The sequence below is a fragment of the Burkholderia sp. SRS-25 genome, from assembly GCF_004343765.1.
Classification (GTDB): Bacteria; Pseudomonadota; Gammaproteobacteria; order Burkholderiales; family Burkholderiaceae; genus Burkholderia; species Burkholderia contaminans.
Genome location: NZ_PTXM01000034.1, coordinates 1 through 56,688, shown reverse-complemented (window position 1 = coordinate 56,688; position 56,688 = coordinate 1). Strand labels below are relative to the sequence as shown.

Here is a 56,688-nt window from a genome sequence, read left to right as displayed (position 1 = left end):
GTCGCGCGCGAGCGCGGCCGCGACGAAATACAGCGCCGCGAACGCGAGCACCGCGCGATTGGACAGGCGCCGGTCGCGCATATCCTGCGCGGCGAGCGAGGCCAGCAGGACCGTGGCCACCGACTGCACGAGCGTGAGCATGGGAGAGCCGTCCGTCGACACGCACCGGCCGGATACGTTCTACCGCTGCAGATCCCGGTGTTCGTCGGTGGCGCGCGGGTTCAGGGGATCAGATCAGGCTCGTCACCTTGTTGATCAGCGTCGTGAACACGCTCGGCAAGCCGCCGCTGGTGCTGCTGAGGATCACGCCGACCGCCGCGAGCGCGACCACGACGATGCCGGCGAGCACGGCGTATTCGAGCGAGCTGACGCCACGTTCGTCACGCAGCAGGGACTTGACGTATTGCAGCATGGCAACCTCCGTGTAACGGGGCCGGTGACCGACCGTTGAACGCAAAGATGCTCCGTTGCTCCGGTGGTTGCGCAGGACGTCCGCCCATTGCGACGCATGCGCGCGCCCCTGGCACGAGGCCGCCCGCATTCCCCCGGAATCCTCTCGATTACTGCAACACGCGGCGTGCAACGACAGCTTCGATCGTTGCGTGCCTGCATCCGTGGTGCGGTCTTCCCGCACGACGCAACCGCGCTGATTCGTCTAGGGTATAGACAATTTTTCAGGCGAATTCAAATTATTAGGCGTCGGAATGCATTTATGGATTTCATCCTGCAACGATGAAATCCATGCTGAACATTTCCGGTCATTTTTTCTCGCGCGACAGCGAATGGTTCGCCTGTCGGAACGAGCATGCCGACTGTTGCAGCGCGCGAATTGCCGCCCCGGGTTCCACTCGATTTATCGGCATGCCCGGCCGATCCGCATGCGTGCGTCGCGCCCCGCCCGGGCTGCCGTCCCGGCGTGCATGACGGACTCGCATCACCTGCCCGCGGCTACCTGCCCCCGTTTTTCCGCACCGATTCGGCGAATGAATCTCGCGCGAATCCGCGTGCATTCGTCTTCATCGCGACTTTCGAATCGGCAATTTCATGATTTTGCTTCCGGGTTAAATCGACTGGATTGGAATCCTGATTGAATGTCGGATGCATGTGAATGCCGTTCTCATCCGGATGGAACGAATCGTCAGGCGCACCAACCCGGAAAACGACGATAAGCATAGTTCAAATCGTTTCTTGTCCGGCCCCGGCACGTCATCGAGAATGCGCCGACAGGCCAAGGCCCGGCCTCTTCCCCACAACGTTCCGGACCCATCGATTCATGCTTCCATTGCGCCTGCTTCGCTCGCTGCTGATCGCGTCCCTCATTGCGTTGCCGGCCGCCGCCGCGCACGCCGACAAGCCCGCCACCATCCGCATCGGCGTCGCCCAGCAAGGCGCCGGCGATCCGCCGACGTTCGGCGGGTCGAGTGCGGCCACCGCACAGTTGCAGCAGCTGGTCGAAAAGGAGTTCGCGGCCGACGGCATCAAGGTGGAGTGGCTGTTCTTCAAGGGCGCGGGGCCGGCCGTCAACGAGGCGATCGCCAACAAGGCGCTCGACTTCGCGTACCAGGGCGACCTGCCCGCCGTGCTCGCCCGGGCGAACGGGATCAAGACGCGCCTGCTGCTCGCCGCGAGCGTGCGCTCGGGCGTCAAGATCGCGGTGCCGCCCGACTCCCCGATCCGCTCGATCAAGGACCTGAAGGACCGCCGCGTGTCGATCTTCCGCGGCACGAACTTGCAGCTCGTCGCCGACAACGCGCTCGCGAAGAACGGCCTCGGCGAACGCGACCTGCGCGTGATCAATCTCGACGCCGCGAGCTCGCTCGCCGCGCTCGCGTCGAAGGGCATCGATGCGTCGGTGGGCGACTACCAGCTGTACAAGCTGCGCGACGCGGGGCTCGCGAAGATCATCTACGAATCGCAGAACGACGGCCCGCAGCTCACGCGCCAGACCCACCTGCTCGTGCTCGACGATTTCGAGCGCGCGCATCCGGACATCGTGCAGCGCGTCGTCACCGCACTCGTGAAGGGCGCGCGCTGGTCGTCCGACGAAGCGAACCGCGACGCGCTGTTCAAGCTATGGGCGAAAAGCGGCGTGCCGGTGTCGTCGTGGCAGGCCGACTATGCGAACCAGCGGCTGAAGGATCGCCTGTCGCCGCTGATCGATCCGTTCTTCGTCGCGCGCTACAAGTCCGTCGCGCAGGATGCGCTGGCGCTGAAGCTGATCCGCCAGCCGGTCGACGTCGACGGCTGGTTCGAGCCGAAGTATCTCGACAATGCGCTGCGCACGCTGAAACTCGAAAGCTACTGGCCACGCTACGACGCGGCCGGCAAGCCGCTTTCCTGACCCGGACCTGCCCCGATGAGCGACACCGCGTTTTCCCTTCCGTCATCCGAACGCGACGCGCTCGCCGCGCCGCCGCACCGTGCGCCGGCCGTGAAGCGGTGGTCGTGGCGGCTCGCGCCGTGGCTGCTGCCCGCGCTGCTGTTCGCGCTGTGGAGCATCGGCAGCGCGCGCGGCTGGATCGCGCCGCAGATCCTGCCGCCGCCCGAGCGCGTGTTCGATGCACTCGAGGATCTCGCGACGAGCGGCGATCTCGTGCGCCACACGCTGGTCAGCCTGCAGCGCGTGCTGGTCGGCTTCGCCGCCGGCACGCTGCTCGGCTTCGCGACCGGCGTCGCGCTCGGCCTGTCGCGCACGCTGGAAGCCTACGTGCTGCCGAGCTTCAATGCGATCGTGCAGATTCCGGTGCTCGGCTGGCTGCCGTTCCTGCTGCTGCTCGTCGGTGTCGGCGAGCCGCTCAAGTACCTGCTGATCGCGCATGCGGCGCTCGTCCCCGTCACGCTGAGCACGTTGCAAGGGTTTCGCCAGACGCCGCCCGCGCTCGACGAAGTCGCGCGCGTATTCGGCTACACGCGCCGGCAACGCATCGTGCACGTCGTGCTGCCCGCCGCGATCCCGACGCTCGCGACCGGCGTGCGGCTCGCGTTCACGAAGTCGTGGCTCGCGCTCGTCGTCGTCGAGCTCGTCGCATCGTCCGAAGGGCTCGGCTACCTGATCGTGTACGGGCGGCAACTGTTCCAGCTCGATCTCGTGATGGCCGCCGTGATCGTCGTCGGCGCGGTCGGCCTGCTGATCAACCGGCTGCTCGATGCGCTCGAAGCACGCTTGCGCCGCGGCGTGCCGTCCGCGTTCCGCGGCTGATCCGCCGCCGCTGCCCGCGCCCCCGAAGGAGTCCCGCCGTTGACGTATCCTGCTGCCGCACCTGACACCACCCCGCCTGCCACCACGGCCGCCCGCCGCCTGCGCGCACCCGACTGGCGCGGCTTCGTGCTGCCGCTCGTCGCGTTCGCGCTGTGGTGGGCGATCGCTTCCGCGCACCTCGTGAGCAGCGGGCTGCTCGTCGGCCCCGCCGACGTGCTGCGCACCGCCTGGGCGCAAGCCACGAGCGGCGCACTCGGCCGCGCGCTGTCCGCGTCGCTCGCACGTGAAGCCTGCGGCTTCGTGCTCGGCGCGACGGGCGGGCTGCTGCTCGGCGCCGTGCTCGGGCTGTCGCGCGTCGCGGCGCGCATGGTCGGCCCGAGCTTCGACACGTTCAAGCAGATCTCGCTGTTCGCATGGATTCCGCTGATTTCCGTGTGGTTCGGCCTCGGCGACGTCGCCAAAGTCGTGTTCCTGTCGCTCGCCGCGCTGCTGCCCGTTGCCGCGCACACCTGCGACGGCATTCACGCGGTGCCGCGCGCGTATGTCGACGTCGCCCGCGCGCTGCGCTACTCGCGGCTCCAGCTCGTGCGCTACGTGATCCTGCCGGCCGCGCTGCCGTCGATCTTCACCGGGCTGTATCTCGGCCTGATCTATTCGTGGCTCGCGACGCTCGGCGCCGAATACCTGCTGGTCGCCGGCAGCGGGATCGGCAACACGCTGATCGACGGCAGCGAACAGTTCCGGATGGATCTCGTGCTGTTCGGGATCATCGTCGTCGGCGTGACCGGCTGGGCGCTGAACGCGATCGCGCGCGCGATCGAGCGCAAGGTGCTGGCCCGGCGCGGCGACCTGGCGCGCTGATCGCCTGATGCTTCCTCGTCCCCTTTTCCTCGCACCGCCATGACGACTCTCGCCTCCGATTCGATCGACATCCTCCATGTGAGCAAGCACTACGCGCAACGCGGCGCGGCGCTCGCCGTACTCGACGACGTGTCGCTGCACGTGCGCGCCGGTGAATTCGTCACGATCGTCGGCTCGAGCGGTTGCGGCAAGTCGACGCTGTTGCGGCTGATCGCCGGGCTCGATACCGATTACGCGGGCGAGATCCGGGCCGGTGCCGAACGCGTGCGCGACACGTCGCTGCAGCGCGGGATCGTGTTCCAGGATCACCGGCTGTTCCCGTGGCTCACCGTCGCGCAGAACATCGAGGCCGCGCTGCGCAACGCGCCGCTCGACGCGGCCGCGAAGCGGCGCGCGGTTGCCGATCACATCGCGCTCGTCGGGCTGAACGGCTTCGAGCACGCGTATCCGAACCAGCTGTCGGGCGGAATGGCGCAGCGCGTCGCGATCGCGCGCGGCCTCGTGAACCGCCCGCGCGTGCTGCTGCTCGACGAGCCGTTCGGCGCGCTCGACGCGCAGACGCGCGCGCGGATGCAGAACGAACTGCTGCGCATCTGGGAACAGGAGCGCATCACGATGATCCTCGTCACGCACGACGTCGACGAAGCCGTGTATCTCGGCGACCGCGTCGTGACGATGGCGCCGCGCCCGGGCCGTATCGAACGCATCGTCGATGTCGCGTTGCCGCGCCCGCGCCGGCGCGATTCGCCGGCATTCGCGCGATTGCGCGACACCGTGCTCGCCGATTTCGACGACCACGAACCACCGGGCGACGACCGCCCGGGCGGCCAGCGCATCGACACGCCGCGCCCGCACCGGATCGGCGAATGGCGGCTGGCGTGGTAGCGCGCACGACGCGCCACATTGCTCAGCATGACGATGCATATCGATCATCGCTGCGCCCACGCTAAGGTTGTGACGATTCATCGGTTCCGATTGCGCGCGGTCCCTGCTTGAATGGAGACTCGACCGATCCGACTCCAGGAGACTCCCGATGTCCGAAGTCCAGCACGCCGCTCACCCGTCTTCGCATGCTTCGCACGCCGCGCCGCGCACGGCCGCCACGCCGCTCCAGCTTCGCCAGGTCGCCGGCCGGATCGGCGCCGAAATCGCCGGCGTGCGGCTGTCGGGCACGCTCGATGACGCGACGTTCGACGCGATCCACGCCGCGCTGCTGCGCCACAAGGTGCTGTTCTTCCGTGGCCAGCAACATCTCGACGACACCGCGCAGGAAGCGTTCGCACGCCGCTTCGGCAAGACCGTCGCGCACCCGACCGTGCCGTCCGTCGACGGCAGCGCGCACCTGCTCGAACTCGATTCCGCGCACGGCGCGCGCGCCAATTCGTGGCACACCGACGTGACCTTCGTCGATGCGTACCCGAAGATCTCGATCCTGCGTGCCGTCGTGATTCCGCCGTTCGGCGGCGACACCGTGTGGGCCAACACGGCCGCCGCGTACACCAACCTGCCCGACCCGCTGCGTGCGCTCGCCGACACACTGTGGGCACTGCATACCAACGCGTACGACTACGCGTCGACGCACGTGCATGCCGACGATACGCAACTGAAGCGCTACCGCGAAGTATTCACGTCGACCGTCTACGAAACCGAGCACCCGGTCGTGCGCGTCCATCCGGAAACCGGCGAACGCACGCTCGTGCTCGGGCATTTCGTGCAGCGGCTCAAGGGGCTGTCGGCGCAGGATTCCGCGCACCTGCTGCAGGTGTTCCATGAACACGTCACGCGGCTCGAGAACACCGTGCGCTGGAACTGGCAGGAAGGCGACGTGGCGATCTGGGACAACCGCGCAACGCAGCACTATGCGATCAACGACTACGGCGATGCGCGCCGCGTCGTGCGCCGCGCCACCGTGCACGGCGACGTGCCGGTCGGCATCGACGGCCGCCGGAGCGTCGTGCTGAAGGGGCCGGGGGCGACGCTGCAATGACGCCCGCGTCGCGCGGCGGCGGCGCTCCATGCGCGCCGCCGCGCCTGCCCCGCTTTCCGCTACCGGACACCGACCATGCACTTCCCGCCTCCGGACCGACGCGCACCCGCGCAACGATGTCGGCCCTCCGCCCCCTCCACTTCCGCCAGGAGCGTCACATGAGCGCCCTACTCGAACCCGCCGCCCAGCCGGTCGACGTGATTCCGCTGTCCGCCCATATCGGCGCGGAAATCCGCGGCGTCGACCTCACGCAACCGTTGACCACGCCGCAGATCTCGTCGATCCGCGCCGCGCTGCTGAAATGGCGCGTCATCTTCTTCCGCGAACAATTCCTCACGCACGAGCAGCACGTCGCGTTCTCCGCGCAGTTCGGCGAACCGACGGTCGGCCACCCGGTATTCGGGCACGTCGACGGGCATCCGGCCGTCTACTCGATCGCGAAGCATCGCAAGGCAACGCGCTTCGAAGGCGAACCGGTGCGCCGCCCGTGGACCGGCTGGCACACCGACGTGACGGCCGCCGTGAACCCGCCGTGGGCGTCGATCCTGCGCGGCGTGACGATCCCGCCGTACGGCGGCGACACGCACTGGACGAACCTCGTGCGGGCGTACGACACGCTGTCCGCGCCGCTGCGCGGCTTCGTCGACGGCCTGCGCGGCATTCACCGCTTCACGCCGCCGGCCGGCGCGCGCGCCACCGGCGCGTTCGACGACGCGGTCGAACGCCGCCCGCTCGTCACCGAGCATCCGCTCGTGCGCGTGCATCCGGAGACCGGCGAACGCGCGCTGTACGTGAGCCCGAGCTTCCTGAAATCGATCGTCGGGCTGACGCCGCGCGAGAGCCAGGCGCTGCTCGAACTGCTGTGGGAACACGTGACGCGGCCGGATTTCACGATCCGCTTCAAGTGGGAACCGCGCAGCATCGCGTTCTGGGACAACCGCGCGACCGCCCACCTCGCGCCCGTCGACATCTTCGATCTCGACTTCGATCGCCAGCTGTATCGCACGACGCTCATCGGCGACGTGCCGGTCGGCCCCGACGGCCGGCCGTCGGTCGCGCTCGAAGGCTCGCCGGTCGAAGCCGCGGCGGCGGTCGCGCTCAACTGAACCGAATCGCTCTGCCGGTAGCCGGCGCGCACCGCATCGCGCCGGCCTTTCCCTTCATCGCACCGCGCGGACGAAAACACTTGTCCGCGCGGCCCGCCCGTCAATCCAGCCAGACCCCGTCGAAGCGATGCCCGCCGAGCGGCGAGAACGTCAGCCCGTGCACGCGCCTGGACACCGGCAGCGACACGATCGACGTCGCGATCGGCGTGAACGGCACCTGGTCCTTGAACACGACCTGCGCCTGCTCGTACAGCACCGTGCGCTTCGCGACATCCCCATTGGAACGCGCCGCGTCCACCAGCTTCTCGAAATCCTGGTTGCACCACTTCGCGAGATTGCTGCCGTGCACCGCGTCGCAACCGAGCAGCGTGCCGAGCCAGTTGTCGGGGTCGCCGTTGTCGCCCGACCAGCCGTACAGGATCGCGTCGTGCTGCCCGTCGTGCTTCGCGCGGCGGTTGTATTCGCCCCATTCATAGCTGACGATCTTCGCGCGCACGCCGATCTTCGCCCAGTCCTGCTGGATCAGCTGCGCCATCAACTGCGCGTTCGGGTTGTACGGGCGTTGCACCGGCATCGCCCACAGCGTCAGGTCGAAGCCGTTCGGAAAACCGGCCTGCGCGAGCAGCGCCTTCGCGGCCGCCGGGTCGCGCGGCGCATCCTTCAGCCGCGGGTTGTACGACCATTGCGCGGGCGGCATCGGGTTCGTCGCGATCTTCGCGTCGCCGTTGAACACGGTCTTCACGATCGCCGACTTGTCGATCGCGATGTCGAGCGCGCGCCGCACGTCGACGCGATCGAGCGGCGCATGCTGCGTGTTGTACGCGACGAAGCCGACGTTGAAACCCATCCCCGAGAACAACGTCAGCTTCGGGTCGCGCCGCACCGTGTCGAGATCGGCCGGCCGCGGGAACGCCGATACCTGGCACTCGCCGGCCACCAGCTTCTGCAGGCGCGCGGCCGGATCGGGCGTGATCGCGAACACGAGGCGCGAAAGCTTCACGTCGTCCGGTTTCCAGTAGTCGGGATTCGCGTCGTAGCGGATCAGCGCGTCCTTCTGGTACGTGCGCAGCAGGAACGGCCCCGTGCCGACCGGGAACTGGTTGATGTCGGCCTCGCGATGGCGCGCCGCGAGCTGCGACGCATACTCGGCCGACAGGACCGACGCGAACGCCATCGCGAGATTGCGCACGAACACGACGTCGGGGGTCTTCAGCACGAAGCGCACCGTGTAGTCGTCGACCTTGTCGATGCGCTCGATGTTGCGGTCGAAGCCGAGGTCACTGAAATACGGGAAGCTGACCGGATAGGCCTTGCGGAACGGATCGTCGGGATCGAGCATCCGGCGGAACGTGAAGACGACGTCGTCGGCCTGGAACGGCCGCGTCGGCTTGAACCACGCGGTGGTCTGGAATTTCACGTCGCGCCGCAGGTGGAACGTGATCGTGCGCTGGTCGGGCGACACGTCCCAGCTCGTCGCGAGCGCCGGCTCGAGATCGAGCGTGCCGCGCTTGAACTGCACGAGCCCGTTGTAGACCGGGTACGTGCTCGCATCGAAATCGGTGCTCGTCGTATGCTGGCCCGGATCGAAGCCGGCCGGGCTGCCTTCGGTGCAATACACGAGCGTCTTGCCGGACGGCGCGGCGAGCGCCTGCGTGGCCGCGCCGGCGAGCAGCAGCGACGCCGCGATGCAGCGCAGGGCTGCGGCGGCATGGGGTGTGCCACGCGCACGGCGCGCAGCTGACGAAACGAAAGCGTTCTTCATGGTGACGGAGACAGGAAAGAGCTGTCATGCAAATGACGACGGCCGATCTTCGCGCGCCTCCCGGCGATCGCTTACCAATTAATTTCGCGTTGCTTATCGTCGTGGCTGCAACCCGCTGCCCGTGCATGAAAACGTCCACGCGAGCGCCGGGCGGCCGTTTCGCGCCGCCGTCTTCCGGCCCCCTGCAGACTCGCCCGAAATGGCGCATCGTATCGGCTGGCCAACGCCGGCACGGGCGCGCCGGGATTCGCCCGGCGCCGCCGCGCCACCGATTCCAGGAGGACACACGATGCCTGTCAGCTCCGAAACGTCTGCTCGCCCGGTGAAGACGCCGGGCCCCGATCACCCGATCACGGTCGAACTGCACCCGCGGCGCGTCGTGGTCAAGGCGGCCGGCAGGGTCGTCGCGGATACGCGCCGCGCGCTGGCGCTGCGTGAAGCCGCCTACCCGGCGGTGCTCTACATCCCGCGCGAGGACGCCGACCTGACACTGCTGCAGCGCACCAATCACGCGACGTACTGTCCGTACAAGGGCGACGCCGCCTACTACTCGATACCGGTCGGCGGCGAGCGCGCGGTCAATGCCGTCTGGACCTACGAGGCGCCGTATCCGGCCGTCGATGCGATCCGCGGGCACCTCGCGTTCTATCCGGATCGCGTCGATTCGATCGAGGAAATCCCGGCCGGCTCCGATTGAGGGTCGCGGCAGTCGTTCATCGAATGGCGGACGGTTGCGCGTGCGCGTGCGCGTGTGCGTGTGCGGATTTGCCGACGCGGGCCGCCGTGCCGGCGGGTTCCCGTGCCGATCACCGGCCCGAACGAGGCCGCCTGGCCCGCCGCTGATTTGCATATGCGGATTCGTTGGTTGGCCGCCGGCCTGCACGGCCGTATCGTCCTGAATCCGGCGCGGGCCGGCCCGTGGCGCGCGTCGCCCGCATCGGGGCCGCCGTGCGCCGGCCGCGCCGCCTTTCGCGCGCGGCCCGTGAACCCGCACGCAGGACACCTCGATGAACGACACACCGCACGCAGACGTTGAACCGACACCGGCGAACCCGCATCGCCGCCAGTGGCTGCAAGGCGCGGCCGCCGGGCTGGCCGGGCTCGCGCTCGGCCCGCTCGCGGGCCTGCCGGCTCATGCGCAAGACAGCGGCACGCGGCTGCGCGTCGGCTTCCAGAAATACGGCAACTTCGTCGTGCTCAAGGCGCGCGGCACGCTGGAGAAGCGGCTCGCGAGCCAGGGCGTCACCGTGCAGTGGCTCGAATTCCCGGCCGGCCCGCAATTGCTCGAGGGCCTGAACGCCGGCGCGATCGACGTCGGCACGGTCGGCGAGACGCCACCGATCTTCGCGCAGGCGGGCGGCGTCGATTTCGTCTACATCGGCAACGAACCGCCCGCGCCGCAGGGCGAGGCGATCGTCGTGCTGCCCGATTCGCCGATCCGCAACGTCGCGCAGCTGCGCGGCAAGAAGGTCGCGTTCAACAAGGGTTCGAACGTCCATTACCTGCTCGTGAAGGCGCTCGAACATGCGGGGCTCACGTATGCCGACATCCAGCCGATCTACCTGACGCCCGCCGACGCACGCGCCGCTTTCGTGCAGCGCAACGTCGATGCGTGGGTGATCTGGGATCCGTACCTGGCCGCCGCCGAGCGGCAGATCGGCGCGCGCGTGATCGCGAACGGCGAAGGGCTCGTGCGCAATACGCAGTACTACCTCGCGGCGCGCAAATACGCGGCCGCTCATCCGCAGGTGGTGCGCGCGCTGCTCGACGAAGTCGACGCGGTCGACCGCTGGGCGCGCGACCATGTGCCCGAAGTCGCCACGCAACTGTCGCCGCTCGTCGGCCTCGACGCGCCGACGCTCGAAGTCGCACTCAAGCGTGCCGGCTACGGCGTGCAGCCGATCAGCGACGCGACGCTCGCGTATCAGCAGAACATCGCGGACGCATTCAGCGCGCTGAAGCTGATTCCGGGCAAGCTGTCGGTCGCGAGCGCACGCTGACGCATCGCGGCCCACGCACGGCGGCGCGGTGGTACGCGTGAATCAGCGTGCGGGGGCGGCACCGATGCGCCGCCACTCGTCGTAGTCGGTGACGAGACCCACTTCGTCGACCGCGATATCGGCCGCATACGTGCCGCTTTCGTAGCGGTACACGTGCTCCGCCGTACGCGTATAGCGCTGCTCGCCGCGCACGAACGCGAAATCCGGAAAGCGCAGCCACGCGGTGTGGATCACGGCCGCCTCGCCGACGGCCAGCCCGAGCCGCCGGATCGGCAGCGTATTCGTCGACGGGCTGAAACCGAGATCGAGGTCGGTGGCGCCCGCGAGCGCGGGGACGTCGACGCCGTCGATCGTCCATCGCCCTGCGTCACAGCGGATATCCCACTGTCGCGGCGGCTGCGTGCCGCCCCACTGCGTGATGCGTGCCGAGCGCGTGAGCCAGTCCGTGCCGCATGCGATCGCGTAATCGATGCGAAACGGCGTGCCGTCGATCGCACCCGACACCGATCCCGACAGGTCGACTCCCGTTCGCGACTCGCCGAGCCGGCACCATTCGGCCGCTTGCCACGTCTGCACGACCTGCCATGCGACGCAGTGCGTGCGCACCGCTTCATCCTGTTGCGTCATGTCATCGTCTCCGGTCGAGCGCACGGAAGCCGATTGTCACCCATCGCACCGGCGAACACACTCGGCTTCGCCAACCGATGGTCAGTATCGGTTCGTCGCGCACCTTCCGGCAACGTTGCTTTGGTACCATCCGTCGATCGACATCAACCCGAACCGGACAAGGGGCGCGACTTCATGGATTTGCTGGCGACGATGCGCATCTACGTGAGGGTCGTCGAGCGCGGCACGATGTCCGGCGCGGCGCGCGATCTGGACATGGGCCAGCCGGCCGTCAGCGAGCGCATCGAGCGACTCGAGAAGCATCTCGGCACACGGCTCCTGTTGCGCAGCGCGCGCACCCTCACGTGCACCGAGGAAGGCCGGATCTTCTACGAACGCAGCAAGGCGCTGCTCGAAGCGGCGGACGAAGCGGTCGCGTCGGTGTCGAAAACGGAAAACGCGCTCGACGGCACGATCCGGCTCGCGGCGCCGCAATGCGTCGGCGAGGTCGTGCTGCCGGGTGTGCTGATGCATGTCCGCACCGCGTATCCGAACCTGCACATCGATCTGGTCCTGAACGACGACATCGTCGATCCGGTCACGGAAGGCGTCGACATCTCGATCCGCGTCGGGCAACTCGGCGACGGCGGGTTCGTCGCGCATCCGGTCGGCACGGTCGGCCGCCGGCTCGTTGCCGCGCCGTCGTATCTCGAGCGGCACGGCCCGATCGACACGACGGCCGATCTCGCGAACCACCCGTTCATCCGAGTGAAGGGCGTCTTCGCGAGCGAACGGCTGCCGCTGCAGCGCGACGGCGACGCGCTCGACTACGCGCGCATCCGCACGATCATGACGACGAGCCACTGGCGCCCGATGTTCGACACGATCGTGGCCGGCGGCGGCATCGGCGTGGTCCAGCAGCCTGCCTGCGCCGACGCGCTCGCGGCCGGCACGCTCGTCGAGCTGCTGCCGCGGTACGTGATTCCCGATTTCGCGCTCAACGTGCTCGTGCACGCGCAGCGGCCGCTGCCGCCGCGCGTGCGGGCCGTCGTCGACCTGCTGAAGCACGACCTCCCGCCGCTGCTGGCCCGCCCTGCCCGATGACGGCGGCGCTTGCCGCCTCCGTCACGCCTGCAGCGACTTCCCCGGCTCCTTCACGTGGGCGTCGACTTCCATCTGGTAGAAGCGCGCGCTGACGAAGCCGAACAGCGTCCAGCCCAGGAACACGCACAGGCCGCCGAGCATCAGCGCCTGCTCGCCCGAGCTGAACAGCGCATAGAAGCTGTACGCGGTGGCCACCATCGCGATCACGTTCGTCAGCAGCGCCTTCGCGGGCGGCACCTTCGCGACCTTCTGGATCGTGATCAGCGCGGCCATCGACATCACGTACGGCACGAGGTTCGTGACGACCGCGAGATCGACGATCTTCTGGAACTGGCTGCTCAGCTCGGGGCTGATCGTCATCAGCGCCAGCGCGACCTGCGCGACCAGCAGGATCACCATCCCGACGATCGGCGTGCCGGTGCGCGTCGCACGCGCGAACACCGGCAGGAAGTAGCCGACGTCCGCCGAGCTCTTGAACACCTGCGCGACCGTGAACTGCCAGCCGAGCAGCGAGCCGATGCAGGCGATCACCATCAGCGCGGTGACGATCGTGCCGACCGTCGGCGTGAACATCGTCGCGAACGCGATGCCGAACGGCGCATTCGATTTCGCGAGGATCGCATTGGGCACGATCCCCGCGATCACGTTGGTCGACACGATGTAGAAGATCGCCGACGCGATCGTGCCGCCGAGCACCGCGATCGGCACGTTGCGCTCCGGATTCTCGACCGCGTCCGAGTTCGCGCACGCCGATTCGAGCCCGAGGAACGCCCATAGCGTCACCGCGATCGAGCTGCCGACGGCCGGCCCGAACGGCAGGTGGTCAGGATTCCATGCGGCGCCCCAGGTCGCGCCGCTGAACCAGAACCAGCCGATCAGCGACACGATGACGACCGGAATGATCACGCCCCACACCGTCACCGCGCCGATCCGGCCGGTGATGCGCGAGCCGCCGAAGTTCGCCACCGTCGTGAGCACGAGCAGGAAGATCGTCCACAGGCCGGTCTGCAGCGGCGACAGCGTCGCGTCGAACAGCACCGTGCCGTAGCCGACCGCCGTGACGCCGATCGCGACGTTCGCGATCACGAGCGACAGCCCGTACGTGTAGTTCGCCATGTAGTTGCCGGCCTTGCCGAACGCGTATTCCGCGTAGCCGCCCATTCCGCCCGGCTTGCGGCTCAGCATCCCGCAGCGCGCGAATGCATAGGCCAGCGCGAGCGAGCCGCCGGCCGTGACGATCCACGACAGCAGCGAGATCGTGCCGACCTGCGCGAGCTTCGACGGCAGCAGGATGATGCCGGAGCCCATCATGTTGACCGCGGTGAGGATGGTCAGCTGCCAGACGTTCATCCGGTTCTTCGGCGCGGCCGCGGTGGCCGCGTCGGACATGCGCGCTGCGTTTTCCATGATGTCGATCCTTCGATGTGAGGCCGCCGCGCGGCCGGTCGCTCGTTCAGGCAGTCAGGCAATACACGCGGTACGTGCCGTCCTCGACTTCCACGCCGTGCGTATCGTGCGCGAAGCCCGGGAAGCGCCGGTCGTACGCTTCGAGAGCCTTCAGGTAGCCGAGCACCGGGCCGCCCGCCGGCCCCGCGTTCTCGCCCGGCATCAGGAGCGGAATGCCCGGCGGATACGGCACGACGCCGGTAGCGACCGTGCGCCCGGCCAGCTCCTCGAGCGTGACCTGCTCGACGCGGCCCTGCACCAGATGCTCGTACGCGCGCACCGGGCTCATCTCCGGCTTCGGCAGGATCGAGAACGCCTCCGACATCAACCGCGTCGTGCCGAGCTGCTCCATCGCCGCGAACATCGTGTCGGCCAGGTCCTTCAGCCCCATGCCCGCATAGCGCGAGCCGTGCTCCTTCGCGAGCGACGGAATCGCCATGTCGAGCGGCAGGTTCGCATCGTAGTCGCGCTTGAAGTCGCACAGCGCGCTGACGAGCGAGCCCCACTTGCCTTTCGTGATGCCGATCGAGAACAGGAACAGGATCGTGAAGTCGGTGGTCTTCTCGACGACGATCCCGCGGGCATCGAGATACGCGGTCACGACGCTCGCCGGAATGCCGACCGGCATCAGCCCGCCGGCCGGCGCGACGCCTGGCGTGACGATCGACACCTTGATCGGATCGAGCATGCAGTAGCCGTCCTCGATATTGCCGAAGCCGTGCCATTGCGCGCCGGGGCGCAGCACCCAGCACGACGGGTCGCTCGCGAGCAGCTCGGGCGACACATCGTGGAACGGCAGCGTGCGGCCGGTGCGCGTCTCGAGCACGGTGTCGGGCTGCCAGCACTCGAAGAACCAGTCGCCCTTCGCGCCGAACTCGCTGTTCATCCGCGCGATCATCTGCCGGAACGCGACGGCCTCCTCGATCGACTCGTGCGTGAGCGCCGCGCCGCCGGGGCCGTCCATCATCGCGGCCGCGACGTCGTTCGACGCGATGATCGCGTAGTTCGGCGACGTCGACGCGTGCATCATGAAGGTTTCGTTGAACTGGCCATGCGGAATCGGGTTGCGGCCATCGCGCACGTGGATGTACGACGCCTGCGACAGCGCGGTCAGCAGCTTGTGCGTCGACTGTGTCGCGAACACCGTCGGGCGGTCCGCATGATGGTCGCGCGGGTCGCCGTGCATCGCATGGCGATCGCGATAGATCGGGTTGAAACGCGCATAGCCGTACCACGCTTCGTCGAAATGCAGCCGATCGACGCTCGCGCCGAGCAGTTCCTCGACGCGCGCGACGTTGTAGCACAGGCCGTCGTACGTCGAGTTGGTGACGATCGCATGCTTCGGCTGGCGGTCGGCCAGCCCGGCCGTGAGCGGGTTCGACGCGATCGCCTCGCGGATCGCCGTTTGCGTGAGACGCTCGGACGCGATCGGCCCGATGATCCCGTAGCGGTTGCGCGTCGGCACGAGGTAGGTCGGGATCGCGCCCGACATCGTCATCGCGTGCTCGGCCGACTTGTGGCAGTTGCGGTCGCACAGCGCGATCTGGTCGCGGCTCACGCTCGCCATCAGGATGATGCGGTTCGACGTCGACGATCCGTTCGTCACGTGATACGTGCGATGCGCGCCGAACACGCGGGCCGCGTAGCGCTCGCTTTCGCCGATCGGGCCCGAGTGGTCGAGCAGCGAGCCCAGCTCGCCGACCGAGATCGACAGGTCGGAACGGAACAGCGCTTCGCCGAAGTATTCGAAGAACGCGCGGCCGACCGGCGATTTCAGGAAGCCCGTGCCGCCCGTGTGGCCGGGCGTATGCCACGAGTATTCGTAGACGCGCGAGAATTTCGCGAGCGCGCCGAACATCGGCGGCAGCACGGTCGCGCGATAGCGTTCGATCGCCGCATGGATGCGCCCGCCGATGAAGTCGGCCGTATCCTCGAGCAGCCACACGAAATCGTCGACCTGGCCCATCACCTTGGACGGCACCGACGATGCGACGCTGCGGTCGGCCAGCAGGAAGATCGGCACGTTGGCGTTGCGATGCCGGATCGCGTCGACCACGGCCTCGGAGGGCCCGTGGCCGTCCACGCCGAGATCCCAGTCGAGCAGCACGCACTGGATCGACGGATCGGAACGGATCAGCATGATCGCATCGTCGGACGAGGTGGCCGTGAGCACGTCGATGTCGCGCTGCACGAGCTCCGCGCTCAGCGTGCGGACCGCACGCCCGGTCGCGGTTTCCTGCGTGATCTCGTCGTCGACCAGCAGCGCGCGCATGCCGAGACGACGAATGCCACCGACGGACGTATTCATTTTGTTGCCCTCGTTGATCCGATGCTTCGTTGGGTTTAATTCGTCTCACGAGCACGCGGACAGCAGGCCACGGGCGGCGGCGTGAGACGCTCGCAAATCCGGTTTGATTCGCCATCCAATTCGGAGCCGACTATGCCATAGATGCCATTTGATGAAAAGCAGACGATTCGGTAAAACGATCGATCGTTTTCAAAGCGCGTTTCACGATCGGTTCATTTTGATGTGCATTGCAGCACGCCTATTCCCGATTATTCGATCGTTCTCGCCCGGTAATCGGAAGATCGATTCCGGTCGATTGAATTCGTCAGGTTTTGTTGCTACGATCGGCTGCGCCGTGCATTGTCCGGCGGCGGCCGGGCCGCACCGTACAAGGCTTTTTCGTGCGCGCGCCATTCGGCATTCAGCATTCGCGGGAGCGTTTCAATCGGCTGCAGCGCGTGCCGGATTTCACGGATTACGCGGATTACTCGCCCGTGCGAATGCGGCTCTCGTTTTCCGCACATTTACGGGAGAGTTCGCGTGAGCCTGTTGAAAATCGCAGTCGAGCCGGCGCTGATCGGCGCCTTCCTCACCACGCACGAACAGGTCGACGTATTCCAGACCGATTTCACGAATATCGCGGCAATCGTCGTCGGAATCGATTCGGCGCAACAGGTGCTTGAAACCGTCGAAAGAACCGGATTCGCGATTCCGTTTTTCGTCGCGGTCGAGCCGGACCAGGAAGTGCCGCCGTCGATCCTGCCGAGCGCGAGCGGCGTGATCCAGCTCCGCCATGGCGGACGCCACTACTACGGCCGGCAGATCTCCGCCGCCGCGGACATCTACAGCGACAACCTGCTGCCGCCGTTCTTCAAGGTGATGCGCGAATACGTGCAGCGCGGCTATGTCGAATTCGACTGCCCCGGCCACCAGGGCGGCCAGTTCTTCTCGAATCACCCGCTCGGCCGGATGTTCTTCGACTTCTTCGGCGAGACGATCTTTCGCGCCGACCTCTGCAACGCCGATGTCCGGCTCGGCGACCTGCTGATCCACGAAGGCCCCGCCCTGGAAGCGCAGCGCAATGCCGCGCGGATCTACAACGCGGACAAGACGTACTTCGTGCTGAACGGCACGTCGACGTCGAACAAGGTCGTCACCAGCGCGCTGCTCGCGCCCGACGATCTCGTGCTGTTCGACCGCAACAACCACAAGTCGGTGCACCTCGGCGCGTTGGTGCTGTCGGGCGCGCGGCCGGTCTACCTCGAGACCGCGCGCAACGCGTGGGGGCTCATCGGCGGCGTCGACAGCGCGGCGCTCGACGAAACGCGCATCCGCGACGCAATCCGCGACGTCGCACCGGAGCGCGCCGGCCTGCCGCGCCCGTTCCGGCTCGCGGTGATCCAGCTCGGCACCTACGACGGCACGATCTACAACGCGCGCGAGATCGTCGACCGGATCGGGCACTTGTGCGACTACATCCTGTTCGATTCGGCGTGGGTCGGCTACGAGCAGTTCATCCCGATGATGCAGGACTGCTCGCCGCTGATGCTCGCGCTCGGCCCGGACGATCCCGGCATCTTCGTCACGCAGTCGGTGCACAAGCAGCAGGCCGGCTTCTCGCAAACTTCGCAGATCCACAAGAAGGACAGCCACATCGAAGGCCAGAAGCGCTTCTGCGATCACCGGCGCTTCAACAACGCGTACATGATCCATGCGTCGACGAGCCCGTTCTACCCGATGTTCGCCGCGCTCGACGTCAACGCGCAGATGCATGCGGGCCCGGCCGGCAAGCGCCTGTGGCGCGACTGCGTCGCGCACGGCGTCGATGCGCGCAAGCTGCTGCTGAAGACCTGCCGCCAGATCCGACCGTTCGTTCCGCAGAACATCGACGGCCGCCCGTGGGCCGACTACCCGACCGAGCAGATCGTCGACGACCTGCGCTTCTTCCGCTTTCATCCGGCCGACACGTGGCACGGTTTCGAAGGCTATGCGGACGACCAGTATTTCGTCGACCCGTGCAAGCTGCTGCTGACGACGCCCGGCATCGATCGCGACACGCACGAATACGCGGCGTTCGGCGCGCCGGCGCCGATCCTGGCGCGCTACCTGCGCGAGCACGGCGTCGTGCCCGAGAAGGCCGACCTGTACACGATCCTGTTCCTGCTCACGCCTTCCGAAAGTTTCGGCAAGCTGCAGCATCTGGTCGCGCATCTCGCGCAGTTCGAGCGCCATCTCGACCAGGACACGCCGCTGCGCGAAGCGATTCCCTCGCTGTGCGAAGCGTATCCGGAGCTGTACGGCAACATGCGCCTGCGGCAGCTGTGCCAGCGGATGCACGACTTCTACCGCAGCCACGACATGAAGCATCTGCAGAAGCAGATGTTCCGGCGTGCGCAGTTCCCGAAGCAGGCGATGCTGCCGCAGGCCGCGAACGCCGAGCTGATCCGCAACAACGTCGAGCTCGTCACGCTCGATCGCATCGAAGGCCGGATCGCGACGGAAGGTGCGCTGCCCTATCCGCCCGGCATCTTCTGCGTGGTGCCCGGCGAAGCATGGGGCGGTCCGGCGCTCGACTACTTCCGTGCGCTCGAAGCCGGGATCAACGCGCTGCCGGGTTTCGAGCCGGAAATCCAGGGCGTCTATCTGCAAGCGCGGCCGGACGGCACGAAGCAGGCTTCGGCGTACGTGGTGGCAGCCGGCGCCGACGCGTCGAGCGCATGACGGCGGCGTGGCGGGCGGCCACGCGCCGCTCGCGGCCCCGAGCGCATCGTGAATGCATGACGGGCGGCGCGACGCGGCCGCCCGCCGCCTCACCACGCCTGCCGGTAGATCTCCAGCGCGTCGGCCTCCGTCACCTCGCGCGGATTGTTCACGAGCAGGCGCGTCTGCAGCATCGCATCCGATGCCATCCTCGGCAGGTCGCCCTCCCCGATGCCGACCTCGCGCAGCGTGCGCGGAATGCCCGTCGCGACGATCAGCCGGTCGATCCCGGCGATCAGCGCGTGCGTGCGCGCTTCATCGCTGCCCGTCGCCGACGGCGCGACGATCGACGCGAGTTCCGCATACAGCGGCGCGGCGGCCGGCGCATTGAAACGCAGCACATGCGGCAGCACGAGCGCGTTCGACAGCCCGTGCGGCACATGGAAGATCCCGCCGACCGGATAAGCCAGCGCATGCACGGCCGCGACCGGCGCATTCGCGAACGCCTGCCCCGCGAACATCGCGCCGACCAGCATCGCCTCGCGTGCGTGGCGGTTCCGGCCGTCGTCGCACGCCGTGAGCAGGTTGCGCGACAGCAGCGTCAGCGCGTGCACGGCCAGCATGTCGGATACCGGGTTCTTCAGCCGCGCGGACGTGTAGGCCTCGATCGCATGCACCATCGCGTCGATGCCCGTCGCGGCCGTGGCCGCACGCGGCAGGCCAAGCGTCAGTTCGGCATCGAGGATCGCGACGTCCGCGAACAGGTGCGGCGACACGACGCCCATCTTGCGCGCCTCGCCGACCGTGACGATCGACACGGCCGTTACTTCCGAGCCGGTGCCGGCCGTCGTCGGCATCTGCACGAGCGGCAGCCGCGCGCTCGTGACCTTGTCGACGCCGTACATGTCGGCCAGCGCCTGCAGCCCCGGCGCGAGCACCGCGATGAGCTTCGCGACGTCCATCGACGATCCGCCGCCCAGGCCGAGCACGATCTCGGCATCGGCCGCGACGGCCCGTTCGGTCGCGTCCAGCACCACGTGCTCGGGCGGATCGGCGATCACGTCGTCGATCACGGTGACCTGCCAGCCGTGCGCGGCGAGGCTCTCCAGCGCGGGCGCGAGCACGCCGCTGCGATGCAGGAATGCGTCGGTGACGACGCACAGCCGCACCAGCGCCGGAAAGCGTTCGCGCAGCAACGCGCCGAGCCGGCGCGCAGCGCCGAATTCGACGACCTGCGTCGGAACGGTACGGAATTGAAACGGGTTCATCGGGTGCCTCCCGGTGGCGTCGCCGCGCCGGTGTCCGGCTGCACCATGTAGCTGGACACTTCGCGGCGATCGAGCAACGGAATGATCGCGCCGAACCCAATCCGCTGGAAATGCGGCGTTTCCCGATGCACGTCGAGGCCGTCCGCGTCGCGGTAGCGTTCCAGGATCACGATGTGGTCGGGGTCCTCCGGCGACCGGAAATACGCATAGTCGAGATTCTTCGGCTCGGCGCGCGTCAGCGGCGCGAGCTCCGCGAGCAATTCGACCACGCGGTCGCCGTTGCCGGGCTTGGCGTGGAAATGCGCGATGACCTGCAGGTAAGGTTCGTTCATGTTGCGCTCCGGGTTCGAGGGGGGGGCCGTCACGACGACGGGTCAAAATTCCACCATGCGCTGTCGCTCGTCGACACCGCGACTGCACCGTGCCGCCTCGCGCTGCGCACGTCTTCCGCGTTGCCGACGAAGCCCGACGCGACGATCGGCGGCAACGCCTGCCGGTCTGCTTCGCTCAGGTGCGCGAGCATCGGCGCCGGCATCAGCTGCACGAGATTCGGATCGCTCTGCTCGATCGCCTTTACACTGCGCGGCCAGGTCGAGCGGTCGGTCACGAATACCTTCTGCATCGTGATCAGCCCTGCGCGGTTCGCACGCTGGATCGTCGCGACACGCGTGGAGACGAGGCTCGCGACGCCGATATCGGCCAGATATTCGACGCCGCCCTTGTCTTGCGACAGCCCGTCGCAACTGTCGATGTTGACGATCACGAACTTGCCGGCACGGGCGAGCGCCACGACCACCGCCTGCAGCCGGCGCAGATCGACGTTCGCGACGATGCCGACCTCGGCCGCACTGTCGATGAAGCTGTCCGCCTGCTCGACGCCGTACAGCGTGGCGATGACGGGATGACGGGCGAGACGCGCGCCCAGCGACTTGTCCATGGCGTTTACCGGTCGACTCGCGGGCCGGTCTCGTCGCCGAGGCCGAGCTTGCCGGGGTTGAGAATATGCTTCGGATCGAGCGCGCGCTTCACCGTCTGCAGCACCGGGAATGCCGAACCCAGCGAATCGCGCATGTATGGCGAACGCAGCAGCCCGACGCCGTGGTGATGACTCAACGTCGCATTGTATTGGATCAGCACCGCGTTCGCCGCGTCCCACGCCGCGCGGTACCACGCGGCCCGTTCGGCCACCGCGACATCGCCGCGCAACGAGAAATACAGGCACGCGCCGTCCGCGTAGGCATGCGACTGGTGCGCGGATCCGGCCAGCGTTCCAGGCACGGCCTGCAGCGCGGCCACCACGTCGCGATAGATCGCCGCGAGGTCGCGCCAGCGGCCGCACATCTCCAGCGTGTCGGCGACGAAGCCCGGGCTGCGCTTGAAGCCTTCCGCGCTCTTGCCGGTCAGGTAGCGCGTGTCGAGCCACTTCTCGAAGATCGCGTCGCCGTCGAGCCTGCGTCCGCTCTCCTCGCACGTGCGCGCGCCGACCGCCATCACCGCGTCGACGATCTCCCGCGTGCCTTCGTCGGCGATCAACAGCACGTTCGTATCGGGCAGGCCGAACTGCACGCCGCTTTCCAGTTCGTCGTAGAGCCGCAGCGCGGCCGGGTTCGCGCCGCGCTGCAGGATCTCGCGGCACGCGTCGAGGCCGGCCGCGAACGTGTCGAAGCCGTACGCGATCGCGCGGCCGTAGTCGGGCAGCCGATGCAGCTTCAGGCGCGCGCGCACGATGATGCCGAGCGTGCCTTCGCTGCCGATGAACAGTTGCTGCAGATCCGGGCCGACCGCCGCGCGTGAATGGCCGCCGAGCGTGACCAGGCTGCCGTCCGCGAGTACCACGTCCATCCCGAACACCATGTCCTCGATCTTCCCGTAGCGCGTCGACAGCTGCCCCGCGCCGCGGCACGCGATCCAGCCGCCCACCGTGCTGATCCCGAACGACGACGGCCAGTGCCCCATCGTCAGCCCGTGTTCGCGCTGCAGCGTTTCCTCGAACACGTCGCCGAACATCCCCGCCTCGACGTCGACGATCTGGCTCTCGGTGTCGACGCCGATCAGCCGGTTCAGCCCGCACACATCGAGCACGATGCCCCCGCGCACGGGCAGCGCCGCGCCCGTCACGTTGCTGCGGCCGGCCGACGCCGTCACCGGAATCGTCGCCGCATGCGCGATGCGCATTACGGCCTGCACCTGCTCGACCGTCGACACGCGCACGACGACCGCGTGCGGCGTCGCCGGCCGGCCACCCGTCTCGGCGACCATCGACGCGGCCCACCAGTCGCGCGTCCACGCGATGACGTCGGCCGGCTGCGCCAGCACCTCGTCGGCCATTGCCCGCAGCGCATCGATCTGCTGCGGCGACACCGCGACCGGGGCGCGCTGCATGCCGGCCTCGACCGGCGCGCTGCCTGCCGCCGGCAGGTTCAGCGAGTATGGCGGCGGCGTGTGCGCGCCGACGACGTAGTTGCCGCGGTTGTAGCCGCGCTTGATGGCTTCCTTGCTGATCATCCGTTATCTCCCATGAGGATGGATTTTTCGAGGGCGACGGCGGCGACGTAGTCGCGCACCTGGCTAGCGACGGCCGCATCGGACAGGCCGAGCTCCGCCTTGAGGATTGCTCCGACGCGCGGTGCCGCGCGCGCCGACGCATCGCGCGCCATCAGCCGCGCGCGGGTGCGCCGCGACAGCACGTCGTCGACGCTGCGCGCGAATTCGTGACGCACCGCGTAGAGCACTTCCGCTTCGCTGTAAGGCAACCCTTCGACGATCGGCGCGAGCAGCGACGGCGCCGCATCGGCGAGGTCGCCGACGAAGCGCGCCTCGGTGCCGTAGCGTTCGCCGAGATGCGCGGCGAGCCCGCCCGAGGCGACGATCGCCTGCGGGTCATAGCCGGCCGCGCCGAGCAGGTATGCCGATTTCGTGCGGCAGCGCGTGCGGCGGCCGAGCAGCTTGCCGACCGTATCGATCGTCTGCTCGGCCATGTGCCGCGACGTCGTCAGCTTGCCGCCGACGATCGTCACGAGTCCGTCGGGCGCGACGTGGATCTCGTGATTGCGCTTCATCTCGATCGTCTTGCCGCCGGGCGGCCCGACGAGCGGCCGGCAGCCGGCGATGCTGCCCACCACGTCGTCCGCATTCAGGTCGACTTTCAACGCGGAACGCGCGCCTTCGAGCAGGAAATCGAGTTCCTGCCGCGTGCAATGCACGTCGTCGAGATCGCCGTCGTAGTCTTCGTCGGTCGTGCCGAGATACGACACGTTGCCCCAGCGCGTGATCGTCGCGCGGCGGTTACGGCCCGGCACGGGGATCGTCACCGTGCAGTCGTTGCGGATCTTCAGCCACGGGATCGCGACGTGCACGCCCTTCGCGGGCCGCACCTGCAACGCGGCCGTGTCGCCCTTGCGCGCGCCGGTCCAGTCGCGCAGCCAGACGCCCGTCGCCATCACGACCACGCGCGCACGCACGCGCCGCTCGCGGCCGTCGGCATGCACCATCGCGCCGTCGACCTTGCCGTGGCCATCGCGCGTCAGCTCGACCACGCGCGCATGGTTCGCCACGGCCGCACCGTGAAACGCGGCCGTGCGCACGAGGTTCAGCGTCAGGCGCGCATCGTCGACGCGCGCATCGAAGTACAGGAAGCCGCCGGTCAGGTACGTTTCGTTGAAGGTCGGGCAATGCGACAGGACCTCGGCCTTCGTCAGCTTCTGGTGCAGGATGCCCTCGCGCCAGCCGCCGGCGATGTCGTAGGTCCACAGCAGGCTTTCGAAGGCTTTCGCGAGACGCGCGTCGAATACGCCTTCGCGATCCATCACCGGGAACAGGAACGGCAGCCGCTGCACGAGATGACGGGCGTTGCGCCGCAGCCGCTGCCGCTCGAGCAGCGAATGACGCACGAGACCGAGATTGCCCTGTTCGATGTAGCGCAGCCCGCCGTGCACCATCTTCGACGATTTCGACGACGTGCCCGATGCGAAATCGCTCTTCTCGACGAGTGCGACGCGCAGCCCGCGCAGGCTCGCGTCGAACGCCGCATACGCGCCCGTCACGCCGCCTCCGACGATCAGCACGTCGAACGTGTCCGTCTCGAGTCGCGCCAGGTGGTCGTCGCGGTTCACGCGCAGCGGCTCGGTGCCCGTCATGCCGGCCCGGTCCGTCTGGGGTTTTCTGGATGGCAAAAACATCATGCTGGTCGTTCTCCGTGCTCACGCATGAGCGAAATCGGCCGCATGCGCGAGCTCGGATGCGATCCGCGCATGCCAGGCCGCGCGCCGGCGCTGCCGACTGTCCGCGTCGATCGAGGGTTCGAAAACGGCGTCGGTGACGAGCGTCGCGCGGGCCGCGTCGAGCGAATCCCACAGCAGCCCCGACGCACCCGCGAGAAACGCCGCGCCGCGCAGGCTCGCGCGATCGCCTTCGCGCATCCGCCGCACGGGTACACCGCTCACGTCGGCCTGGATCTGCAGCAGCGTGTCGCTGCCCGCGAGGCCACCGCCGACGATCAGCTCCGAGACGTCGGCCCGCGCGACGGCCTGGTTGGCCTCCATGCACGATGCGACCGAATGCGCGATGCCTTCGAGCACTGCGTACGCCACCTCGGCCTGCGTCGTTGCGATCGAGATGCCCGACAGCAGTGCACGCGCGTTCGGCTCCATCCGCGGCACGCGCAGGCCGGTGAGCGCCGGCACGAACGTCACGCCGCGTGCCGACTGCACCGTGCCGGCCAGCGCGCTGATCTGCGCGGGATCGTCGAACCAGCGCAGTTTTTCGCAGACCCAGCGCAACGCCGAGCCGGTCGTCGCGACGAAGGTTTCGAGCGAGTAATGCGACACGCCGCCATGCCGCCGCGCCGTCATCGCCAGCGTGCCGTCGTGCGCATGACCGGGTTGTGCGTGCGATCCGGCGTCCGGGCGCGCCGTGCCGGTCAGCAAGTCGACGAAGCTGCCGGTGCCGTGCACGCACATCGCCTGGCCGCGCTCGACGCAGCCGAGACCGACGGCGCCCGCGAACTGGTCGCCCGCACACGCGAGGATCGGCACGTCGATACCGAGCAGGTCTTCGCGCGTATGGCCGAACGCGTCGGCATCCTCGCGCAGCGCGGGCAACAACGCGTGCGGAAAGCCCAGCGCGTCGAGCCACGATTCGAAATAGCGATGCTCGCCGAGCAGGTACGCGCTGGCGGAGGTGGCGTTGGTCGGTGTCGTCACGCACTCGCGCGCATCCGACAGGTGCCACAGCAGCCACGTATCGATCGTGCCGAACGCGAGACAGCCGGCGCGATGCACATCGGCAACGGCCTGCGACGTACGCATCTGGTGCACGGCCCACAGATACGGCGAACGCACGCCTGCCTGCCGGCCGACCCGCGGCACGAGCACGCGATCCCAGTCGGCCGCGAGACGGTCGAGCTCGGCGGCATGACGCGTGTCCTGCCAGACCATCGCGGGCACGAGCGCGCGTCCGCTCCGCGTATCCCACAGCACGGCCGTCGCGCGCTGCGTCGCGAGCGCCAGCGCGACGACGCGTACGCCCAGTCGCTGCGCTTGCGCGAGCGTGGCGCGGCAGACCGCGAGCGTCTTGTCGAGGATGGCATTCGCATCCTGCTCGACGACGCCCGGCCGCGGGCTGTCGACCGATAGCGGCAGGTATTCAAGGCACGACACGTGCCCACTCGCGTCGACAAGCGCGGCACGTGTGCCGGACGTGCCTTCGTCGATGGCGAGAATGACGTTTCGGGAATCGGTCATCGCGGCGTTTTCTCGATGGCGGGGTTCAGGTAGGCCGACGTGACGCGTGCATCGTCGCCGAAGTGCGGTGCGTCGGGTTCGTTGTCGGGATTGATCGTCGTGCGCGTCGGATCCCAGCGGATCGCGAAGCAGATCGCACTCGCGACGCACGGCACGATCGCCAGGATCAGGAACGTGTGTTCGAGGCCGTAGCGCGCACGAAACAGCGGGAAGACCAGCAGGCCGAGCGCCGCGCCGATCGAGCCGAGCGCGCCGACGATGCCGTTCGCACCCGCGCGCAGCTCGCCGCGAAACGACAGCGACGACAGGCTCTTGCCGTTCGCGCCGGGGCCGGCCGAGTGGAACAGGATGAACAGCGACGGCACGACCACCGACAGCCACAGCGGCATGCGCGCATGGAACAGCCCGAGCACGACCAGCATCGCGCAGACCGCCGCGAAGCCGATCGCGGACGCACGGCGCAGGCCGACCCGGCGGCCGACCATCGACGACGAAAAGCCGCCGACGATCCCGAACAGGTTGAACACGAGCGCGCCGAGCGTCGCGTAGACGAAGTCCTTGCCGAACAGCGCGGCACTGATCAGCGGCAAATACCAGCCGATCGCGAAATACTCGATCGATTGACCGATCTGGACGGTCGCGGCCAGGATCGTGCGTGGCAGGTAGACACCGCGAAAGATCAGCAGCACGTTCGCGAAGCCGCGCGTCGCCGGATTGACGATCGGCGTGCGTTCAAGCGCGGGCGCTGCGACGAATGCCTGCCCGTAGATGCGCGTCATCGCGCGGGCCGCGTCGTCGAGACGCTCCTTGCGCGCGAGCCAGATCGGGCTTTCGACGAGGAATGCGCATTGCAGCGCGAGGATCGCGGCGCCGAACACCGCGGTGGCCGCCACCGAGTAACGCCAGATCGAATCGCCGACCTGCCATGCGTGAAACAGCAGCGCGAGCAGCAGGTTCAGGCAGACGGCCGTGTACCACATGCCCTGCCACGTATTGAGCCGGCTCTTCAGGCGGCCCGGCGTGAATTCCGCGAGCATCGCCATCGCGATCGCGAAGTCGATCCCGTACGCCATCCCGACGAAGAAGCGGCCAGCGAGAATCGTGTTGAAATCCGGTGCGAATACCACCAGCAGCGCACCGATTACCGACAGCAGCTTCGCGGCGATCAGTGGCCGCACGCGCCCCCACCGGTCGGCCATCCAGCCGCCGATCGGGTTGAACGCGATCGCGACCCACGAAGCAAACGACGTCATCCACGCGACCTGCGCGGCCGACAGATGCAATTCGTGCGTCATCGGCCCGAGGCCGGCGCTCAATGCCGAGTTGGAAAATGCGTCGAGAAACAGCCCGCCGAGCGACAGCCACCAGACGAGTCCCGCCCTGCCCGCGATACCGGGGCGCGTGTCGAGAAAGGAGATGACGTCTTCAATGCCATGAAGCTTGACCACGATCGTTTGCACAATCGGCCTCCGTATATTTGTTCTGTAAGAGGCTCGACATTGCAGATGCGATCGACGCATGGAGAGACCATCTTACAGATAGTCTCTTATCTAGATCTGCCGGGGCAATTTACGGCGCCGGACGCGGGCATGTCAAGCGCATCCGGTTGTGCGACGCAGCGATTATAGTTGTGCTCGCAACCATATCGGTAGTTTCCCGGGGACGATGAATCCGCTCGTGGCGGCCGCGCCTTCCGGTGTCAGTTCGCGGTCACCACGGCACCGTCCGCCCCAGATAGTCGAGATACTCGAGCCCCGGGCGCGCACGCTTTGCGATCAGCACGTTCACAAGACTCGGCACGCTTTCCTCGATCGTCAGGCGCGCATCGGGCCCGCCCAGTTCCGTACGGACCCAGCCGGGTGCCATCAGCACCATTGCACGCCGCGTATCGGCGTGGCGCGCCGCGAAGCTGCGCATGAACTGGTTCAGCGCGGCCTTGCTGCCGCGATAGACCTCGCGCATCCCGCTGACGTTGTTCGCGACGCTGCCCTGCCCCGACGACATCGCGCCGATCAGACCATCCTCGGTCACGAGATCCTGCAGCGTCTCGATCACACGCATCGGCGCCAGCGCATTCGTGATCATCACGCGCACGAACTCGTCGGTCGTCACTTCGCCGATCGTTTCGGTGGGTTCGTTCGTCGTGCCCGCGTTCACGAACAGCATGTCGAAGGGCCGGCCCGCCAGCCGCTCGCGCAGCGCGGCCAATTGCACCGGTTCGCAGATGTCGAGCGTCTCGATGTCGAGCCGGCCGTCGAACCGGTCGGCGAGGTCGTGCAGCTTCGTGCGTCCCGATCCTGCGCGCACGGTGCCCGTTACGTGCCAGCCTTTGTCCAGGAACGCCTCCGCCATCGCGAGCCCGAGGCCGCGCGATGCCGCGACGAGCAGGAGCGCAGGGACGTTTCGGTTCGCTTCAGTGGAATGCATGGTTTCCGCCTTTGCCGGGTTTCGTCATGCAGCCACTATAGGTGCGCACCACGACAGGCGCCAGACGCACCAGATTCAACTTATAGTTGCATCACACGCCATGTCAAATCGCACGGAAGCGTATCCTGTCGCCATGGAAGACATCGACCTGAATCTCGTCACCGCGCTCGACGTGCTGCTGTCGGAAGGCAGCGTGACCGGCGCCGCACGCCGGCTTGGCCTGAGCACGTCCGCGATGAGCCGCACGCTCACGCGGCTGCGAATGTCCACCGGCGATCCGTTGCTCGTGCGCGCCGGGCGCAAGCTCGTGCCGACACCGCACGCCGCCGCGTTGCGCGACCGCGTGCATGCGATCGCAAGCGATGCGCGCGCGGTGCTGCGGCCGGCAACCGCCGACGTGGACATCGCGACGCACGCATCCACATTCACCGTTCGCGCGGCCGCATCGTTCATGGAAATGCTGTCCGGCCCGGTGGTCGCCGCACTCGGCGAAATCGCGCCGCTGGTGCGCATCCGCTTCGTCCCGAAGCCCGATCGCGATCCGCAGGCGCTGCGCGACGGCACCGTCGATCTGGAAATCGGCAAGCGCGGCGACGATGCCCCCGAGTTGCACACCCGCATGCTGTTTCACGACTGGCACGTCGCGGTGGCACGCGCCGGGCATCCGCTGTTTGCATCGGGGAGAATCACGCCCGCGCGCTATGCGGCCTGCCGTCACGTGATCGCGTCGCAGCTCGGCGATTTCGGCGGGCCGGCCGACGACTCGACCGACAAGAGCGGCCCGAGCCACACCGTGCATGTCGTCGTACCGGGCTACCCCGATGCGATGCGTGTCGCGGCCAGCACTGACCTGATCGCGCTCGTGCCACGGTCGAGCCTCGGCAACGCGTTCTCGCCGGGGCTCACGGAGGCCCTCGGGCTGCGCAGCTTCGAGATCCCGGCGCGCCTGCCCGAGATCCTCGTGTCCGCGCTGTGGCATCCGCGCATGCATGGCGACCCCGTGCACCGCCGCCTGCGCGATGCGGTGATCGCCGTCTGCCAGCGCGCGTATCCGGATGGCCGCGCGCCGCGCCCGCCGGCACGCCGCGCCGGCACGCGCGCGGCAGGCTGACACGGCTCAGACCAGCCGGCCGCCGCCGTCGATGTGCAGGATCTCGCCGTTCATGAAGCCGTTGCCCAGCAGGAACGCGATCGCTTCCCCCACTTCATCGGCGCGCCCGACACGGCCGCCGGGCAATGCCGCCGCCGCGCCCGCGAGGATGGTGTCGCGCGCTTCCGGGCCGAACGCGTCGTAAAGCGGCGTCTCGACGAAGCCGGGCGCAACCACGTTGACGCGGATCGGCTTCAGTTCCAGTGCGAGCGACTGCGCCAGCGCCTCGACCCCGCGCACCGCGGCGGCAATGACCGACGTGCCTTGCGCGGCCGGACGATCCGACAGTTGCCCGCCGGTCAGCACGATCGAACCGGTCGCGGGCATCAGCGGCAACGCAGCGCGGATCGCATAGACCGGCCCGGCGATACGCTCCTGCAGCGCGGCGAGCAGGTGATCGGGATCGGTGTCGTTCAGCTTGCCGGCAATGAACCGGCCGGCCGTGACGACCAGGTGATCGACGCGCGTGATCGTGTCGAATACGGCCTGCACTGCATGGCGATCCGCGATGTCGGCCACCGCGACGCGCGCGCCGCCGATCGCCTGTGCGGCAGAGTCGAGTTTCGCGCGGGTCCGGCCCACCAGCGTGACACTGGCGCCTTTCGCCTTCGCGGCCGCTGCGGCCTCGAGGCCAATGCCGGAACTCCCGCCGAATACCACGACGTGCGCGCCGTCCAGCGCCGAAGATTGCGTTGCCTCGTTCATGTCGACTCCTCATCAGGGATTGAAGGTTCGCGAACGTTAGGTCATTCTCCATTGCACAGGAATATGGGAGACTTGAATAAGGTTCATTCCATGAAGGAATAAGATGGATTCGCTGCGATCCATGCGCGTGTTCGTCCGCGCCATCGAGCTCGGCAATTTCTCGGCGGTCGCGCGGGAGGAAGGCACCGGCCAGCCGACGATCAGCAAGATCGTCGCCGCGTTCGAGAAGGAACTGGGCGTTCGCCTGCTCGAACGCTCGACCACGAGCCTCGCGCCCACCGACGAAGGCCGCCGGTTCTACGATCGCTGCAAGCGCGTGATCGACGAATACGCGAGCGCGGTGGCCGAAGTGCGCGGGCAAACGGTGCGGCCGGTCGGCAAGCTGGTCGTCAATGCGCCGCTGGGGCTGGGCGAGCTGAGGCTGAACGCGCTCGTGCTCGAATTCCTCGCCGCATGGCCGGAGATCGAGGTCGAGCTCCAATTGACCGACCGTGTGATCGACCTGGTCGAGGAAGGCGTCGATGTCGCCATTCGCCTCGGCCAGCTGCTGCCGCCGGACGCTGTGGCGCGCCACATCGCGTCGTCGCCGCGCCTGCTGGTCGCCACGCCGGCGTACGTGGCGCGGGCGCCGAAGCTCCGCCGGCCGAACGACCTCGCGAAGCACGAGTATGTCGGCTACGCGCGCGCGGACATCGGCAACGAACTGGCCTTCGCGCGCGGCGACGAGCAGGTCGTCGTTCCGGTGCGCGGCCGGTATCGCGTGAACAGCTCGATGGCGCTGCGGGAATGTTTTCTTGCCGGAAACGCGGTGGGCAGCGGGCCCGCGTGGCTCGTTCAGGACCTGATCGACAGCGGTCGCCTCGTCCGGTTGCTGCCGAAGTGGGACATGGTGCCGCCGCATGCGCTGCACCTCGTCTATGCGTCGCGCCGGTATCTGCCGCTGCGAACCCGCACGTTCCTGCAGTTCATGGAGCAGCGGATTCCCGAGCTGCCCGGGTTCCATGCGACCACCGCCCCGACCGCCATCCCGACCGCGCCCGCGTTGCGACCGCCCCGCTGACCGACGGGCGGCGCGGTCACGGCCGGCCCGGGCACCGATCCGCCACCGTTTTCCCGATCTGCCGAATCACCGCCATTGCAGCGGCGCGGGCGGGCCGTTCGGCTAAAATGCCGCACTTTCCACCTTGTCCGGCCCGCTCGCCATGCAACCCGCCTCCCCCGCCCAACCCGCCGCCCATGGCGCCGACGCCGCAGATTCGGCGCGCGACCTCGTCTACGGCCCGAACGACCGGCCGGCGCCGATGGTCGCCTTCGTCGCCGCGCTGCAGCACCTGCTGGCGATCATCGTGCCGATCGTCACGCCCGGCCTGCTGATCTGCCAAGCGCTCGGCGTGTCCAGCCGCGATACGACCCTGATCGTGTCGATGTCGCTGGTGATTTCCGGCATCGCCACCTTCGTCCAGTGCAAGCGCTTCGGCCCGCTGGGCGCCGGCCTGCTGATCGTCCAGGGCACGAGCTTCAACTTCGTCGGCCCGCTGATCGCCGGCGGCAGCCTGATGGTCAAGCAAGGCACGCCGGTCGAAACCGTGATGGCCGCGATCTTCGGCGTCGTGATCGCCGGGTCGTTCGTCGAGATGGGCGTGTCGCGCATCCTGCCGTTCGTGAAGCGCCTGATCACGCCGCTCGTCACCGGCATCGTCGTGCTGCTGATCGGCCTCACGCTAATCAAGGTCGGCCTCATCAGCATGGGCGGCGGCTATGGCGCGATGGCCAAGGGCACCTTCGCGAGCGCGGAGAACCTGACGCTGTCCGGCCTCGTGCTCGGCACGATCATCCTGCTGAACCGCGTGCCGGTCGTGTGGGTGCGCAGCACCGCGCTCGTCATCGCGCTCGTGATCGGCTATCTCGCCGCCGCCTTCCTCGGCCGCCTCGATTTCACCGGCATGCACCAGGCCGCGCTGTTCCAGGTGCCGACACCGCTGCATTTCGGTATCGGCTTCTCGTGGGCGCTGTTCGTGCCGATGCTGATCATCTACCTCGTCACGTCGCTCGAAGCGATCGGCGACGTTACGGCCACCAGCAAGATCTCGAACGAGCCGGTCGAAGGCCCGGTGTGGATGCAACGGATCAAGGGCGGCGTGCTCGTGAACGGCGCGAACTCGCTGCTGGCCGGCGTGTTCAACACGTTCCCGAGCTCGGTGTTCGCGCAGAACAACGGCGTGATCCAGATCACCGGCGTCGCCAGCCGCTACGTCGGCATCTGGATCGCGGGGATGCTCGTGGTGCTCGGCCTGTTCCCGGTCGTCGCGGGCGTGCTGCAGGCCGTGCCGGAGCCCGTGCTCGGCGGCGCGGCGATGGTGATGTTCGGCGCGGTGGCCGCATCGGGCATCAACATCCTCGCGGGCGTCCATCTCGATCGTCGCGCACTGCTGATCATCGCGGTGTCGCTCGCGCTCGGCCTCGGCGTGTCGCAAGTGCCGGACATCCTCAACAGCCTGCCGCACGCGCTGAAGAACGTGCTGGAATCGGGCGTGGCAACGGGCGGCATCTGCGCGCTCGTGATGAACTGGTTCCTGCCGGAGAAGAAGTAACGGCGCGACGCCTGACCGGCTTCCCCTCAAGCCGCGCTCCCCGTGCATCGGGCGCGCGGTTTTTTCATGGCGGACGCGTGTGTCCCGCCCGCCTTGCCCGGGACCGGCGCGCCACGCACGCGCCAATCACTCAGTTCATGCGGGCCGCCTGCTCCGTCAATCCGATGAGCCAGCGCAGGCCGCTATCACCTTGATGCGCGGTCTTCCACAACGCACTGACCTGATGCATCGGCGTATCGAACGGCAGCGGGCTGATGCGCAAGCCCAGGCTACGGCTCCAGATCCGGGCGATATAGTCGGGCACCGTCACCAGCACCGGATTGTCGCGCGCGATGAAAGGCTGGGTAGCAAAGTGAGGATTGGAAAATATCACGCGCCGTTGCTTGCCCAGCGACGCCAGCCGTTCGTCGATGAATCCACTCAACTCGCCCTTGAACGAAGTCAGTGCGTGCGGATGGGCCAGAAACTCGCGCAAGCTCAGCGATTCGCCTCGCGGCCGGATCAGCTTCGGGTTATAGAGGCAGACGAAGCGCCAGTCGAGCAGAACGCGCTGCTGTTGCCATGGCGCGCATTCGTTGAACACCCCCAACGCAATCTCGATCTCGTTTCGTTCAAACATGCTGGAGACGCGGTGGCAGTCGGTGTCCAGGGAGATGAGCTTCACGCCCGGGGCCTCGGCGGCAAGCATTTTCAACAAGGCGGGAAACAACGTGACCGCTATCGCTTCTGAAACACCTATGCGAAAGGTCCGGTCGGCGTTTCTGGCATCGAACGGCTGCCCGGCCCGCATGGTCTCGTGAAGACCGATCAGCAACGCGTCGATCTGCCGGGAAAGCTCCAGCGCGCGCGGGGTCGGCTCCATGCCCGACCGGCCGCGCACGAACAACTCGTCGCCAAACGCCGCCCGGAGTCGTTTCAGCGCTCCGCTCACCGCGGGCTGACCGAGAAACAACCGCTCCGCCGCTCGCGTGACGTGGCGCTCCTGCATGAGCGCATGGAAGACGAGCAGCAGGTTGAGATCGAATCGACGAAGATCATTCTCAATGATGGAGGTCATCATCGCAAACGATTGGAGTGATGATCCGTCAAGCATGCATGCTATCTCCGGGCGCTGCAACAACCGTCGCGCAAACACAGGGGAAGGCAATGAACAACGACACGGGCAAGGTAGTGGTACTGGGCGGCTCGTCCGGCATCGGCCTTGCGACCGTCCGGCGACTGGCCGGCGTCGGCTACGACGTGGTCGCCACGGGACGCGATGCGGACAAGTTGCAGGCCGCGACGGCATCGATCGACGGATCGGTGCATATCGACGCGTTTGACGGGGCACAGCGCGAGCAGCTGGACCGCTTCTTCGCGAGCGCCGGGCGCATCGACCACCTGGTGATCGCATTGAGTGGCGGCGACGGGGCCGGCCCTTTCAGGGAACTCGATCTGGGCATCCTGCGGCGCGGCTTCGACGCGAAGTTCTGGCCACATGTCCAGGCGGCCCAGGCTGCGCTGCCGACCTTGCACAGCGGGGGCAGCATCACCTTCGTCACCGCCATTTCCGCGCGCGTCGCCAACCCGGGCACCAGCGGCCTGGCCGCGATCAATGCCGCCATCGAGGCGATGGTGCCGGTACTGGCCCGCGAACTGGCGCCAACCCGGGTCAACGCGGTCTCGCCCGGCGTGGTGAAGACGCCTTGGTGGAACGGCCTACCCGACGACGCCCGGCAAGCCTTCTTCGAGCACCATGCCAGCGCATTGCCCGTGGGACGCATCGGCGAGCCCGACGATGTCGCGCAGGCCATCGCCTTCCTGATCGGAAATGGCTACACCACGGGCAGCGTCATCGAATGCGACGGCGGCCTGCATCTCCTGTGATCGGGAGAAGCCGGTTCCGGCGCCGGTGCCGCGACGTCGTGAAAGGCACCCCGACGTACGCACCGATTGAACGACATCCGGATTGCAACCTCCCGCGCGACCGCAACCCTGGCACATGATTCGTTGTTTCGACCACAACCCGACGGAGAAAACCGCCTATGTCCAGGCAACTGTTCATCAACCTGCCGGTGCGGGACCTGTCAAAGGCGACGGCGTTCTACACCGCCATCGGCGCCAGCATGAATCCGCAGTTCAGTGACGACACGAGTTCCTGCATGGTGCTGTCGGACACCCTCTTCGTCATGCTCATGACGCATGAAAAATGGGCGCGCTTCACGAACAAGCCGATCGTCGATTCCCGGCGCGAAAGCGAGGTCATGCTCGCGCTAAGCGCCGACGATCGCGAGAGCGTGGACAAGCTGACCGATATTGCGGGCGCGCACGGCGGCAAGGCAGACGTCAATGCGCGGCAGGATCTCGGCTTCATGTACGGTCGAAGCTTCGAAGACCCCGACGGACATATCTGGGAAGTGATGTTCGTCGATATGTCCCGCATCGAGGGATAACGTCGCCTAATTCGAAGCGAAGCGCGAGCCCATGGCGCACTTCATGCCGACGCCCGGCCGCCTGGGCGCGGACGTCCGGGGCACGAATTCGAACCTGCGAAACGCAGCGCCGGCCCGGCCGGACACGCGACGGTGACGATCGATCGTCAAACCACGTCAGACCCGCTTTGCCGATCGATCCGCGATGGTTAGAATTGCTTCATGCCTCAAGCCCCCGCCCCCACCAACGCCCCCGAAGCGAGCGCCGTCCCGGTCAAGGAACGCGCGACCATCGTCTGCTACCGCGGCGAACGAGTCTTGCTCGTTGCCCGCGCGGCGTCGCGCTGGGCCCTCCCCGGCGGCACGATCAAGCGCGGGGAAGCGCCGCTCGAAGCCGCCCACCGCGAGTTGTGCGAAGAAACCGGCATCACCGGCCAGAATCTCGTCTACTCGATGCAGTTCACCGGGCTCGCCAAGATCCATCACGTGTTCTTCTCGGAAGTCGGCCCGGACCAGACGCCGCAGGCGAACAACGAGATCGAGAAATGCAAGTGGTTTCCGATCGACAGCGTCGACGGGTTGCGCGCCAGCATTCCGACGAAGCGCATCGTCGAACTCGTTTATCAACACGAAATCCGCAAGACGTAACCCGCGACGGACGAGCGTATTCACGAGCCGTTAGCCGGCTCGGGTCATTCTGCGTGGATCAGCGGCGCGTGAACACTCAGTGCAAACGCCTTCTTCGCAACTCGTGCGTGGAATAGACGACCAGGAAGATGCCGAGCATCGCAACGCCGGATGCCAGGAAGTCGTTTGCGCTTCCCGAGCTTTGCAGGGACTTCGGGAAAATGCCGAGACTCAATCCGGCACCAGCAAGAAGCAGTCCTGCAGCCACGCCCCAGATCGGTCCGGCGGTCTTGTCGATTTTATTTTTCATACAGCACCCGTCTACAGTCATTACCTGAACGGTATCGGCAAGGGACGCCGCGTCTACCTTCAGTGATTCGACTATAGCCCGGAAAAAATTCGCAAACTTTCGGTGCTTTTCCCGATCAAGTTTTGGCGATTGCAATCGCGGGTGCTGTCGGGCAATTGCACGTCGATTGAAGTGCGTCGGTCGAAAAGATGAAACGGGGTGGCGGAAGGTAGCAGGAGTCGAACCTACCCGGGAGTGTCTGACACCCCCAACTGGATTTGAAGTCCAGCCGTACCACCGGATACGAATGCCTTCCGTGGGGAAAAGAACATCTGGAAGACGGCACATTTACTGGAGTTGAAGTAACCGGCCCGGGCAGGACGCCTCAGTGATCGAGCCTGGCTGACAGACGTTCGGAATGGCCCGCTACGTGCGCAGCCCAAGCACGCCGAGGTAGGCGTCGAGCGATCGCTGCACGGACTCGGCCACCAGGCGCGTAATGCCGCCGTAGTCGCCGGTCGTGCACGCCTCGTCCAGCGTATCGTAGTAAGCCAGCCGATCTTCCTTGCGAATGACCGCCGGCGGATAGCCAGACTTCATCAGTTCGAAATTCAGGAGCAGGCGCCCCGCTCTTCCATTGCCGTCGACAAACGGATGGATCTTCACGAACCGGGTATGCAGCTCGGCAGCCCGTGCCACGGGATGCATTTCTCCCGCCTGCGTGTCCCAATCGATCAGCGCGGCCATTTCAGCCGGCAAATGCAGGAAATCCGGCGGTGTCGTGCTTGCGCCGGCGATCACGACGTTCTCCCGGCGATACCTGCCCGCCTCGCCGTCGTCGATCCCCTTCAATACCAACCCGTGAATATTCCGGATCTGCCACTCGGACAGCGTCTCCTGCTTGCCGACGATTTCTTCGACATAGAGAATCGCGTCGCGATGATTGGTGGCCTCGAAATGCTCGCGCAGCGACTTTCCGCCGACCGTAATGCCTTCGAGTACGACCTTCGTTTCCCGCAACGTCAGCGTGTTGCCTTCGATCGCATTCGAATGATAAGTCCACTCCAGCATCAACTTTTCGCGCAAAGACGCCAGCGTGTGCGGCGGAAGCGGACGCGCCGCGTCCAGCTTTGCCTTGTCGGCATCGACGGCTTCCAGCAGAAGCGATACGGACGAATCCATGAAATCACCAAAATCGACCAATGCGCGCCATTTTACTCCGCGTCGGGAATGGCGAATGGCGGAAGGCAGCAGGAGTCGAACCTACCCGGGAGTGTCTGACACCCCCAACTGGATTTGAAGTCCAGCCGTACCACCGGATACGAATGCCTTCCGTGGGGAAAAGAACCCAAAGAACAACGAGCGCCTACGCCTGAATACCCGCCCAACCGCTGTCAGGCCGCAGGAAGTGAAGATCGCGGTGGAAGCGAGTATACCCAACCCGGTCGAAGAACTCGAGAATCTGGATCGCGCGCTTGCGGCCGAGCCCCGTCGCGTCGCGGAACGTCGCGGCATCGAGCCCGCTGTCGCGCGACGGCGCGAGATGCGCGACCAGTTCCGCCAGTTCGCGCACGACGTCCGCGTGATAGAACAGGTCGCGCACGACCTGGTGCACGTCACCGCGCCGCGCAAGCTTGCGCAGCAATGCGCGCACCGCGTCCTCGGCCGCGCCCGTGTCGCGGGCCAGGTCGCGCACCCACGGCGGATCGAAGCGCCCCGCATGCAGCAGCGGCAGCAGTTGCTGCGCCAGCGCTTCCTCGCGCGGCTCCAGGCTCACCGAATGCGATGGCAGGTGCAGCCAAGGCCCGCTTCGCGCGACTTCGCCGCCGGCCACCAGCGCATCGACGAGCGCGCGCCACAGCGCATCGCCGGCGAGCGGTGCAGCCATCCGCCGCAGGCGTGCGGCATCGAGCCCCTGCTCGTCGGGCATGCGCTCGTGATACGCGCGCAGCGTGTCGATCGCCCGCATCTGCAGCGCCCGCCAGTGCGCATGCGCAATCACCGCGCCTTCAGTCGATGCGGCGTCGCGCTGCCCGATCGCCAGCGCATCGTCCGGCAACGCCAGCGCGTTCGGCGCGAAACCCGTCAGGTGCGTGAGCATCGCGCGCGGGATGCCGAGCGGCGCCTGCGCGAGCAGCGCATCGAGGCGTCCTTCGTCGAGCCATTCGGCCAGCGCATCGAGCCACGCGCGGCGCTGGGGTGTACGACGCTTGCGTGCCGGTCCGAACGGGTCGAGCACGCGGCCGCCACCGACCGTACGCGTCGCCTGCGGATTGCGGACGATGAACCGGTCGCCCGGCAGCGCAAACACCGGCTCGTCGAATACCAGCTGCACGCGCATCCGCTGGCCGGCCGCGAGCGTATCGCCGTCGAGCAGCGCGACGTGCGCGACGCGATGCAGCGTGCCGAGGTGCACGTGCAGCGGCGCCCAGTGCGTCAGCGTGAGCCCCGCATCCTCGAGCAGCGTCAGTTCGACGTCGAGACGCGGCGACGTCGCGACGAGCCGCGCATCGGCGACGGTATCGCCGCGTTCGACGTCGGCCTTGTCGACCCCGGCCAGATTCAGCGCGCAGCGCTCGCCCGCGCGGCCGGCCTCGACCGGCCGGTTCTGCGCATGGATGCTGCGCACGCGCGCCGCGCCGCCCGTGCGCACGATCGCGAGCGTGTCGCCGGTCGCGACGCGGCCCGCGAACGCGGTGCCCGTCACGACGGTGCCCTGCCCCGCGAGCGTAAACACGCGATCGACCGCGAGCCGGAACAGCCCGTCATCGCGCCGGGCGCGCCACGCGATCGCCGCGTCCGCCAGGTAACGTTTCAACGCGGCGACGCCCGGATCGTCCGCGGCCGTCGCACACGTCTCGAAGATCGGCACGCCGGCGAGCGTCGAGTCGTTCAGCCACGTGGCGATCTCGTCGCGCACGTCGGCCACGCGCGCAGGGTCGACGCGATCGCATTTCGTCAGCGCGACGGCGCCATGCGTGACGCCCAGCAGCTGCAGGATCGCGAGATGCTCGCGCGTCTGCGGCATCACGCCGTCGTCTGCCGCAATCACGAGCAGCGCGAAGTCGATCCCGCACGCGCCGGCCGCCATCGTATGAATCAGCTTCTCGTGGCCCGGCACGTCGATCAGGCCGAGCACGTCGCCGTTGTCGAGCGGCGTATACGCGTAGCCGAGCTCGATCGAGATGCCGCGCGCCTTCTCTTCCTTCAGGCGATCGGTGTCGACGCCCGTCAGCGCGCGCACCAGCGTCGTCTTGCCGTGGTCGATGTGTCCGGCGGTACCGACGATCATGCAGCGGGCCCCGTGAGCGGCACGCATTGTGCGACGAACACCGCCTCGTCGGCGGCTTCGAGGCAGCGCAGGTCGAGCCGCAGCGCATTGTCGGCCACGCGGCCGATCACCGGGCGCGGCCATTCGCGCAGCCGTTTCTCGAGCTGCGCCAGCGCACGACCGCCGCGCTTGCCGTCCGCCGTGCGCACGACGAGCCCGGCGCTCGGCAACTGGTCGACCGGCAGCGCGCCGCTGCCGATCTGGCTGAACATCGGCTCGACCGTCACGTCGAAACCGCTGCCGAGCGCGGCCTGCAGCGCCGGACGCACGCGTTCGGCAGCCTCGGCGATCTCGCGCTGCGGGCGCGTCAGCAGCCGCAGCGTCGTGAGCCGGTCACGCAGGAACTCGGGCGACTGGTAGAGGCGCAGCACCGGCTCTAGCGCCGCGAGCGTCAGCTTGCCGACGCGCAGCGCGCGCTTGAGCGGATGCTTCTTGATCTTCGCGATCAGTGCGCGATCGCCGACGATCAGGCCGGCCTGCGGCCCGCCGAGCAGTTTGTCGCCGCTGAACGTGACAACGTTTGCGCCGGCGGCAACGGTTTCCTGCACGGTCGTCTCATGCGGCAAACCCCATTGCGACAGGTCTGCGAGCGTGCCGCTGCCGAGATCGACCGCAACCGGCAACCCGTGCTCGCGCGCGAGCGGCGCGAGTTCGGCGAGCGTCGTTTCCTTCGTGAAGCCGCTGATCGCGTAGTTGCTGCAGTGAACCTTCATCAGCAGCGCGGTGCGTGGGCCGATCGCGTCCGCGTAGTCGCGCAGATGGGTGCGGTTGGTCGTACCGACTTCGCGCAGCCTGGCGCCCGCGCGGCTCATGATGTCGGGGATGCGGAATGCGCCGCCGATCTCGACCAGCTCGCCGCGCGACACGACGACTTCCCGCTTCGTCGCCAGCGACGACAGCGCCAGCAGCACGGCCGCCGCATTGTTGTTGACGACGGTCGCGGCCTCCGCGCCCGTCAGTTCGCACAACAGATCGTCGATCAGGTCGTCGCGATCGCCGCGGCGGCCCGTGGCGAGGTCGAATTCGAGGTTGACCGGGCGCGTCAGCACGTCGACCACCGCGCGCACCGCGTCGTCGGGCAACAGCGCGCGCCCGAGGTTCGTGTGCAGCACGGTGCCGGTCAGGTTGAACACGGCGCGCACCGCGCCCGCGCTCTGCGCGGCCAGCGCATGCGCGACGGCCGCGGCGATGCGCGGCTCGTCGAGCGGCTCGGCCGCAGCCGGATCGTGCTGCGCGGCGGTACGCCAGCGCTCGAGCTCGGCACGCACGGCGTTCAGCACGCGCGTGCGGCCGTAGTCGGCGAGCAGCGGTTGCAGCGGCGCCGACGACAGCACGCGCTCGACAGACGGTACGCGCGCCAGCACGGCATTCAATTCATTCAAACCGGGTTCGGTCACGTCGTGGTGGCTCCAGTCTCATGCTTCGCAGCGGGCCGGCGCCGGTGCTCGCGCACCGCGCCGGCCCGTGCCGTCAATTGGCGTCCCGCGAGACATCCGGCCACAGCAGCGGGTTCGGTGAACTGCGCTGGTAGCCGGCCTCGTTCATCAGCAGGTCGAGCGTGAGACTCGCGAGATCGTCCGCCAGCGGCTCGAACTCGTAGTCCTTGTCCTGATAGCCGATCTTGCGATAGGTCTTGCACTCGTCGCACGATTCGGCCTTGACGGCTTCGCTGCCGCCCTCGATCCCTTGATATGCGATGCCTTTCGTCGAATCGCAGTGCGAGCACTTCGTGCGCACCATGTGCCACTCGGTCGTGCACAGCCCGCATTGCAGGAAACGGTAGCCCTGGTACTGGCCGCCGACCCGCACGACGCTCGCGACCGGATGCGTGCCGCACACGGGGCACAGCCCCGGCTGGTCGAGATACGGGACGTCGGCCGGCGGAATGCGGCTGGCGAGGTCCGTCCAGACGACCTGCAGCGCGGCCATCAGGAACGGCGCGGTAGCCGGGTCGACTTCGGCGAAACGCAGCGCGAGGATCGCGTCGGCTTGCGCGTCGAGTTCGGCGGGCGCCATCAGGCGCAGCCGATCGAGCAGCTTTGCGAGCTGCGGGTTGACGAGCCCGGCGCCTTCGACGCGGTCGAGCAGTTCGTACAGCACGGCGCGCCAGCGCGGATCGCGCTCGCCGTCGAGCGCCGGCACGAGCGGCATCGAATGCTCCTGCGCACGCGCGATCGCTTCCTTCGACGGCAGCGGCAGTTCGAGCGTTTGCAGCGTCGCGTGCTGCGCATCGGCGACGGTGGCCATCAGCCGCAGGTAGCCGCTGATCGGGTTCAGGTCGGCCAGCTTGCGCAGCCGCGCGGCGCGCGCCGAGAACGCGGTGGCGCGCTCCGGCAGGCGAAAGCGCGGGATGGCCGAATGATCGAGTGTCGAGATCTCGGTCGGTTCGAGAATGCGTTGTGTCACAGATATGTCTTCCAAATAAACAAGCGCCGACGAGTCGGCGCTTCGGGCGGTTCCGACGGCTGACGGGCCGGCCCGCCGCGATCGGCGAGCCGGCCCGCTCCGGTGCGTTATTTCACGCTTTCACGGAACCACTTCGGGTGATGCTTGCGAGCCCAGCCCAGCGTGACGGTGCCGCGCACCATCGCGCCGATCGAGCCCTTCACCCACAACGCCGCGTAAATGTGCACGATGATGCTCGCGATCAGCACGAAAGCCGCCACGGCATGCACGACAGCGGCCGCGCGGATCACCCCGATCGGGAAGTAGAACGAGAAGTAGCGCCGCCAGATCACGACTCCCGACAGCAGGAGCAGCAGCAGGCACGCGACCAGCGTAAAGAATAGCAGCTTCTGCCCGGCGTTATAGCGCCCGACAGGCGGCAGCTTGTCTTCCTGGTTGGTCAGCACGTCGCCGATCTGCTTGAGCCACTGGCGATCGTCCGCGTCGAGCGCGTTGTGGTGCCAGAAGCGCACCACCAGGATCGCGAACGACACGAACATCACGAGGCCGACGAACGGATGCAGGATCCGCGTCCACTGGCCGCCGCCGAACAGCGCGGTCAGCCAGAACATCGACGGATGAAACAGCGCGAGCCCGGACAGCGCGAGCAGCACGAACGTGATCGCGGTGATCCAGTGGTTCGTGCGCTCGTTCGCCGAGTAGCGGACGATCAGGTTGGGGTCGTCGTGTTTCATTTCGCGTCCTCCTTGATGCGTCGCGCCTCGTCTTGCGCGGCCTTTTCCTCTTCGTCGCTCACCTCGTTCGGACCGACCCGGACGTAGTGGAAGAACCCGGCAAGCGCGGTCAGCGCGATGCCGGCCACCGCGAGCGGTTTCGCGATGCCCTTCCACAGCTTCACCATCGGGCTGATCGACGGGTTGTCGGGCAGCCCGTGGTACAGCGACGGCTTGTCCGCGTGGTGCAGCACGTACATCACGTGCGTGCCGCCGACGCCCTGCGGGTCGTACAGCCCCGCATGCTCGAAGCCGCGCTCCTTCAGGTCCTCGATCCGCTCGGCCGCGTGCTGCTTCATGTCCTCCTTGGTGCCGAACACGATCGCGCCCGTCGGGCAGGTCTTCACGCAGGCCGGTTCCTGACCGACCGCGACGCGGTCGGAACAGAGCGTGCACTTGTACGCGCGATGATCCTTCTTCGAGATCCGCGGAACGTTGAACGGGCAGCCGGTCACGCAATAGCCGCAACCGATGCAGTTCTCCTCGTGGAAATCGACGATCCCGTTGTTGTACTGCACGATCGCGCCCGGCGACGGACACGCCTTCAGGCAGCCCGGATCCTCGCAGTGCATGCAGCCGTCCTTGCGGATCAGCCACTCGAGGTCACCGGCCGGGTTCTCGTACTCGGAGAACCGCATGACCGTCCACGAATGCTCTGTCAGGTCGGCCGGGTTGTCGTACACGCCGACGTTGGTGCCGACCTCGTCACGCAGGTCGTTCCACTCCATGCACGCCGTCTGGCATGCCTTGCAGCCGATGCACTTCGATACGTCGATCAGCTTGGCGACACTCCCGGTCACCGGTTCGCGCACCGTGGGCGGTGGCGTCGTGGTGGCCGAGACGCGCTTGATATCCAGCGATTGCAATGCCATCTCTTTCCCCTTACGCCTTTTCGACCTTCACCAGGAACGACTTGAATTCCGGTGTATAGGAGTTGCCGTCACCCACGGACGGAGTCAGGGTATTGGCGAGATAGCCGGGCTTCGTCAGACCCTTGAAGCCCCAGTGCAACGGGACGCCGACCGTCTGGACCTTCTTGCCGTCGACCGTCAGCGGCTTGATCCGCTTCGTGACGAGGGCGACCGCGATGATGTAGCCGCGCTTGGACGACACCTTCACGCGCTCGCCGTGCGCGACGCCGACTTCCTTCGCGAGGTCTTCGCCGATCTCGACGAATTGCTCGGGCTGGATGATCGAGTTCAGCCGCGCATGCTTGGTCCAGTAGTGGAAGTGCTCGGTCAGCCGGTACGTCGTCGCCACGTGCGGGAAATCCGCCACCTTGCCGAACGACGCGCGGTCGTCCGGGAACACGCGGGCAGCCGGGTTGTTCAGCGCCTGCGGGTTGTTCGGGTGCAGCGGGTTCGCGTCGAGCGGCGTCTCGAACGGCTCGTAGTGCTCGGGGAACGGACCTTCGTTCATCCCCGCCCGGGCGAAGAAGCGTGCAACACCTTCCGGGTTCATGATGAACGGCCCCATCCCGTTTTCGGGCGATTCGTCCGCCTTGAAGTCGGGAATGTCGGCCCCCTTCCACGCGCTGCCGTTCCAGCCGATCAGCTTGCGGGTCGGGTCGAACGGCTTGCCGGCGACGTCGCACGACGCGCGGTTGTACAGGATCCGCCGGTTCGCCGGCCACGCCCACGCCCAGTTCAGCGTCTGGCCGATGCCGGTCGGGTCGGAGTTGTCGCGCCGCCCCATCTGGTTGCCGGCCTGCGTCCAGGCACCGCAGAAGATCCAGCAGCCGCTCGCGGTCGTGCCGTCGTCCTTCAACTGCGCGAACGCGGCCAGCTGCTCGCCCTTCTTCACGAGCGTCTTGGCCGGATCCTTCGGATCGGGCAGATCGGCGAGCGCCTTTCCGTTGAACTCCATCGCGAGCTCTTCGGGCGTCGGGCTTTCCGGGTTCGCGTACGGCCAGGTCAGGTTGACGATCGGATCCGGGTACTTGCCGCCGTCCTTCTGGTACATCTTGCGCATGCGCAGGAACAGCCCCGACATGATCTCGAGGTCGCTCCTCGCCTCGCCCGGCGGCTCCGCGCCCTTCCAGTGCCATTGCAGCACGCGGCTCGAACTCACGAGCGAACCGTCTTCCTCCGCGAAGCACGTGGTCGGCAGACGGAACACCTCGGTCTGGATCTTCGACGAATCGACGTCGTTGTAGTCGCCGTGATGCTTCCAGAACTCGGACGTTTCGGTCGCGAGCGGATCCATGATCACGAGCCACTTCAGCTTCGCGAGGCCGGCCGCCGTCTTCACCTTCGACGGCGACGCCGCAAGCGGGTTGAAGCCCTGGCAGATGTAGCCGTTCATCTTGCCGGCATTCATCAGCTCGATCACCTGCAGCAGGTCGTACTGCTTGTCCAGCTTCGGCAGGTAGTCGTAGCCCCAGTTGTTCTCGGCGGTCGCCGCGTCGCCCCACCAGGACTTCATGAAGCTCACGTGGAAGGCCTTGTAGTTCTTCCAGTAGCTCAACTGGTTCGGCCGCAGCGGCAGCTGCACGCGCTTCTTGATGTAGCCGTCGAAATCCTGCTCGGCCTGCATCGGCAGCGTCATGTAGCCCGGCAGCAGGTTCGACATCAGCCCGAGGTCGGTCAACCCCTGGATGTTCGAGTGGCCGCGCAGCGCGTTCATCCCGCCGCCGGCGATGCCGATGTTGCCGAGCAGCAGCTGCACCATCGCGCCGGTACGGATGATCTGCGCGCCGATCGAGTGGTGCGTCCAGCCGAGCGCGTACAGCACCGTGCCGGCGCGGCCGGGAACGGCCGTGGTCGCGAGCATCTCGCACACCTTCAGGAATTTCTCCTTCGGCGTACCGCACGTCTGCTGGACCATGTCCGGCGTATAGCGCGCGTAGTGCTGCTTCAGCAGGTTGTACACGCAACGCGGATGCTGCAGCGTCGGGTCGACCTTCACGAAGCCGTCGTCGCCACGCTCGTAGTCCCAGCTCGATTTGTCCGGGTACGCGTGCTTCTCCGCGTCATAGCCGGAATAGATGCCGTCGTTGAACGCGAAATCCTCGCGCACGATGAACGAGAAGTCCGTGTAGTTCTTCACGTACTCATGCTGGATCTTGTCGTTCGTCAGCAGATAGTTGATGACGCCGCCCAGGAAGACGATGTCGGTGCCGGTGCGGATCGGCGCGTAGTAGTCGGCCACCGAGGCCGTACGCGTGAAGCGCGGGTCGACGACGATCAGCCGCGCCTTGCGGTGCGCCTTCGCCTCCGTTACCCACTTGAAACCGCACGGATGGGCCTCGGCTGCATTGCCGCCCATCACGAGAATCACGTCCGCGTTCTTGATGTCGACCCAATGGTTCGTCATCGCTCCACGGCCAAACGTCGGGGCAAGACCTGCCACCGTCGGGCCATGTCAGACACGCGCCTGATTGTCGAATGCGAGCATCCCGAGACTGCGGATGGTCTTGTGCGTCAGGTAGCCGACTTCGTTGCTGCCCGCCGACGCGGCCAGCATGCCGGTGGTCAGCCATCGGTTGACCTTCGCACCGTCTTCCGCCGTCTCGACGAAGTTCGCGTCGCGATCGGCCTTCATCAGCTTCGCGATGCGGTCGAGCGCGTCATTCCACGAAATCGGTTCCCACTTGTCCGAGCCGGGCGCACGATACTCGGGGTGCGTCAGGCGGTTCGGGCTGTGGATGAAGTCGATCAGGCTCGCGCCCTTCGGGCACAGCGTGCCGCGATTGACGGGATGGTCGGGATCGCCTTCGATGTGGATGATGCTCGGCCGGGCGTTTTTCGCGCCGTCTCCGAGGCTGTACATCAGGATGCCGCAACCCACTGAACAGTAGGGACAGGTGTTGCGCGTTTCGACTGTGCGCGCCAGCTTGTACTGTCGGACTTCGGCAAGCGCTTCGGATGGAGAGAAGCCCATCAGGGCTAGACTCGATCCGGCAAGCGACGTAGCCGTCACCTTCAGGAACTGGCGCCGGGACATTTGTAGCATGGCTGGTCTCGGCGTTATTGTGGGGGTGAGGAAACTGAAAGGAATTATAGACAGTTCGCGCAACTATGTTCGAATCCTCGGATCAATACCGAATTGTCTGATTACCAACGATGATCCGCGTTCCGCGCGCCACCGACCCGTCATGAAACGACAGATCACCTCCGAAGCCACCCGTCTCGCGCAACAACAGGCCAACTGGGCCCTCACCGCATTCAAGCGCTTCTCGTCCGACCGCTGCTCCGCGATGGCCGCGGGCATCGCCTTTTTCTCCGCGTTCTCGCTCGCGCCGATGCTCGTGATGGTGATCGCCGTGGCCGGCTGGTTCTACGGCGACGATGCCGCGCGCGGCCAGGTGTTCGAACAGGCCCACCAGCTGATCGGCGACGACGCGGCAGCCAGCATCCAGACGATCGTGCAGAACGCGCACCGCGCGGGCGAGCGCGGCGGCCTGGCAACCCTGATCTCGTTCGCCGCGCTCGCGATCGGCGCATCGGCCACCTTCGCGTCGCTCAGCGCCGCGCTCAGCGTGATCTGGCCGGCCACCGAGAACCGCTGGTCGAGCATGCTCGGCCTCGTGCGCGTGCGGCTGATCTCGTTCGGGCTGGTACTCGGCGTCGCGTTCCTGCTGATCGTGTCGCTCGTGCTCGACACCGCGATCACGTTCGTCGGCACCTGGCTGCTGGGCAATTCGCCGTATGTGATCGTCACGAACCTCGTGCAGTTCTTCGTCGGCATCGCAGTGCTCGCGGGCGCGTTCGCGTCGTTGATGAAGTTCCTGCCCGATGCGCGCGTCGCGTGGCGCGACGCCGCCATCGGCGGCATCGTTTCCGCGATCCTGTTCTCCGGCGGCAAGAAGCTGTTCGCGCTGTACCTCGCGCACGCGGGCACCGCAAGCGCATTCGGTGCAGCCGGATCGTTCGCGGTCCTGTTGATGTGGCTGTACTTCTCCGCGATCGTGCTGCTGCTCGGCGCGGAATTCGCGGCAGCCCGCGGTAATGCGCATCGGCCGGCCGAGGATTCCGCGGCGGCCGCGTCCGCTCGAGTTGCTCAACCTGGCCACGCCGATCATCGCCCGAGCGACGACTGATTCACCCGCCGTCTGCCACCGGCCGCGCATCGATTTCGCGCGCCCGGCATACCCGGCCGCCCCTTTGCAACCCCTGTCCGCCGCGCATCGTGCGGCGTCGGCACCCTCTTGAAACGTCGGCGTGCACACACCTGCAATCGCAAACGTTTGCATGCGCTCATTTCCCTGCTGCAACGGGCCGAAACAGGGGATCTTCCGACCTGCGCATCAACTATTGAAACAATCGCGGCGCAGCAATTGTCAACTATTTCAAAAACAGGAACAGTCGCTGATGTGCTTGATATATATAGACTTTTTCCCGCTGTTACCTTTTCGAGACACTTTATTTTTTAAGCTTTCTTGCGTGTATGGCACTGAGCTATTCTCCAATCCGCAACAAATAACGATGAATCACTTGCGTGGAGAAACTCAACGATGAAGAAACTTGCTCTCTCGACCCTCTCGCTCGCCCTGCTGGGTGCCGCTGGTGCTGCTCAGGCGCAGTCGAGCGTGACGCTCTACGGCGTGATCGACACGTCGATCACGTACGTTCACGGTAACGCCGGTCAAGGTAACAATTCGTGGTCGATGGGTAGCGGCAACCTGCAAGGCAGCCGCTTCGGCCTGAAGGGTTCTGAAGACCTCGGTGGCGGCCTGAAGGCGATCTTCCAGTTGGAAAACGGCTTCAACTCGGCATCGGGCACGCTGGGCCAAGGTGGCCGCATGTTCGGCCGTCAAGCATTCGTCGGCCTGCAAAGCGACCAGTACGGTACGCTGACGCTGGGTCGCCAGTACGACCCGCTCGTCGACCTGGTCCAGGCAGTCACGGCTGACAACTACTTCGGCAGCGTGTTCGCTACGCCGGGCGACGTCGACAACAACGACAACAGCCTGCGCGTCAGCAACGCGATCAAGTACACGTCGCCGGTCTGGGCAGGCCTCCAGGTCGAAGCGCTGTACGCACTCGGCGGCGTCGCCGGCTCGACCGGCAAGGGTCAGACGTGGGCGGCAGCTGCAGCCTACAACAACGGCCCGCTCGGCGTGGCTGCGGGTTACTTCCACGCAAACAACGCGGCAGCGCTCACGGCCGGCAAGCGCGGCACCTGGACCGGTACGTCCGACGCGATCTTCGACGGCGACACGGGCACGACCTTCATCAACAACGCGTTCGTGTCGTCGACGTCGATCGGCATCGCGCAAGTGGCAGCCCAGTACGCATTCGGCCCGGTGACGGTCGGTGCCGGCTACAGCAATGCCCAGTACAAGGCTGACGGCGCCTCGACGTTCGGTACGAACCAGAAGTACAACACGGGCCGCGGCTTCGTCACGTACCAGGCATCGGCACCGCTGCTGCTGGGCGTCGGCTACATCTACACGAAGGGTAGCGGCGACAATAACGCCAAGTACCATCAGGTTTCGCTCGGCGCGGACTACTCGCTGTCGAAGCGCACCGACGTGTACCTGGTTGGCGCATATCAGCACGCAAGCGGCCACAACGCCGACGGCAGCGATGCACAAGCGTCGGTCGGCTCGTATGGCATCGCCGGCAAGAGCTCGCAGGAAATCGTCGCTCTCGGCCTGCGTCACAAGTTCTAAGAAAGTACGTTTCCGGCGTGCACGGCGTCTCCGACGCCTTGCCGCCGACCTGGAAAGCCAGCCCCGGTTTCGGCCGCGGCTGGCTTTTTTTCGTCCGTCTTCCGCGCGCCGGCAGCGCCCGCACAGGCCGGCAACCGGAACCCGGGCCCGCTGCACGCCGGCCGGCCTGCAGCGGCACCTGGCGGCTGCAAAGCGCCGGGAACACCGTTTGCGAATCGCCGCGCCGGTCGCCATCCGCGCGACGAGCGACTACCATCCGCACTGCCGGCACCGCTCGACCGGTGCGATCGCAATGTGCCGAGGCATGTCGATTTCGGCAACCGTCGTCCGTCGTCTCGATGGCGGCACGCGGTTCGCGCATCGCCCCACTCACACAGGAGATACGCCATGACGATTCAGAAGATCACGCCTTTCCTCTGGTACGCGGCGGAAGCAGAAGAAGCCGCAGCCTTCTATGCGGGCATCTTTCCGGATTCGCGCATCGTGCGCGTCACGGCGGTGCCCGGCACCGAGGGCACGCGGATGGTCGAGTTCGAGCTGTTCGGGCAGCCGTTCTTCGCGATGAGCCACCCGCGCACCGATACGTTCAACCATTCAATTTCGCTGCTGGTCAGCTGCGCCGACCAGGCGGAACTCGACCGCTACTGGAACGCCCTGCTCGACAACGGCGGCACGCCCGACGCCTGTGGCTGGCTGAGAGACCGTTACGGCGTGTCGTGGCAGATCGTTCCGGAAACGCTGATCCCGATGGTGTCGGACCGGGACACGGTCAAGGCCACGCGCGTAGCCGCCGCGATGATGCAGATGATCAAGCTCGACGATGCCGCGCTGAAGGCCGCGTACGCGGGTACGGCGGGCTGACGAAGCACGTCGCACGGCGCATGCGCGACGACGCGCCGGGTCGCCGACAGGCTTCCGGCTCGACCGCATGCGCGTGCGACTGCCGCGCCAATGCCGATGATCTTCATCGGCGTCGCCCCCAGGCCGGCCACGCGCGCGGCGTCCTCCGCTACGTCGACAGCATCGATTCGACCGTTCGCCGCGCGTAGCCGATGAATGCCGCGAGGGGTTCGCCCGACAGGATCGCCGCGTCTTCCTCGCCGCCGAGATAGGCGGCGCGCGCAGCCGCCACAACCGGCCGGTGCGTGCCCGGCAGATGCTCCAGCACCCATGCCGCAGCGACGTCCTTGGACGCGATCCTGCCGGTCGCGGCGCTGTACCAGATGCGCGCGAGCGCGAGCACCACGTTGCACTCGTCGCCGCGCCAGTCCGGTTCAGCATTCCACTGCGCGACCGTCGCCCACAGCGCGGCGACAAAATCCCGTGCCGGCACCGGCTCGAGCAGCGTAGCCGCCGGCAGGCCAGCCAGCACGACACTGCGCTGCCGCACCTTCGTCAACAGGATCGCCAGATCGTGATCGACGAGCGCCGGTTCGACAATGCCGGCCTCGAGGTCGTGACGGAGCCACTCGCCGAACTGCAGTTCGCGACGCGCCGGATGACGCCACGGCACCACTTCATCGTGCGCAACGACGGTCACTTCCAGTGCACGCATGCCGCCGGCGCGACCGGGCGGCGCCGACACGGCGAGCAAGTCGAGCATCAACGCGCGCCGCGTCGATTCGTCGGGCCGGGCCGACACCGTCACCAGCAGGTCGACATCGCTGCGCGGCTTCAGTCCGCCGTCGAGCGCCGATCCGAACAGGTGGATCGCCTTCAGCGTCGCGCCAAGATGCCGTGCGATCGTGTCGCACGCGGCAGCGACCTGGGCTGCGATTTCGTCAGGGATGGTTTCGGTCACGATGCACGTGCGTCGCGATGCGTACGCAACCGGCATAGCGCGCGCGACGGGTTGCAGCGGATCTGCTGCAAGCACGCAGCGGATTGCCGTTCGTCATCGCGCGTGCGCGGCGCGTCTTCCGTCGTGCGTCACGCGTCGAACCGGACCTTCCGCCATTTCATCGCTTCGCTGCTTCGCGATTTGCGCAGCGCAATAAAAATCCCCGTACGCTTTCGCGTACGGGGATCGTCGGACATCGCAACGGCTGCCGACATGCATTCGGCAACCGCTGCGCGGCATTACGCCGCTGCGTCCTTCAGCTTCTTCAGCGCACGTGCCTTCACGCGCACGCTGGCCGGCTTCGCCGGGAACCAGCGCTCTTCGCCCGTGAACGGATCCTTGCCGAAGCGCTTCTTCTTCGCCGGCACGACTTGCGCCGTGATCTTCAGCAGACCCGGCAGCGTGAACTCGCCCGCGCCCTTCTTGTGGACCGAGCCCAGCACGACGTTCTCGAGTGCGACGAGCACTGCCTTGACCGCCTTCACCTCGACAGCTGCGCGCTCAGCGATGTGCGTTGCGAGCGATGCCTTCGTGAACTTGTCCTTCAGCGGCGTCGGAGCGGCCGGTGCCGCCTTCGCGACAACCTTCTTAGCCACTACTTTCTTCGCGGGCGCAGCCTTTTTGGCAGCCACTTTCTTGGTGGCGGGTGCGGCAGCCTTCTTGGCCACCTTTTTTGCGGAAGTCGCCATGTTTCTCCTACCAGGTGTGGTCGTTGGATACACGAAGCGTGCAACGCGCGCGCTTCAACGCCGGATTCTACAAGCGCCTTGACGCTTCGTGCAGTACTTTTATGCGTTTTCGCGGGGTTTCCCGCAGGTTTTTTTGCATGCGATCGATTTCATCGACGCTCCAGCATCAAAAAACGCCTTCACGTAGGCACCCGAATGCGAATTACGTTCGATATTTGCGCACCTATACTGGGCTCGCTCAATGCCCGGATGCCTCAATGCGCGAAGCCAGATACGTCAAAGGACTCGACGGCCTGCGAGCCCTCGCCGTCATCCTCGTTTTCCTGTCCCACAAGGGCCACGTCCTTGCCGTCGACGTCGGCAAGCTTGGCGTGTGGACGTTTTTCCTCATCAGCGGATTCCTGATCGTCGGCGAGCTGCATCGCAACCGCGAGGCGGTCGAGCGCGGCACCATGACGCGCCGCCACGCGCTCGCGCTGTTTCTCGCGAAGCGCGCGCTGCGGATCTTTCCCGTCTATTACCTGCTGCTCGCCGCGCTCGCGATCGCGCATGCGCTGTTCTACCAGCGCGGCGTCAATCTCGGGCTCGCGTGGCACGCGGCGTTCCTGTCGAATTACTGGATCGGCGCCGTCAAGGACGGCTGGCCGGGCTCCACGTCGCACTTCTGGAGCCTCGCGGTTGAACAGCAGTTCTATCTGATCGCGCCGCTCGCGCTGCTCGCGGTGCCCGCCGCGCGCCACGTCGCGCTCGGCATCGCGGCCATCGTGCTGTGCGCGCTCGCGCATCTCGCGCTCTACCTGTGCGACGCGTCGCCGGTGCTGATCTACGCGTTTTCCCCGTGGAATTTCGCGCTGATCGCGCTCGGCGGCGTCGGCGCGATGGCGCTCGCCGATCGCGGTGCGGCCGCCGTGCGCCGCGTTCCGCCCGGCTGGCTCGGCGCGGCCGGCGTAGCGTTCTTCCTCGTGCTGCCTGCATGCACGACCTTGCCCGACACGATCGCGGGGCTCGCGGATCTCGGCCTGTCCGCGTCGCTCGGTGCGCTGCTGCTGTGGATCGTCAGCGAACCCGAGCATCCGGTCGTGGCGCTGCTCGACCGGGCGCCGCTCGCCTATCTCGGCACGATCAGCTACGGCTTCTACCTGTTCCACAACCTGATTCCGGCGCGTTTCGGCGTACTGCCCGCGCACGTCGCGCACGTGGCCATACCTGAAATCGTCCGCGACACGCTATCCGAACTGCTGCAGTTCGCGCTCGCCGTGCTGCTCGCGCACCTGTCCTGGCGCTATCTCGAAAAGCGGCTGCTCGATTTCAAGAAGCCGGTCGCTGCGATGCTGGCCCGGCATTTCGTCGCTCGGCCGAGCACGTCGGCACGTTGAACCCTGCACGGACGCGGCAACGGTTGAGCTGAGAAACGGCGCTTCAAGCCCCGCCCCGGAGCTGACACTCAACACTCCAGCGATCGCGGCATCGACCGGCGCCGGCAAACCCGATGCGGTCACGAACATCGACGTGCATCGCGCAATCGAACCGCCGATCCCGTCATCCGGCGCCCGCCGCGACACCGGTTTCAGCCGTGACGTCCGTTCTCGTCGGAGCGCCCCGCCCCGCACGCAGCCCCGATCCTGAAGCCGATCCGCTACCCCACACACCCCGACGGCACGCACCGCGATCGTGCACTGGCGCACCCGCACACGCAAAAAAGCCCCGGCGCGCGAGCGGCCGGGGCCAACGGAACAACCACCACCTGAAACAACGGAGCGCGCGGCTGCTTAGGCGACAGCAGCCAGCGCGGGCAAGCAGGTACGCAGGTAGGCCTCGAATTCGCGGCTCACTTCCGGATGCTGGAGCGCGAGTTCGACGGTGGCCTTGAGATAGCCGATCTTGCTGCCGCAATCGAAGCGCGTGCCGTAGTAGCGATACGCGAGCACCTGCTCGTTCGCGAGCAGCGACTGGACCGCATCGGTCAGCTGCAGCTCGCCGCCGGCGCCCGGCTTGAGCTTGCGCAGATGATCGAAGATCGTCGGCATGAACACGTAGCGGCCGACCACGCCGAGATTCGACGGCGCGTCCTCGGGCGCGGGCTTCTCGATGATGCCCGACAGCTTGATGATGTCCTCTTCCCATTCGCGGCCTTCGACGACGCCGTACGAGCGGCTGTCGTCGCGCGCGATCGTCTCGACCCCGATCACCGAGCTGTGATAGTGGTCGAACACGTCGACGAGCTGCTTCAGCACCGGTTGTTCGCCGTGCAGCAGGTCATCGGCGAGGATCACCGCGAACGGCTCGCCATGCACCAGCTTCTCCGCGCACAGCACCGCGTGACCGAGGCCGAGCGCTTCCGGCTGGCGCACGTAGAAGCAGTTCACGTGGCTCGGCTTGATGCTGCGCACGAGTTCGAGCAGCTTGTCCTTGCCCCGCGCCTCGAGCTCGGCCTCGATCTCATAAGACTTGTCGAAGTGATCCTCGATCGCGCGCTTGCTGCGCCCGGTGACGAAGATCATCTCGGTGATACCGGCGTTGATCGCTTCCTCGACCGCGTACTGGATCAGCGGCTTGTCGACGACGGGCAACATTTCCTTCGGGCTCGCCTTCGTTGCCGGGAGGAACCGCGTGCCGAGACCGGCGACGGGGAACACGGCCTTGGTGACTTTCAACATGTTCGCATCCTGATTGCGTTGACTGCGCCGCGTCGACCCGCGACCCGGCGCGATTGTGTTCCGAACGGCATATCGAGAATCGACGGTACTGCCAATTCGACTCCGCTCATTTTCGATATGGACTGATTGCCCAATGATTCCGGAAAAAATATAATCCTTTCAACCCGGTCGATATTGCCGAACCGAGTGCCGAGGCAGAAACAAATTACCGATTTTCCAGATACAAATTCTTACGATTCGAATTCCTCGATATAGGGCACGCCGCCCCGTTCGAGACCCGGGCGAATCGGTTCGTTCTTCAGCGCCTCGCGGTACGCCGACAGCACGGCCATGACCAGCAGTACTGCAGCGCTCGCGATCCAATGCATGTCCATCTTGCCGCTCCTTGCATCATTCAACTGGAGCTTCAAACTATCAGAAAAAAATCGGTAAATAATTGACCCGCCTCGCGGAACCGCTTTCCGAACACGATAAATCCATGATGTGGAATTCCAATATTTCCCGGCGAGATTTTTTTATTCATTGATCGAATTCTTGCGCATTACGATTGGATGAAACTTCCCGTCCATCCGTCGCAAGGAATCGAATCGCATGCAAGCTTTCAGCGGATCGTCTCTGACCGCGCCGCCCGTCGCCGATCACAAGGAACACGTAATCGACGCGATGCGCGGCTTCGCGGCGCTGCTCGTCGCCTATTTCCACTGCCGCCAGGTCGTCTGGGTCGGCATGCAGAGCTTCCATCACGCTTACGGCCACGCGCTGACCCCGAGCGCGATCGCCGGCTACCTGACCTTCCCGTTCGCGTGGGGCTCCGCCGGCGTGCCGATCTTCTTCGTGATCAGCGGCTACTGCATCCACCGCAACGCGGCCCTCAAGCTCGCGGCCGACCCATCGTACCGGCTCGACGCGCCGAACTTCTGGGTGCGCCGGTTCGCGCGCATCTACCCGGTGCTGCTCGCCGCGCTGCTGTTTACACTCGCACTCGACTCGGTCAGCCTGCAGATCGAGCCCGTCAGCCACAAGATCCGCGACGTCGGCCTCGTCGCGTTCCTCGTGAACCTGTTCTCGCTGCAGGGCGTCGCCGGCTACACGTACGGGTCGAACGGCGCGCTGTGGACGCTGTCGCTCGAAGTGCAGTTCTATGCGATCTACCCGCTGCTGTTCGCGGTCCGCCGGCGCATCGGCATGCCGGCGGTCGTGGCCGCGGTCGCGCTCGTCAACCTCGCGTCGGCGTGGCTGCTCGAACGGCACGACCTGCAGTTCTTCACGTCGTACTGGCTGTCCTGGACGATCGGCGCATGGATCGCCGACGTGCGCGCGCAGCCGGCACGCGGCGCGGCCACCGTGCCGTCGCGCGCGTGGTACGGCGCGGCTGCCGTGCTGCTGGCCGCCGGCTGCGGCGCGTTCCATTTCGGCCAGTACGGCGCATTCCAGCTGTGGTCGGCCGGCTTCGCGTGCTTCCTGTACCGCGCGCTCGCCCGTCCGCCGCGCCCGACGCCGCCGCTGCGCGTGCTGAGCTGGTTCGGCGACTTCAGCTACTCGCTGTACCTGATCCACCTGCCGCTGTTCGTCTGCCTCGGCTCGGTGCTGTTCCATTCCGAGCTGCAGCTGTCGATCTGGCCGTCGTTCGCGTTCATGGCCGTCGCGATCCCGGTCGCGTATGTGTTCTACCGCATGTTCGAACGGCCCGCGATGACGTGGTCGGCCAGCTTCAAGCCGGCTCGCCCTGCTCGGGTCGTTACGCCGGCGCCCGAACGGGCCGTTTGATCCGGCCGGGAAGCTTTCCGGAGCCCTCGCGCGGCGGTACGCTGCGCGGGGGCTTTTTCACGGCCTGAGTGCGCCGGCGTGGCGGGTTGGCATGCGTGGGTAGCCTGCCGGTCCCGGGCCGCGCTACGGCCCGCCTGAGCCCCGCTCGACCGACTTTCACCGGGGACCGCCTGGGCACGGCCTTCTGGCGTCACCTTCTGGCGTCACCTTCTCGCGTCGCCAACTATTCCCTCCCAATCGACGACCGGCCAAGCACGCGCCCCAAACAACGCACGACAACCTGCCCCCCCCCCCCCCCGCCAAACGACCCCGGCCGCCAGAAAAAAATCCCCCCCACCGGCC

At 66.8% G+C, this 56,688-nt stretch carries 50 protein-coding genes and 2 tRNA genes (1 of these 52 only partly in view); 21 read left to right on the top strand and 31 right to left on the bottom strand.

Going from position 1 to position 56,688, the window contains the following annotated elements; genetic code table 11:
- The 3 genes from C5O79_RS35010 to C5O79_RS35000 all read right to left on the bottom strand — a co-directional run.
- Positions 1-141, bottom strand: the 5' portion of a protein-coding gene (locus C5O79_RS35010) for a prepilin peptidase (protein ID WP_131932165.1). The gene continues 333 nt to the left of window position 1, outside the view; 141 of the gene's 474 nt are visible here — the first part of the coding sequence; the start codon lies at positions 139-141; the stop codon falls past the left edge of the window.
- An 88-nt stretch (positions 142-229) separates the two neighbouring features.
- Positions 230-412, bottom strand: coding sequence for a Flp family type IVb pilin (locus C5O79_RS35005; protein WP_041493341.1), 183 nt, complete (start codon positions 410-412; stop codon positions 230-232).
- Positions 413-948: 536 nt separating this feature from the next.
- Entirely contained in the window at positions 949-1,173 is a 225-nt protein-coding gene (locus tag C5O79_RS35000; RefSeq protein ID WP_124493111.1) for a hypothetical protein, read from the bottom strand.
- 100 nt (positions 1,174-1,273) lie between these two features.
- Between C5O79_RS35000 and C5O79_RS34995 the strand changes: the two genes are divergently transcribed.
- The 6 genes from C5O79_RS34995 to C5O79_RS34970 all read left to right on the top strand — a co-directional run bounded on the left by C5O79_RS34995 (position 1,274) and on the right by C5O79_RS34970 (position 7,153).
- Positions 1,274-2,341 carry an ABC transporter substrate-binding protein gene (locus tag C5O79_RS34995; RefSeq protein WP_046549849.1) on the top strand — a complete coding sequence of 356 codons (1,068 nt, stop codon included), beginning with the start codon at positions 1,274-1,276 and terminating at the stop codon, positions 2,339-2,341.
- A gap of 15 nt (positions 2,342-2,356) precedes the next feature.
- Positions 2,357-3,199: an ABC transporter permease gene (locus C5O79_RS34990; RefSeq protein WP_046549850.1), complete on the top strand. Its 843-nt coding sequence runs from the start codon at positions 2,357-2,359 to the stop codon at positions 3,197-3,199.
- A gap of 39 nt (positions 3,200-3,238) precedes the next feature.
- Positions 3,239-4,060, top strand: a complete 822-nt coding sequence (locus tag C5O79_RS34985; protein WP_046549851.1) for an ABC transporter permease — start codon at positions 3,239-3,241, stop codon at positions 4,058-4,060.
- 39 nt (positions 4,061-4,099) lie between these two features.
- Positions 4,100-4,945 carry an ABC transporter ATP-binding protein gene (locus C5O79_RS34980; protein ID WP_047850237.1) on the top strand — a complete coding sequence of 282 codons (846 nt, stop codon included), beginning with the start codon at positions 4,100-4,102 and terminating at the stop codon, positions 4,943-4,945.
- Between the two features lie 148 nt (positions 4,946-5,093).
- A complete protein-coding gene (locus tag C5O79_RS34975; protein ID WP_046549853.1) occupies positions 5,094-6,047 on the top strand; it encodes a TauD/TfdA family dioxygenase in 954 nt (317 codons plus the stop codon).
- Between the two features lie 158 nt (positions 6,048-6,205).
- Positions 6,206-7,153, top strand: coding sequence for a TauD/TfdA family dioxygenase (locus tag C5O79_RS34970; protein WP_122475398.1), 948 nt, complete (start codon positions 6,206-6,208; stop codon positions 7,151-7,153).
- A gap of 100 nt (positions 7,154-7,253) precedes the next feature.
- On the opposite strand, the gene C5O79_RS34965 is transcribed toward C5O79_RS34970, so the two are convergent.
- A complete protein-coding gene (locus C5O79_RS34965) occupies positions 7,254-8,915 on the bottom strand; it encodes an ABC transporter substrate-binding protein (protein ID WP_122475396.1) in 1,662 nt (553 codons plus the stop codon).
- 289 nt (positions 8,916-9,204) lie between these two features.
- Between C5O79_RS34965 and C5O79_RS34960 the strand changes: the two genes are divergently transcribed.
- Together C5O79_RS34960 and C5O79_RS34955 are read left to right on the top strand one after the other, a co-directional pair.
- Positions 9,205-9,612 (top strand): DUF427 domain-containing protein, encoded by a 408-nt coding sequence (locus C5O79_RS34960; RefSeq protein ID WP_122475394.1) that lies wholly within the window; start codon positions 9,205-9,207, stop codon positions 9,610-9,612.
- A gap of 310 nt (positions 9,613-9,922) precedes the next feature.
- Positions 9,923-10,915, top strand: a complete 993-nt coding sequence (locus C5O79_RS34955; protein WP_046549856.1) for a sulfonate ABC transporter substrate-binding protein — start codon at positions 9,923-9,925, stop codon at positions 10,913-10,915.
- A 42-nt stretch (positions 10,916-10,957) separates the two neighbouring features.
- Here C5O79_RS34955 and C5O79_RS34950 read toward each other — a convergent pair whose 3' ends face one another.
- Positions 10,958-11,542 (bottom strand): putative glycolipid-binding domain-containing protein, encoded by a 585-nt coding sequence (locus tag C5O79_RS34950; RefSeq protein ID WP_122475391.1) that lies wholly within the window; start codon positions 11,540-11,542, stop codon positions 10,958-10,960.
- 174 nt (positions 11,543-11,716) lie between these two features.
- On the opposite strand from C5O79_RS34950, the gene C5O79_RS34945 reads away from it, so the two are divergent.
- Positions 11,717-12,625 (top strand): LysR family transcriptional regulator, encoded by a 909-nt coding sequence (locus C5O79_RS34945; protein ID WP_071332852.1) that lies wholly within the window; start codon positions 11,717-11,719, stop codon positions 12,623-12,625.
- Positions 12,626-12,646: 21 nt separating this feature from the next.
- Here the strand turns inward: C5O79_RS34945 and potE are convergent, their stop codons facing one another.
- Together potE and C5O79_RS34935 are read right to left on the bottom strand one after the other, a co-directional pair.
- Positions 12,647-14,032 carry a putrescine-ornithine antiporter gene (potE, locus tag C5O79_RS34940; protein ID WP_122475389.1) on the bottom strand — a complete coding sequence of 462 codons (1,386 nt, stop codon included), beginning with the start codon at positions 14,030-14,032 and terminating at the stop codon, positions 12,647-12,649.
- Positions 14,033-14,078: 46 nt separating this feature from the next.
- Positions 14,079-16,379, bottom strand: coding sequence for an Orn/Lys/Arg decarboxylase N-terminal domain-containing protein (locus C5O79_RS34935; RefSeq protein WP_122475386.1), 2,301 nt, complete (start codon positions 16,377-16,379; stop codon positions 14,079-14,081).
- 519 nt (positions 16,380-16,898) lie between these two features.
- Between C5O79_RS34935 and C5O79_RS34925 the strand changes: the two genes are divergently transcribed.
- The gene (locus tag C5O79_RS34925; protein ID WP_122475384.1) at positions 16,899-19,079 is read left to right on the top strand and encodes an ornithine decarboxylase; all 2,181 of its coding nucleotides are present in this window, start codon (positions 16,899-16,901) and stop codon (positions 19,077-19,079) included.
- A gap of 89 nt (positions 19,080-19,168) precedes the next feature.
- Here C5O79_RS34925 and C5O79_RS34920 read toward each other — a convergent pair whose 3' ends face one another.
- The 8 genes from C5O79_RS34920 to C5O79_RS34885 all read right to left on the bottom strand — a co-directional run bounded on the left by C5O79_RS34920 (position 19,169) and on the right by C5O79_RS34885 (position 28,494).
- On the bottom strand, positions 19,169-20,326 hold the full coding sequence (locus C5O79_RS34920) for an iron-containing alcohol dehydrogenase (RefSeq protein WP_122475381.1): 1,158 nt from the start codon (positions 20,324-20,326) through the stop codon (positions 19,169-19,171).
- Positions 20,323-20,658, bottom strand: coding sequence for a putative quinol monooxygenase (locus C5O79_RS34915; protein ID WP_122475378.1), 336 nt, complete (start codon positions 20,656-20,658; stop codon positions 20,323-20,325). The genes C5O79_RS34920 and C5O79_RS34915 overlap by 4 nt, the downstream gene beginning before the upstream one ends.
- Positions 20,659-20,687: 29 nt before the next feature.
- Positions 20,688-21,263 (bottom strand): glycerol-3-phosphate responsive antiterminator, encoded by a 576-nt coding sequence (locus C5O79_RS34910; protein ID WP_047850244.1) that lies wholly within the window; start codon positions 21,261-21,263, stop codon positions 20,688-20,690.
- Between the two features lie 5 nt (positions 21,264-21,268).
- Complete coding sequence (locus C5O79_RS34905; RefSeq protein WP_122475375.1) at positions 21,269-22,831, bottom strand: FAD-binding oxidoreductase; 1,563 nt, start codon at positions 22,829-22,831, stop codon at positions 21,269-21,271.
- Entirely contained in the window at positions 22,828-24,507 is a 1,680-nt protein-coding gene (locus C5O79_RS34900) for a glycerol-3-phosphate dehydrogenase/oxidase (RefSeq protein ID WP_122475372.1), read from the bottom strand. Before C5O79_RS34900 ends, C5O79_RS34905 begins: the two co-directional genes overlap by 4 nt.
- 18 nt (positions 24,508-24,525) lie before the next feature.
- A complete protein-coding gene (locus tag C5O79_RS34895) occupies positions 24,526-26,067 on the bottom strand; it encodes an FGGY family carbohydrate kinase (protein WP_122475370.1) in 1,542 nt (513 codons plus the stop codon).
- On the bottom strand, positions 26,064-27,527 hold the full coding sequence (locus C5O79_RS34890) for an MFS transporter (RefSeq protein ID WP_122475367.1): 1,464 nt from the start codon (positions 27,525-27,527) through the stop codon (positions 26,064-26,066). Before C5O79_RS34890 ends, C5O79_RS34895 begins: the two co-directional genes overlap by 4 nt.
- A 250-nt stretch (positions 27,528-27,777) precedes the next feature.
- Positions 27,778-28,494 carry an SDR family oxidoreductase gene (locus tag C5O79_RS34885; protein ID WP_122475365.1) on the bottom strand — a complete coding sequence of 239 codons (717 nt, stop codon included), beginning with the start codon at positions 28,492-28,494 and terminating at the stop codon, positions 27,778-27,780.
- Positions 28,495-28,627: 133 nt separating this feature from the next.
- Between C5O79_RS34885 and C5O79_RS34880 the strand changes: the two genes are divergently transcribed.
- Positions 28,628-29,605 carry a LysR family transcriptional regulator gene (locus tag C5O79_RS34880; RefSeq protein WP_047850249.1) on the top strand — a complete coding sequence of 326 codons (978 nt, stop codon included), beginning with the start codon at positions 28,628-28,630 and terminating at the stop codon, positions 29,603-29,605.
- 6 nt (positions 29,606-29,611) lie between these two features.
- Here the strand turns inward: C5O79_RS34880 and C5O79_RS34875 are convergent, their stop codons facing one another.
- Positions 29,612-30,349 carry an SDR family oxidoreductase gene (locus tag C5O79_RS34875; RefSeq protein ID WP_047850250.1) on the bottom strand — a complete coding sequence of 246 codons (738 nt, stop codon included), beginning with the start codon at positions 30,347-30,349 and terminating at the stop codon, positions 29,612-29,614.
- 103 nt (positions 30,350-30,452) lie between these two features.
- Between C5O79_RS34875 and C5O79_RS34870 the strand changes: the two genes are divergently transcribed.
- Positions 30,453-31,409, top strand: coding sequence for a LysR family transcriptional regulator (locus tag C5O79_RS34870; protein WP_122475363.1), 957 nt, complete (start codon positions 30,453-30,455; stop codon positions 31,407-31,409).
- A gap of 142 nt (positions 31,410-31,551) precedes the next feature.
- The gene (locus C5O79_RS34865) at positions 31,552-32,940 is read left to right on the top strand and encodes a nucleobase:cation symporter-2 family protein (RefSeq protein WP_122475361.1); all 1,389 of its coding nucleotides are present in this window, start codon (positions 31,552-31,554) and stop codon (positions 32,938-32,940) included.
- Between the two features lie 130 nt (positions 32,941-33,070).
- On the opposite strand, the gene C5O79_RS34860 is transcribed toward C5O79_RS34865, so the two are convergent.
- The gene (locus tag C5O79_RS34860) at positions 33,071-34,033 is read right to left on the bottom strand and encodes a LysR family transcriptional regulator (protein WP_235442105.1); all 963 of its coding nucleotides are present in this window, start codon (positions 34,031-34,033) and stop codon (positions 33,071-33,073) included.
- A gap of 53 nt (positions 34,034-34,086) precedes the next feature.
- On the opposite strand from C5O79_RS34860, the gene C5O79_RS34855 reads away from it, so the two are divergent.
- The 3 genes from C5O79_RS34855 (at position 34,087) to C5O79_RS34845 (ending at position 35,999) form a co-directional block, all read left to right on the top strand.
- Complete coding sequence (locus C5O79_RS34855; protein WP_046549868.1) at positions 34,087-34,806, top strand: SDR family oxidoreductase; 720 nt, start codon at positions 34,087-34,089, stop codon at positions 34,804-34,806.
- 158 nt (positions 34,807-34,964) lie between these two features.
- A complete protein-coding gene (locus C5O79_RS34850) occupies positions 34,965-35,372 on the top strand; it encodes a VOC family protein (RefSeq protein ID WP_046549869.1) in 408 nt (135 codons plus the stop codon).
- A 201-nt stretch (positions 35,373-35,573) separates the two neighbouring features.
- Positions 35,574-35,999, top strand: coding sequence for an NUDIX hydrolase (locus C5O79_RS34845; RefSeq protein ID WP_047850252.1), 426 nt, complete (start codon positions 35,574-35,576; stop codon positions 35,997-35,999).
- Between the two features lie 76 nt (positions 36,000-36,075).
- On the opposite strand, the gene C5O79_RS34840 is transcribed toward C5O79_RS34845, so the two are convergent.
- The 10 genes from C5O79_RS34840 to fdnG form a co-directional block, all read right to left on the bottom strand.
- Positions 36,076-36,288, bottom strand: a complete 213-nt coding sequence (locus C5O79_RS34840) for a hypothetical protein (protein WP_046549871.1) — start codon at positions 36,286-36,288, stop codon at positions 36,076-36,078.
- Between the two features lie 199 nt (positions 36,289-36,487).
- A tRNA-Sec gene (locus tag C5O79_RS34835) sits at positions 36,488-36,583 on the bottom strand.
- A 110-nt stretch (positions 36,584-36,693) separates the two neighbouring features.
- Positions 36,694-37,449 (bottom strand): Fic family protein, encoded by a 756-nt coding sequence (locus tag C5O79_RS34830; RefSeq protein ID WP_122477372.1) that lies wholly within the window; start codon positions 37,447-37,449, stop codon positions 36,694-36,696.
- 56 nt (positions 37,450-37,505) lie between these two features.
- A tRNA-Sec gene (locus C5O79_RS34825) sits at positions 37,506-37,601 on the bottom strand.
- 32 nt (positions 37,602-37,633) lie between these two features.
- On the bottom strand, positions 37,634-39,559 hold the full coding sequence (selB, locus tag C5O79_RS34820) for a selenocysteine-specific translation elongation factor (protein ID WP_122475358.1): 1,926 nt from the start codon (positions 39,557-39,559) through the stop codon (positions 37,634-37,636).
- The gene (gene selA / locus C5O79_RS34815; protein ID WP_122475356.1) at positions 39,556-40,995 is read right to left on the bottom strand and encodes an L-seryl-tRNA(Sec) selenium transferase; all 1,440 of its coding nucleotides are present in this window, start codon (positions 40,993-40,995) and stop codon (positions 39,556-39,558) included. Before selA ends, selB begins: the two co-directional genes overlap by 4 nt.
- Positions 40,996-41,068: 73 nt before the next feature.
- Entirely contained in the window at positions 41,069-42,004 is a 936-nt protein-coding gene (gene fdhE, locus C5O79_RS34810; protein WP_174242137.1) for a formate dehydrogenase accessory protein FdhE, read from the bottom strand.
- Between the two features lie 107 nt (positions 42,005-42,111).
- Entirely contained in the window at positions 42,112-42,738 is a 627-nt protein-coding gene (locus C5O79_RS34805) for a formate dehydrogenase subunit gamma (protein WP_039370262.1), read from the bottom strand.
- A complete protein-coding gene (gene fdxH, locus C5O79_RS34800; RefSeq protein ID WP_046549875.1) occupies positions 42,735-43,649 on the bottom strand; it encodes a formate dehydrogenase subunit beta in 915 nt (304 codons plus the stop codon). Before fdxH ends, C5O79_RS34805 begins: the two co-directional genes overlap by 4 nt.
- 10 nt (positions 43,650-43,659) lie before the next feature.
- Positions 43,660-46,731 (bottom strand): formate dehydrogenase-N subunit alpha, encoded by a 3,072-nt coding sequence (gene fdnG / locus C5O79_RS34795; protein ID WP_081421068.1) that lies wholly within the window; start codon positions 46,729-46,731, stop codon positions 43,660-43,662.
- Between the two features lie 142 nt (positions 46,732-46,873).
- Here fdnG and C5O79_RS34785 point away from each other — a divergent pair, with 142 nt between their 5' ends.
- From C5O79_RS34785 to C5O79_RS34775, 3 genes are all read left to right on the top strand, one after another.
- Entirely contained in the window at positions 46,874-47,818 is a 945-nt protein-coding gene (locus C5O79_RS34785; RefSeq protein WP_122475351.1) for a YihY/virulence factor BrkB family protein, read from the top strand.
- A gap of 414 nt (positions 47,819-48,232) precedes the next feature.
- On the top strand, positions 48,233-49,393 hold the full coding sequence (locus tag C5O79_RS34780; protein ID WP_046549879.1) for a porin: 1,161 nt from the start codon (positions 48,233-48,235) through the stop codon (positions 49,391-49,393).
- 387 nt (positions 49,394-49,780) lie between these two features.
- Positions 49,781-50,254, top strand: coding sequence for a VOC family protein (locus C5O79_RS34775; RefSeq protein ID WP_122475349.1), 474 nt, complete (start codon positions 49,781-49,783; stop codon positions 50,252-50,254).
- 148 nt (positions 50,255-50,402) lie between these two features.
- Here the strand turns inward: C5O79_RS34775 and C5O79_RS34770 are convergent, their stop codons facing one another.
- Complete coding sequence (locus tag C5O79_RS34770) at positions 50,403-51,194, bottom strand: AadA family aminoglycoside 3''-O-nucleotidyltransferase (RefSeq protein ID WP_122477370.1); 792 nt, start codon at positions 51,192-51,194, stop codon at positions 50,403-50,405.
- Positions 51,195-51,472: 278 nt separating this feature from the next.
- Positions 51,473-51,922 carry an HU family DNA-binding protein gene (locus tag C5O79_RS34765; protein WP_011355701.1) on the bottom strand — a complete coding sequence of 150 codons (450 nt, stop codon included), beginning with the start codon at positions 51,920-51,922 and terminating at the stop codon, positions 51,473-51,475.
- Between the two features lie 257 nt (positions 51,923-52,179).
- Between C5O79_RS34765 and C5O79_RS34755 the strand changes: the two genes are divergently transcribed.
- Positions 52,180-53,298 (top strand): acyltransferase, encoded by a 1,119-nt coding sequence (locus tag C5O79_RS34755; RefSeq protein ID WP_122475346.1) that lies wholly within the window; start codon positions 52,180-52,182, stop codon positions 53,296-53,298.
- Between the two features lie 393 nt (positions 53,299-53,691).
- Here C5O79_RS34755 and galU read toward each other — a convergent pair whose 3' ends face one another.
- Both galU and C5O79_RS38320 read right to left on the bottom strand, forming a co-directional pair.
- Positions 53,692-54,579, bottom strand: coding sequence for a UTP--glucose-1-phosphate uridylyltransferase GalU (gene galU, locus C5O79_RS34750; protein ID WP_046549882.1), 888 nt, complete (start codon positions 54,577-54,579; stop codon positions 53,692-53,694).
- A 230-nt stretch (positions 54,580-54,809) separates the two neighbouring features.
- Positions 54,810-54,953: a hypothetical protein gene (locus C5O79_RS38320; RefSeq protein WP_006479318.1), complete on the bottom strand. Its 144-nt coding sequence runs from the start codon at positions 54,951-54,953 to the stop codon at positions 54,810-54,812.
- A 217-nt stretch (positions 54,954-55,170) separates the two neighbouring features.
- Here C5O79_RS38320 and C5O79_RS34745 point away from each other — a divergent pair, with 217 nt between their 5' ends.
- On the top strand, positions 55,171-56,346 hold the full coding sequence (locus tag C5O79_RS34745) for an acyltransferase (protein WP_047850258.1): 1,176 nt from the start codon (positions 55,171-55,173) through the stop codon (positions 56,344-56,346).
- The last annotated feature ends 342 nt before the right edge of the window (positions 56,347-56,688 follow it).

What these genes read in the sequence shown, in the direction of transcription:
- C5O79_RS35005 (WP_041493341.1), bottom strand. Translation starts at nt 412, where the DNA reads ATGCTGCAATACGTCAAGTCCCTGCTGCGTGACGAACGTGGCGTCAGC.
- C5O79_RS35000 (WP_124493111.1), bottom strand. Translation starts at nt 1,173, where the DNA reads ATGCTTATCGTCGTTTTCCGGGTTGGTGCGCCTGACGATTCGTTCCAT.
- C5O79_RS34995 (WP_046549849.1), top strand. Translation starts at nt 1,274, where the DNA reads ATGCTTCCATTGCGCCTGCTTCGCTCGCTGCTGATCGCGTCCCTCATT.
- C5O79_RS34990 (WP_046549850.1), top strand. Translation starts at nt 2,357, where the DNA reads ATGAGCGACACCGCGTTTTCCCTTCCGTCATCCGAACGCGACGCGCTC.
- C5O79_RS34980 (WP_047850237.1), top strand. Translation starts at nt 4,100, where the DNA reads ATGACGACTCTCGCCTCCGATTCGATCGACATCCTCCATGTGAGCAAG.
- C5O79_RS34975 (WP_046549853.1), top strand. Translation starts at nt 5,094, where the DNA reads ATGTCCGAAGTCCAGCACGCCGCTCACCCGTCTTCGCATGCTTCGCAC.
- C5O79_RS34970 (WP_122475398.1), top strand. Translation starts at nt 6,206, where the DNA reads ATGAGCGCCCTACTCGAACCCGCCGCCCAGCCGGTCGACGTGATTCCG.
- C5O79_RS34965 (WP_122475396.1), bottom strand. Translation starts at nt 8,915, where the DNA reads ATGAAGAACGCTTTCGTTTCGTCAGCTGCGCGCCGTGCGCGTGGCACA.
- C5O79_RS34960 (WP_122475394.1), top strand. Translation starts at nt 9,205, where the DNA reads ATGCCTGTCAGCTCCGAAACGTCTGCTCGCCCGGTGAAGACGCCGGGC.
- C5O79_RS34955 (WP_046549856.1), top strand. Translation starts at nt 9,923, where the DNA reads ATGAACGACACACCGCACGCAGACGTTGAACCGACACCGGCGAACCCG.
- C5O79_RS34950 (WP_122475391.1), bottom strand. Translation starts at nt 11,542, where the DNA reads ATGACGCAACAGGATGAAGCGGTGCGCACGCACTGCGTCGCATGGCAG.
- C5O79_RS34945 (WP_071332852.1), top strand. Translation starts at nt 11,717, where the DNA reads ATGGATTTGCTGGCGACGATGCGCATCTACGTGAGGGTCGTCGAGCGC.
- potE (WP_122475389.1), bottom strand. Translation starts at nt 14,032, where the DNA reads ATGGAAAACGCAGCGCGCATGTCCGACGCGGCCACCGCGGCCGCGCCG.
- C5O79_RS34935 (WP_122475386.1), bottom strand. Translation starts at nt 16,379, where the DNA reads ATGAATACGTCCGTCGGTGGCATTCGTCGTCTCGGCATGCGCGCGCTG.
- C5O79_RS34920 (WP_122475381.1), bottom strand. Translation starts at nt 20,326, where the DNA reads ATGAACCCGTTTCAATTCCGTACCGTTCCGACGCAGGTCGTCGAATTC.
- C5O79_RS34915 (WP_122475378.1), bottom strand. Translation starts at nt 20,658, where the DNA reads ATGAACGAACCTTACCTGCAGGTCATCGCGCATTTCCACGCCAAGCCC.
- C5O79_RS34910 (WP_047850244.1), bottom strand. Translation starts at nt 21,263, where the DNA reads ATGGACAAGTCGCTGGGCGCGCGTCTCGCCCGTCATCCCGTCATCGCC.
- C5O79_RS34905 (WP_122475375.1), bottom strand. Translation starts at nt 22,831, where the DNA reads ATGATCAGCAAGGAAGCCATCAAGCGCGGCTACAACCGCGGCAACTAC.
- C5O79_RS34900 (WP_122475372.1), bottom strand. Translation starts at nt 24,507, where the DNA reads ATGATGTTTTTGCCATCCAGAAAACCCCAGACGGACCGGGCCGGCATG.
- C5O79_RS34895 (WP_122475370.1), bottom strand. Translation starts at nt 26,067, where the DNA reads ATGACCGATTCCCGAAACGTCATTCTCGCCATCGACGAAGGCACGTCC.
- C5O79_RS34885 (WP_122475365.1), bottom strand. Translation starts at nt 28,494, where the DNA reads ATGCATTCCACTGAAGCGAACCGAAACGTCCCTGCGCTCCTGCTCGTC.
- C5O79_RS34880 (WP_047850249.1), top strand. Translation starts at nt 28,628, where the DNA reads ATGGAAGACATCGACCTGAATCTCGTCACCGCGCTCGACGTGCTGCTG.
- C5O79_RS34875 (WP_047850250.1), bottom strand. Translation starts at nt 30,349, where the DNA reads ATGAACGAGGCAACGCAATCTTCGGCGCTGGACGGCGCGCACGTCGTG.
- C5O79_RS34870 (WP_122475363.1), top strand. Translation starts at nt 30,453, where the DNA reads ATGGATTCGCTGCGATCCATGCGCGTGTTCGTCCGCGCCATCGAGCTC.
- C5O79_RS34865 (WP_122475361.1), top strand. Translation starts at nt 31,552, where the DNA reads ATGCAACCCGCCTCCCCCGCCCAACCCGCCGCCCATGGCGCCGACGCC.
- C5O79_RS34860 (WP_235442105.1), bottom strand. Translation starts at nt 34,033, where the DNA reads ATGCTTGACGGATCATCACTCCAATCGTTTGCGATGATGACCTCCATC.
- C5O79_RS34855 (WP_046549868.1), top strand. Translation starts at nt 34,087, where the DNA reads ATGAACAACGACACGGGCAAGGTAGTGGTACTGGGCGGCTCGTCCGGC.
- C5O79_RS34850 (WP_046549869.1), top strand. Translation starts at nt 34,965, where the DNA reads ATGTCCAGGCAACTGTTCATCAACCTGCCGGTGCGGGACCTGTCAAAG.
- C5O79_RS34845 (WP_047850252.1), top strand. Translation starts at nt 35,574, where the DNA reads ATGCCTCAAGCCCCCGCCCCCACCAACGCCCCCGAAGCGAGCGCCGTC.
- C5O79_RS34840 (WP_046549871.1), bottom strand. Translation starts at nt 36,288, where the DNA reads ATGAAAAATAAAATCGACAAGACCGCCGGACCGATCTGGGGCGTGGCT.
- C5O79_RS34830 (WP_122477372.1), bottom strand. Translation starts at nt 37,449, where the DNA reads ATGGATTCGTCCGTATCGCTTCTGCTGGAAGCCGTCGATGCCGACAAG.
- selB (WP_122475358.1), bottom strand. Translation starts at nt 39,559, where the DNA reads ATGATCGTCGGTACCGCCGGACACATCGACCACGGCAAGACGACGCTG.
- C5O79_RS34805 (WP_039370262.1), bottom strand. Translation starts at nt 42,738, where the DNA reads ATGAAACACGACGACCCCAACCTGATCGTCCGCTACTCGGCGAACGAG.
- fdxH (WP_046549875.1), bottom strand. Translation starts at nt 43,649, where the DNA reads ATGGCATTGCAATCGCTGGATATCAAGCGCGTCTCGGCCACCACGACG.
- C5O79_RS34785 (WP_122475351.1), top strand. Translation starts at nt 46,874, where the DNA reads ATGAAACGACAGATCACCTCCGAAGCCACCCGTCTCGCGCAACAACAG.
- C5O79_RS34780 (WP_046549879.1), top strand. Translation starts at nt 48,233, where the DNA reads ATGAAGAAACTTGCTCTCTCGACCCTCTCGCTCGCCCTGCTGGGTGCC.
- C5O79_RS34775 (WP_122475349.1), top strand. Translation starts at nt 49,781, where the DNA reads ATGACGATTCAGAAGATCACGCCTTTCCTCTGGTACGCGGCGGAAGCA.
- C5O79_RS34765 (WP_011355701.1), bottom strand. Translation starts at nt 51,922, where the DNA reads ATGGCGACTTCCGCAAAAAAGGTGGCCAAGAAGGCTGCCGCACCCGCC.
- C5O79_RS34755 (WP_122475346.1), top strand. Translation starts at nt 52,180, where the DNA reads ATGCGCGAAGCCAGATACGTCAAAGGACTCGACGGCCTGCGAGCCCTC.
- galU (WP_046549882.1), bottom strand. Translation starts at nt 54,579, where the DNA reads ATGTTGAAAGTCACCAAGGCCGTGTTCCCCGTCGCCGGTCTCGGCACG.
- C5O79_RS38320 (WP_006479318.1), bottom strand. Translation starts at nt 54,953, where the DNA reads ATGGACATGCATTGGATCGCGAGCGCTGCAGTACTGCTGGTCATGGCC.
- C5O79_RS34745 (WP_047850258.1), top strand. Translation starts at nt 55,171, where the DNA reads ATGCAAGCTTTCAGCGGATCGTCTCTGACCGCGCCGCCCGTCGCCGAT.